The sequence below is a fragment of the Microcoleus sp. A2-C3 genome (assembly GCF_036706065.1).
Lineage (GTDB): Bacteria > Cyanobacteriota > Cyanobacteriia > Cyanobacteriales > Microcoleaceae > Microcoleus.
Genome location: NZ_JAUBVX010000007.1, coordinates 115,344 through 156,814 on the forward strand (window position 1 = coordinate 115,344; position 41,471 = coordinate 156,814).

The window sequence follows — 41,471 nt, forward strand, 5'->3', positions numbered from 1 at the left end:
CGATCGCCTTTCCAGCAATTTCCACCTCCAAGCAAACGCCAAAGCCTTAATCACCACCGCAGCCGCTGCAAAAATTTATCGCAGCAGCGGACAGTCAGCACAACAAAATATTGATATTCAAGTAGATTCCGCTGCGAATTTGGAATTGCTACCGCAGGAAACCATCGTTTTCGATGGCGCAATTTATCGACAAAATTTGCGGGTAGAATTAGCCCCGCAAGCCAGTATTTTACTGTGGGAAATTACCAGATTTGGACGCAGTGCTAGGGGCGAAAAATTCTTGTCGGGAGAATGGCGATCGCACACCGAAATCTGGCAGCAGAACAGCCCTCTGTGGATTGACAGACAATGGCTCCAAGGTGGATCAGAAATGCTAGAAAGTTCTCACGGTTTAGCAGGAAAACCCGTAGTCGCTACCCTCGCTTGGGTTGGTGAATCCGTCACCACAGAACTCGTGGGACAAGTGCGAGCTTTGCCATCTGAAGCAACAATTTATCCTGGTAATTGTACCATCGGCGTGACTCGCATTCCCAACGGTTTGCTGTGCCGATATCGCGGTACATCCACCGCCGCAGCTAGAGACTGGTTTGTGAGCATTTGGCACTTGCTGCGTTTATCTTTTTCCGAACGCCCTTGCTGTTTGCCGAGAGTTTGGGTAAAATAGAATCATATTTTATTTTCAATAGATTTACCGCGACTGATAGTTAAACTTGATCCAATAATGCGATCGCCCTTACCAGAATAAAAATGCAACTCACCCCCCAAGAAAAAGACAAACTGCTGATTTTCACGGCCGCCCTGGTAGCCGAGCGCCGAAAACAAAGAGGTTTAAAATTAAACTATCCAGAAGCACTAGCCTACATTTCCGCCGCGATTTTAGAAGGAGCAAGGGATGGCCTCACCGTCGCAGATTTAATGAGTTACGGCACAACTCTCCTGACGCGGGAAGATGTGATGGAAGGGATACCAGAAATGGTACACGAAGTGCAGGTTGAGGCGACTTTTCCCGACGGAACTAAGTTGGTGACAGTTCACGATCCGATTCGTTAAATATTTAAACAAAAAAACTTGCAGGAGACAGATATGATTCCGGGAGAAATGATTGTTTCAGATGGTGAAATTGAGCTAAATGCCGATCGCCCAACAGTGCGATTGCTGGTCGGAAATACGGGCGACAGGCCCATTCAAGTCGGTTCCCACTATCACTTTTATGAGGTAAATGAAGCCTTAGAATTCAATCGAGAACAATCAAGAGGAATGCGGTTGGATATCCCCGCAGGTACAGCAGTTAGATTTGAACCCGGAGATGAAAGAGAAATTCAATTAGTGCCGTTTGTTGGTAGCCGTCAAGTTTACGGCTTTAACGGTAAGATTAATGGTGAGTTAGATGGATGAAACTTCAGCTATTATCAAGAATCTTGCTAAATAGTATAATTTAAGTTAGCCTCAACTACCAACTAAAAAAATATTAATATTAGGAGAAAGCATGAGTTACAGAATGAATCGCCGCGCTTACGCAGAAACATTCGGGCCGACAACGGGCGATCGCGTGCGGTTAGCTGATACTGAGTTATTCATAGAAGTTGAAAAAGACTTCACAACCTACGGGGATGAAGTGAAATTTGGCGGTGGGAAAGTCATTCGCGACGGCATGGGACAGTCGCCTATTTCTAATGCTGATGGTGCTGTTGACACGGTAATTACTAATGCTTTAATATTGGATTGGTGGGGAATTGTTAAGGCGGATATTGGACTTAAAAACGGAAAAATTTACAAAATTGGTAAAGCTGGAAATCCTTACATTCAAGATAGGGTAGATATTATTATCGGGCCGGGTACAGAAGTAATTGCTGGTGAAGGAATGATTCTCACGGCGGGGGGAGTTGATACTCACATTCATTTTATTTGCCCGCAACAAATCGAAGTGGCGATCGCCTCTGGAGTCACTACCATGATCGGCGGCGGTACTGGCCCAGCAACCGGTACAAACGCCACAACTTGCACTCCGGGGCCTTGGCATATGTACAGAATGCTGCAAGCAGCCGACGCTTTCCCCGTAAATATCGGTTTTTCAGGTAAAGGAAATAGCAGTCAACCCCAAGGATTAATTGAACAAATATTTGCCGGTGCAATGGGTTTGAAACTCCACGAAGATTGGGGAACTACGCCAGCAACGATCGACAATTGTTTGAGTGTAGCTGACGAGTACGACGTGCAAGTTGCAATTCACACCGATACTCTCAATGAAGCGGGATTTGTGGAAGCTACAATTGCGGCATTTAAAAATCGCGCTATTCACACTTACCACACAGAAGGTGCTGGCGGCGGACACGCACCGGATATTATTAAAGTCTGCGGCCAGGCTAATGTTTTGCCTTCGTCTACTAACCCGACTCGCCCTTATACTGTCAATACTTTGGAAGAACATTTAGATATGTTGATGGTTTGCCACCATTTGGATCGGGGGATTCCTGAAGATGTGGCTTTTGCTGAGTCAAGAATTAGAAGGGAAACTATTGCTGCTGAGGATATTTTGCACGATTTGGGTGCGTTTAGTATGATTTCTTCTGACTCGCAGGCGATGGGTAGGGTTGGAGAGGTGATTATTCGGACTTGGCAAACGGCACATAAAATGAAGGTGCAAAGAGGTCATTTGGATGGGCAAGATGCCCCTGCAACCAGTGGGGAAAATGATAATTTTCGGGCGAAGCGGTACATTGCGAAATATACAATTAATCCGGCGATTACTCACGGAATTAGTCAGTATGTGGGTTCGGTGGAAGAGGGGAAGTTGGCGGATTTGTGTTTGTGGCGGCCGGCGTTTTTTGGGGTGAAACCGGAGTTGGTGATTAAGGGTGGTGCGATCGCCTATGGGCAGATGGGAGACGCTAACGCCAGTATTCCTACGCCGCAACCGGTGCATATGCGGCCGATGTTTGGCAGTTTTGGGGGGGCTATTGGGGCGACTTGTTTGACGTTTGTTTCGCAGGCTGCGCGCGATCGAGATATTGCCGCACAGCTCGGTTTACAAAAGCCAACTGTAGCAGTTTCGGGGACGCGGCAGATTAGTAAAAGAGATATGAAACTGAACGATTATTTGCCGCAGATGGAAGTCGATCCAGAAACCTATGAAGTGAGGGCAGATGGGCAATTGTTAACTTGCGAACCGGCAACTGTTTTGCCAATGGCGCAGCGATATTTTCTGTTTTGATATAAGTTCGTAGTGAGGACTTCATTCCTTTTCCAGCAGGTTTTGAGGCAAGTAAGACTAAAGTCCTTACTACAAACTTATGGTTTTATTATATTTGGAATAATTGAGCGCTCGCACTATCAAACCCAGGCACAAAAACCAAAAATAAAGTGCAATATTAACACCGCTCAACAACTTCGGAATTCCCTCCAGCAAGCTCGAAACTATCTCATTTTTTAAAGGCAGCGCTTCTGCAAAAAAGGCAACAAATAACAAACCAACGCCGCTCAGCAGTAAAGGGTACGGAGTGAATTTTATTTGCCTCCTAAAAGCTAATCCGTATGCAACTGCCAGCACGGCGTAAAATATGACAATTGTCGCTTTCGGAAAACCCGCACGTCCCAGGTGAACGTGGGTGCGAAAAACTTCATTGAATAGAAAGCAACCTGTAAACAGTGCCGAATATAAAATAAATCGATTTTCCGGGCGATTTGGTTGCAGAATTCTCAGCAATCCAAAAGTAAAAGCGCACAGGATTACAGATAAATAAAATAACATTTGGAACGCCAAGAAAAAGAAACCTGCACCCGGATAGGTGGCAGAGCAAGGTGGCAAAAACAACCCTTTTACCGAAGAACCGAATAAACTCAGACACCCCGTCACTAGCGCAACCAGCACTAAAGTTAAACTGTTAAAAAAGAACACAGTTTTGTAACTTGCCATAATTAATCACTAAAAACTAACATCAGGAGATTCAATTACGAACAGTGGTAAGGTGCTTATACACCCTACGCAACTTCAATTCTCAAATCTAAAATCTCACATCTAAAATGGTATTACCCGTGCATTTCTCCACTTGGCATGATGGTACCGCGCAATTGAGCTCCCGCTAAATTAGCAGTGCTCAAATCTGCCCTAATTAAACTTGTGCGGTGCAAAATGGCATCCCGCAAATCTGTTTTAGCCAGGTAAGCATCAGTCAAGTCGGCTTCACTCAAATTCGCCTGATTAAAATTAGCACGACTCAAATCAGCCCGCACCAAATTAGCACGACTCAAATCAGCCATCACCAAATTAGCATTACTCAACTTAACATCAGGAAGAAATGCACCGCGCAAATTAGCACCAGCCAATTCAGCATCAATTAATATAGCTCTTTCCAATTTAGCATTAGTCATAACAGCCCAGCAAAGATTTGTTTCTACCAAAGTTGCTTCAGTTAAAAACGTGCCATCTAAAATAGCTTCGCTCAAATTCGCCTGAGTCAGATTTACTTCCCGCAGAGATGCTTCAGTCAAATTCGCTTTACTGAGATTAGCTTTAGTCAAATCTGCACCCAGCAAATTGACACCGCGCAAATCAGCACCTTGCAAATTCGCACCGCGCAAATTTGCACCCTCAAAAATTCGCTGCTCCTTGCGCAGATTTGCGCCGCGCAAGCAGGCACCGCGCAAATCTGCACCTTGCAAATTGACCCCTCGCATATCTGCATCGGTCAAATTTGCATCGATAAAAACTGCCAAAGAAATGTTAGCTCTGCGAAAGTCTGCACCTTGCAAAGTAGCTCCGTGGAAGTCGGCATCGGACAAATTTGCTGCGCTCAAGTTGGCCTGATTTAAGTTAGCACCACACAACTTTGCGTTAGTTAAATTTGCACGCTGAAGGTTAATTCTGCTCAGATACGACATCGCTAAGTTTGCACCCCAAAGGTCAGCACTGCTTAAATTGACGCCAATTAAATCGGCACCGATCAGGTGAACGCCTCTCAAATTCATACCTTGAAAATCTAGTTCGCCTGATGTATATCGCCTTAAAACTTCGCTGGCATTCATATTTTTTGGTTGTTAGTTATTGGGCAAGATTCACTTAAGTAGGTGGTACAAATAAACATTAGATGGAGGGCGGATTTTGCCTTCATAAACTGGTTTGCATCATAAATTTTTAACTAAACCCGCCCTACAAGATACTATTGTTTTTTGACAATGACCTACTTACTATTTAGAGATTTATGCGATTTCGCTGCCGTGCAGGCGGACGAAAATTTGTGTAGCCCCAGCCTTGAGTCTGGGTATTTAATGAGTTTAATTCACAAATTCTTGAGTCCAAGTGACTGTTTTGTTGCCTAACTGTCGCCCGTGAATTTTTACGTGAGTCAGAGATTGTGACTTTAAAGTACCCAGTTTTTTGTAAATGTATGTAGCTGTATCCTGTTGGTTTGGGACTTCGGCAGACTCCAGAATGACGTGGAGCCAACCTTCTTTAAATCCCGCTGTGGCAGTAATTCCCTTGGGTTTTAGCAATTGATTGATCAAAATGGCGATCGCCTTTGGTTTGCCTTGTTTTGCCATTTCCACAAGCTGATACTGAGTTGGTTTCTGGCTAGAGTTTTGCTGCTCTGTTGCTGAATTTTTGTTAGTGATATTCTCCTGAGTGTCAGCAGAAGGAATCCCGCTTTCTTTTGACTCAACTTCGCTCAGCATTTCCATTAATTTGTCGGTAAATCCATTAATTTGTGTTAGATAATTTTTGAGACTTTTATATTTCCAATACAAACGCTCTTCGGTACTTTCTGTAGAAAGTTTTCCGTTCATAGCAGATTCCAACTCGCTGAATATCTGTTCTATTTGCGCCGTTGCGGAGTTAGCACCTTGACTAACTAAGCCTTTCATTTCCTCTTCCAATCCCAACTTGCGTTTGATGGAATCGCTAATATTTGTAGTAACAAGAGCGGCTGGTTCTAAACTTTCGATAATTGTCGGCGTTTCAGAAATGGGGACTGTTTCTACCAATTCCTGTCTGAAATCAGCAGTATAATTATTGCTGTTGGTTTTTGAGTCTTTAAACTGTATATTTTTTGCCGTGTCCGGCACTAAGTAACTCTTCTGGGGGTCATAATGATAGTGAGCCGGAGCAGCTTGAATAATCTGAGTAATATCCCCCGGTTCAAAATATTCGTTGCGCCTGTCAACCGGCACAATATCTTCATAGAAAGTGTTATTTAAATGCGTCTGATCGTAATCTTCGGTAGCCGAATTTTCGCTAATCGAATCTTCGGCTATGTCGCGTTCTTCCTGTTGCAATTTTGCGTAACAAGGATTCATCGCTTTGATGATCACGCTAGCTGCTTGGTCGTATTCGTCGCTGTTGTCAAGTTTGCCCGCAGTTCCGTACAAATTAGATTCGAGTTCGGCTAGGCTGCCACAGACATTAAACAGTTGTCGCAGCAGCTTGTCAAGTTCTTGGGTTTTCAGCAGCAGCCAATCGCGCTCGCTAAATGTGAACTCGTGATAAAGAGTAGAAAAAATGAGGATTTTAGCCCTCAATGGATTGGTTTGCTGTAAAATTTTTTGTCGGACATCAAATAGATTTCCGGCGTCTCTTTCTAGCGACTCGCCTGCGGGAAGTTGCGAACTAAAGTGTTCATCAAATGCAGGTGCTTCATAACCGCCAAAATTAGATATGTTGGTTTCTAATTTTGTGAAATCTTGGTATTCGTAAAGCCTGCTCAGTTGGCAGACGATTTGATCTGCCACTAAAGCGTACTCGGTTTTTTTGTTAACCTTGGCAACGATACTGTTTAAAACTGTTTCAATATCTTCTAACCTGCTGTATTTACCACAGAGTTCTTCGATCAACTTTCTTAGATCTGCGCTGGCGAGTTTGGCCGGATCGTTTTCCCAACACTCTTTACAAGCAAAAAATATGATTCTTTTAATGCGCGAAAGATTGAGATCTTGTTCAAATTCGCGAAGAACTTCATCTAAAATAGATAAAGCTTGCATAGTTTTCCTCCCCAAAAGATACCCTGTCAGTCGATTTTAGATTTTAGATTTTAGATTTACTGTCACTTTGAATCAAAGGAACCCGAACAGGAGTCTAAAATTTTAGTGTCTCCACGATTTAAGTCGTGGACTTGTACCCGTTTTTGGGCGGGTCAACAGTCAGCAAGAAATAATACAATCATACCACATTTGATAAATGCAAGACTTTGATGCGATCGTAATTGGCAGCGGTATTGGTGGCTTAGTGGCGGGTTCGATGCTCGCTCGCTACGGGAAGGGGGTACTCGTCTGCGAGAGCCATACCATAGCGGGCGGGGCGGCTCACAGCTTTTCGCGCCGGGGATTTCACTTTGATTCGGGGCCTTCTTTTTATTGCGGTTTGACTGATCCGCAGTCGCTGAATCCTTTGCGGCAAGTCTTGAATATGTTGGAGGAATCGATCGCAGTAATTACCTACGATCCGCTGGGGCACTACCATTTTCCAGAGGGAAGTTTGCCAGTTTATGCTGATGCGAGGAATTACTTAGATGCTGTAGCTAAATTCGCACCACAAGGTGCTGTAGAATTACAGCAATTTCAACAAAATTTATTAGTTTTGTATGAAGCTTTGCGTGGAATTCCGGCTTTAGCGTTGAGATCTGACTGGCAGTTAATACTTGTGTTGCTGTCTCGGTACTCGCCTGCTTTGCTGAAGCTGTTACCGTCATTAGGGGCGATCGCCAGTTCAGCAGGTTCCTTGATGGATCGCGACGTGCAAGACCCTTGGGTGCGACGTTTAATCGATTTGGAGTGCTTCTTACTGTCGGGCTTGAAAGCGCATGAAACCGTCGCGCCAGAAATCGCTTTTATGATTGGCGAACGATCGCGAGTGGCGATCGAGTATCCTGTAGGAGGCAGCGGTGCGATCGTCGATGCCTTAGTTCGAGGCTTACAGCGCTGGGGAGGAAAGTTGCGATTGGGAACACCAGTCGAGCAAATATTAGTTGAATCCGGCAAAACTACGGGAGTTAGGTTGCAAAACGGCGAAATTATCCGCGCCCCAATTGTGATTTCAAATGCCACAGTTTGGGATACCTATACAAAGTTACTGCGCCCTGAAGATTTGCCGCCCAGCTACCGAAAAACTGCTTTGTCGATGCCAGCAGTAGACAGTTTCATGCACCTGCATTTAGGAATTAAAGCCGAAGGACTCGAAGGGTTGACCGGCCACCACGTCGTCGTTCATGACAGCTTGGTTGACATTACAGTACCCGGAAATACCTGCATGATTTCGATTCCAACAGTGTGGGATCAAACTCTCGCACCGCCCGGACATCACGCGATTCACGCTTATACATTGGAACCCTACGCAGGTTGGGAGTATGGCGATAGTTATCAAGAAAGAAAGCAAGAGCGATCGCAATCTCTGTTTAAAGCCTTAGAAAAAATTATACCGGATTTGCGATCGCGAATAGTCCTGGAGTCGATCGGCACACCGCTAACCCACGCCCGATTTTTGCGCCGATATCAAGGAACCTACGGGCCAGCAATCGCCGCCGGAAAAGGCACATTTCCAGGGCCGCAAACCCCGATCAAAGGCTTATATCGAGTGGGAGACAGCACCATGCCCGGAATCGGCGTTCCCGCCGTCGCAGCATCGGGTATTTTGTGCGCGAATACCCTGGTAAATTCCGATGTGACAGCACAATTTTTGTAAATTGGTAGATAAAAGGGGCGGGTTTTGCCAAAGAAGACGGGGCGGTTGAAACCGCGTCTATACAAACAAAACCCAGATGGTGCGTGGGTTGAAGAATGCGCGGTTTCAACCACCGTCTTATCTGAATTATGTTAAAAACCGATTATCCACCAGCGGCAAAAGCGCCCATAACTGCGATCGACAAAGCCAAACCGGGCAACAGCAGCAATCCTAACATCAAAGCATCGTGTGCACTCATCACTTTCTCCTGATACTGACGTTGGATAGCTTATCATACACACCCAGATTTCGCCACCGCCTTAACAATTAAAACCGACAAATTGATGCCGGAGTCACCGGGCAAACTTTATTCACAATCGAATTTCCGCGCAAGTCAAGCGTCGTTAGCTTTTGCAAAGATTGCAGTGCACTGATATCAGAAACTTGATTGTTGTACAAATCGAGCACAAATAAATTATTCAAAGCTTGCAGTGCGCTGCAATCGGCAATCGGATTGTTGAACAAATAAAGTTGAGTCAAATTAGTTAAAGATTTCAGCGGACTGATGTCTGAGATTTGATTGTTGCCGAGGTTGAGTTCAACTAAATTAGTTAGATCTGCCAAAGCACTAATATCCGATATTTTATTTTCAAATAAAACCAGTTTTTTTAAGTTAGTCAAGGCTTTCAGCGGAGTCAGGTCAGATATTTGATTCTCGAACAGAAACAGCGTAGTAAGATTTTTTAAAGAAGCCAGCGGGCTGATATCCGATATTTTGTTTTTGTAAAGGTAGAGTGTCTGGAGTTCAGTTGAATTTACCAGAGGAGCGAGATCATTAATTTGATTTTTATAAATAATTAACGCCTTTAACTTAGTCAAACTTTTCACTGCATTGATGTCATAAATTTTGTTATCAAACAAGACAAGTTCGGCAAGATTAGTTAGAGCAGTTAGGGGACTGATGTCTGATATTTGATTGGTATCGAGAACGAGTCTAGTCAGATTTATCAGAGATGAAAGCGGGCTGATATCTGATATTTGATTGACATCTAAATACAGAGTTCTCAGCTTGGTTAAAGATTGCAGGGGAGCGAGGTCAGATATTTGATTGCTGTCGAGGCTTAGTGCAGTAAGTTGAGTGAAAGATGAGAGAGGACTAATATCGGTAAGTTGAGTAACTTTAAGATTTATTTCTGTTGTATTAGAAAGCAGTTCGTTGGCTCGATCGCACTCGGTAGTATCTGATATTTGCAACAGTATTTCTACGGTATGCTTCGCGCCGGGAGAGAGATTATCTTTGTGCTTGCACCAATCGGAAAAGTTATTATAAGTTGTTGTCATGGGTTTTAGCTTTTAGATTTCAGTTATTGAGGTGCGTTGTTGCGCTTGGCTGCTCTTTCATATAATCAAAGAGCGCTCAAGCGCAAAAACATACCTGCACGTGTAAATCTTAAATCTCTGATAAATCTAGCAATTACGTCTAATTTGTAAATCGGATTTTTGCGGTTTTTGAGAAATATTAGCAAAAATTGTGTAAAATAATCTTAACATCGTTTATTGCATTCATTTACCAGAAAAAATTGGTTTAAAGCCTCTCCCTTTTAGGCAGAAGTTAAAAGAAGACGATTCATTACTCCAATCCTCTTCCTTCTTTTGTCAACTGTCAACTGTCAACTCTCAACTCTCAACTCTCAACTCTCAACTCTCAACTGAATCAAAGGAGCCAACAGCCAACTATGACGCCAGAACTAATTTTCGATGCAGGTAATCTGTTCGTTTTGCCTTTCTGGGCAATTATGATTTTATTGCCCAACTGGGGAATTACCAGAAAAGTGATGAATTCCTTTATTCCGTTTGCAGTGCTCGCCATCTTGTACATATATTTGTTTGGTAGCAGTCTGACTCCAGAAAATGCGGCTGCTTTGTCCAATCCCAAGTTGGCAGATATTGCTAAGTTTCTGGGGCAGGAAACGGCGGCTGCTACGGGATGGATTCATTTTTTAGTGATGGATTTGTTTGTGGGACGCTGGATTTATTTGGAAGGACAGCGGACAGGTGTTTGGACTGTTCATTCTTTGACTTTGTGTTTGTTTGCTGGGCCGATGGGATTGCTTTCTCATATTGTAACTGCTTGGATTACTGAAAGGTTTTTTCCGAGTTCTGAGGTGGTGGAAACTGTTACTCCTTCTGTTTAGCTTTTTCGCCGGAAGCCCTCGCGCGATACTTTCAGGTTGCTGTCGAGATGGATAGTATTTTGTAGGGTGTGCACGGCGCACCCTACAAAAGACAAGATTGCATTCATTCGATCGCACTTCTTGACAAGCATCTGCGTTAATCTGTGTTAATCTGCCTTACATCTGCGGTTTCCCGATCGATCCAAAATTTATGCAATTCAAGTCTAGTCAATCGGTGCGCTGTGCGCTACAAAGTTAACAGAATTTTTAAGAGGTGGCTAGGGGCAGCACTAAGCGGGCGACAATTAAGTTATTTTCTAATATTTCTAAGGAAAAGTCTCCCCCCATTAAGCGTACCGCCCGCTGACAAATTAAGAGATTTTGCACGATCGACCTATTTGACGTAACAGCCAATATATCGCCGTGGAAACCGCCGTTGAACACAGCAATTAACTGTCGATCGCACGCGCCACTATCAATCACAGATAATTCTAGCCAATCTTCCCCCAAAAGTTGAGAGCGAATCTCAACCTTGTCGCCAACTCCAGAGCGTCTGCAAGCCATCGCCAGCAATTCGCACAGGATCAAATCCAGCTTAATGCTGTCGGCGCGAACGCCCAAAGTCTGACCCGCAGGCAGCGACACAGCAGTCTCTCTGTTCACTTCCAGCAAGATTCCCGACTGTTTGACCAGGGGGGCCGTGCGATCGAGCGATCGCCTCAACCAAGCGCTCACAGGCACCGCATCTTGTGCAAATTGCGGCCGCCACTGCTCCTGTTTCAGCACCAAATGAATTGACCCCAAACCATTGCCAATTTGTCGCAAAACCTGTTGGTAGCGCAAAGTTTTCAGAGCATCCTTTTGTTCCTTCGCCGACTGCAAAATCGACTGGCTCAACTCTCCCAACTCCTTAACGCCCGCTGCCACAGTGCGGTAAAAATCCTCGAAACGGCGCTGCTTGTACCAGTTGAGCATCTCCAGATCCAATCGCTGCGACTCCTGCGCCGATTGCACCGCCAAATACCTCCGCCACCAAGCCAACTGAGACGCCATCGAAGTCAGTAAATTCATGGACAATTCTGACCACTGGCGGCCCGTAGCATCCGCAACCACCACAATGCCCAGGGGAGCGTGTTCTGGGGCTGTCCGCAGCGCCACTGTCATAATTTCGCCAATTCCCGGACTGCGTAGCCACCGCTTCGTCGCCAGCGGCACTTGGCTCATGCTCTGTTGCAGCACGCCTCCTTCCGCTAGGGTTTTTTGGATCAAAGCGTCTGTTTGGACAGGAATCAGCGCCTGGGGATTCAAGGCAAATACGGGGTTGGCAGCTACCGCCGCCGAGATTGAACCTGCATCCTGGCCGGGATTCCAAGTAATTACGGCGACTAAAGGACAGGCAATTGTCTGGGAAACGTGTTCGGCAAAGTGACGATCGAGCTTTTGCAGCGGCAACTCGGGCAACATCTGCGGTGAAGCAGCAGATATCTGTCGCCCAGATTGCTCCTCGCCAGAATGCTGCAAAACCGCCAAACCCGATTTGATCGATCGCTCAAATTGCTGATATTTGTCAATTTCCGAACTCTGCTGCCAGGAGTGCAGGATTAATCCTAACTGTTGGCTAACTACCCGAACTAATTCTCGCTCCGAGCCTCTCCAAGTGCGAGTTGCGCTGTGCCCGACAACCAGCAAACCCTCGATCGATTTGCGATTTGCGATTTGCGATTTGCGATTGGGGTTTTCTCCCTCGGACTGTTTTCCGCGAGTGCTCGATGCCAAAAGCGATCGCATCCCAGCTTCTCCCAGCACTTCCCGCCAAGCCCCCAACCGCCCGTCTTCCTCCCAATTTTCGATCGCCAGAGGTTCCTCGCTGGCTTGCACCAGCCCCACGTCACCGGCATCAAGGGCGTTGAGCGGCGACGGTACTTGTCTGCGGTTGCGGGGCAGATTTTGGCAGACAATTTCAAAGCGATTTTGTTCTTCCCTGTACAGCAACAGCAAAAAGTATTCGCACTTGAGCCGAGAGCACAACTGCTCAGCCGTATTTTTCAAAGTCGCCTCCCAGTCAGCATCGCTGTAGATGGCGCGGGCTATTCCGGCAGTTAAATCTCGATCGAGCTGTGCTTGCTCAATCCTCTCCTCCATCTCCGACAGAGGAGCCGTCAGAGCCACTAAATGCGCCGCTCCTCGCAGGTAATGTTTTTCATTATCTTGCCAAATCCGCGCCTCGCCGGCTTCCACCGCCAAAAATCCCAACAATTCCCCTTCCAAAACAATCGGCGCAGCCAACAGAGAGCGAGCACGAATTTGCTGCATCAACCGCCCCGTCAGCTCAGTTTTCAGAGAACTATGAGATTCACCAATCCAAACTATTTGTTCCGCGGCCAAAGCCTGATAAAATTCTCCCAAGTCTTGCACAGTAATGCCCGAAGCCGGTCGGATCAAGCCCAAACCCGGAGCAACTTGGCGGTTGCTGACTCGACGCCAAAAATAGCGCCGCTCTCGCTCAAACCAATAAACATTAGTCCGCGTCGGCTCGATAAATTCATGGGCTTGTTCGACTACCGCTTGCAAATATTGGTCGAGCGATCGCAATTCCCGCAACTGCGAAATCAGCGCTAACAGAGACTCATCCGGGCGTTTGACTTGTTGTCGCTGCCAATCTTTTTCTATTTGGTAAAGAGCAGTTGCTAGCGCTCCAAATACGATCGCCAACTGCGTTTTTTCCGCCGACTTTGGCGACGATCCCGACACATCAGTCCCCAGCAAAATCACGCCGTAGCAGCGGTCTTGGTAGCGCAGCGGAAACAGAGTCGTGCCTTGAATATTGTAAATTTGAGCTGCTTTGCGCCATTCTCCAGCTTTGTTTTCCGATCGCAAATCCGAGACTCCCACCGGCTGAAGCTGAATCACCACCTGTTCCAGCAAATCCCCAGCGCTGAGGGAAAATCGCTGTTTGAGAAAAGACAAATCGCCGTTAGGAGTCATGCCACCTTTCCCTAACAATCGGTGCGCCTGTCGATCGTACAACCCAATCCAAATCAACCGCCAATCAAATTCCGCTTGCAAGTAACCGAGAGTGGTTTCCAGCAGCACTTCCACATTCTCCTCTTCTCGGAGAATCTGGAGAACGCGATCCAGGCCCGCGATTTGTTCGTCTAAATCCTTCAATCTTTGCTCCTGCCCCATTTCCCAGATTCCCCACACCTTTGTTTAATTTCAAATTACCAACTTAAAATTTAAAAATATTAAAATTAAAAAGAATCAACCTATAATATAGTCGTCTAATTTATGCTTAAATCTAAAAGATTAGATCAAGTCGATCGAAGTCCAAGTAAAAATCTCACCTTTCCAGTCTCCTGCTGAATATTTTTATCTCCCTTCTCATTTCTCATTGGTCAACTGCCCCAGGACAAGTCATTGGATATTTATCAATCAAGCGTGCGCCCGCTGTTGTTTTCCGTATTGAAAACCGATGCCGAGTGGTTGCACAACCGCACTCTTCAAATTCTCGAACTAGCAGCCAGAACCCAGTCTAATCCTGCCACCAGCCAAATGCTCTCCCGATTGCAGAAATCTTTGGGAGTACAAGACGATCGCCTCGAACAATCGAAGTGGGGACTGAGCTTTAAAAATCCTGTCGGCTTAGCCGCCGGATTTGATAAAAACGGCGTAGCTGCGGACATTTGGGCAAATTTTGGCTTTGGCTTTGCCGAACTCGGTACAGTCACGTCGCAAGCGCAGCCGGGAAACCCCCAACCTCGCTTGTTTCGCTTGACGGAGGACAGTGCAGCCCTCAACCGCATGGGATTTAACAATCAAGGAGCCGCGGCAATGGCAGCCCGGTTTCAGGCAGCACAGAAACAGTCAAAATTCGACGCCTCGCGCCCTATGCCTGAGTCGCCATTCCCGATCGGCATCAATCTCGGTAAATCTAAGGTAACACCGTTAGAGCTGGCAGCAGCCGATTATTTGGAGAGTTTTAAGCTGCTCAAAGATTGGGGCGACTATTTTGTAGTCAACGTTTCCTCTCCCAATACGCCTGGATTGCGATCGCTCCAAGATGCTGCTGGGCTTAGCACAATTTTGGAAAATTTGCAACAAGAAAATCAAGGAATCAAGCCAATTTTAGTCAAAATTGCGCCGGATTTGGAGTCGGAGGCGATCGCATCCATCCTCGACTTAGCAAAAACCTACCAACTAGCAGGAATTATCGCCACCAACACCACCATCCGCCGCGACGGATTGAAAACCCAAATATTGCGAGAAACAGGCAAACCCATCGCCGAAGAAGCGGGCGGAATTAGCGGAATGCCAGTCAAAGAGCGATCGACAGAAGTAATCCGATTTATCTGGCAATATACAAAAGGGGAATTACCAATAATTGGAGTAGGCGGCATTTTCACCGCCCAAGATGCTTGGGAAAAAATCGCCGCCGGTGCAAGTTTAATTCAAGTTTATACTGGTTGGGTTTACGAAGGGCCTTGGATGGTGCGGCGGATTTTGGAAGGTTTGCTACAAAAGTTAGAAGAAAAAGGATTTAATTCAATTTCTGAGGCGGTTGGTTCAGAAAATATTCAATAGTCGGAAGAGAGAGGATGGAAGTCCTCACTACAAACGGATTTTATGAGAAGTAACCGGAAATTATTTAAGTCCAAGAGTTGTGTGTTTTGAGTTCCAGAAAATTCCCAACCCAACTCACAACTCCTAACTCGCCAGTTGCGGTAGCTATCCATAACTTATACCAAGAAAGTCAAATTAATGCAACAGTAATCGTAGCGTGTGTCGCCATCAACAATCCCTGAAAAATATCGACGATTTAACAGCGACGCACCTTCTGAGCAGGATCATTGTAAACAAACACAACATTTATTGTGTAGCAATCTTTTGTCAAAATGGTATTACTTGGGTTTAGAAAGCCCAGCCAGCGACCAAGTTAGGCTCACCATCATCAAACGGCCTAGAGCCTTTAAACCATCTTGGGCGCTATTTTCCACCGCTTCAGATACAGTTTCAGACTTAACATTTACCGATAATTCTTCAGCCGTTGCTGCGATTTTTTCCGATTCGACTTGTTCAGAAGATATCTCAAGGCTGACTTGTTGCTGCTGATTTTGTTCTTTGGTCATTTTCTGAGTCACCTCCTTGAGTGATTGCGTACATAACCATTACTACAAATGTAACTTATGTGTATCCGGGATTTAGGAAGTCATTTTTTCTAGACCCGATAATCACAGTTACCAAATGACTTCAAAGTTTTGATTTCAGTTATAAGCTATCTTCAAGAGCACTTACGCAATTTCCCTAATCAACGCGGCTTCTTTACCAGAAAGAATTTGTTGAAAGCCTCTCCCTGATCAGGGAGAAATTAAAATCAGACTATTCATTACTCCAATCCTATTCCTTCCAGGTAGAGGTCGCACTCATCTGTCAACGGTCAACTGTCAATTGAATGAAGGAAGTCCTGTTGAATTCAAAACTCACTAATTTTAAAATTGCCCTAAGTAGATAGGTGCAAATAAACTTGGATCTGTCACGAAATGTAAAGCGATCGGAAGCCTTGCAGTTGCTTATTTTGACTGCGTTTGCATCGCAACTACATACTTATATATTTTCCTACTAATCTACTTACTGTCGGTGATGCACATCACTGAATTGTTATATTTACTTAACAGTAATATTTCCGAGATTCTGATATAGTAAAAGCTTAACAATTAATTTGGCTCCGATCGCTCTCAAGCAGAAAGCAGGCGTTTGGAAAATATTAAGAAACTGAAGGTGTAGAGCCGATGGCGATTTATGTTGATACTGCAATTGTAGCGGAAGCCGCACGGGCGAGCAAGTTCGGATGGATAGCGGGAATTACTACTAATCCGACACTTTTGGCAAAAAGTGAGCTATCTGCTGAAGAGACACTCAAACAACTGGCACAAATGATTCCTGGGGAACTGTACTATCAGTTAACAGCATCCGATTTGGATGGCATGGTAGCAGAAGGAAAAGCCGCTTTTGAATTAATTGGACAGCAAACAGTTTTGAAAGTTCCAGCAACCGCGGCTGGTTTTCAAGCAGTAGCCCAATTATCGCCGAAAATTCCTTGTGCAGTGACGGCGATTTACAGTGCCGCCCAGGCGGTTGTTGCCGCAGAAGCAGGGGCGAAATATGCGATCGCCTACGTGAATCGCGCCACCAGACTCCTCGGAGACGGTTTTGCCTTAGTGCGAGATATGGCTAACGTATTGCAGAGAACTAATACAGAGATTTTGGCAGCAAGCATTAAATCACCAGAAGAAGCAGTAAATACTTTATTAGCCGGCGCCCATCATTTGACATTGCCTTTGGACGTATTGCAAGCAATGGCAGTTCACGAATTGTCCCAGCAAACAGTTGATGAATTTGCCAAAAACGGGCGAGGAATTTTGGGATAATATCATGTCCCTTTGCACAACTTCTTGATTATTTTAAAATTAGTCATTGGTCATTGGTCATTGGTCATTGGTAATACAGTCTCTCTTTTCTTCCTTCGCGAAGGACGCGGTTCGTAAAAAAAAGTAATTCTGTACAATGTATGCTGCACACCTTACACTACTGCCAACTGCCAACGACCAACTGCCAACTGCCAACTGACAACTATCAACTGCCAACTGCCAACTGACAACTATCAACTGTCAACTGTCAACTGTCAACTGACTATGGCATTCGCCAAATCTTAATAGTGTGATCGGGACTGCCGCTCACCAAAGTCTTGCTATCTTTGGTAATAGCCACAGAATTCACAAACTGGCCGTGACCAGAAAGAGTGGTTCTTTCTTTGCCCGTCTTCAAATCCCAAACTATAATATCTCCGCCCCCGCTGATCAAAGTGCGGTTGTCCGGGCTAAAGGCGATCGTCCTCACCCAGCTCGAATGCCCTTTAAAAGTGCGAGTGCGCTTCCCGTCTTGCACGTTCGACAAACGGATCGTATTGTCACTGCTAGCACTAGCCAAAACTTGCCCGTTTGGGCTAAAAGCCACAGCATTAACCGCGCCCCCGTGACCCGTGATAATTCTTCTGACTTCTCCGGTGTCGAGATTCCACAAACGCACAGTCTTGTCATCGCTGCCGCTAGCCAGAGTTTTACCGTCGCGGCTCAACGCGATCGCGTTTACTCCTCCGGCGTGGCCACTCAAAGTCCGCAACCTGCTGCCGGTTTTGACATTCCACAAGCGAACAGTTTTGTCATCGCTGCCGCTAGCCAGAATTTTACCGTCGCTGCTAAAAGCGATCGCGTTGACGGCGGCTTTGTGAGCGGCAATCGTCCGCACCCGCCGCCCCGTCTTCAAATCCCACAAAATCACATTATTGTCGTCGCCACCACTGGCCAACATCGAGCCATCCGGGCTCACCGCCAGCGTGTTGACCGATTTCTTAGAATGCACCGGATTTAGAGTCCGCACCACGCGTCCCGTCTTCACATTCCAAATTCTCATCGTCCCAAAGCTGGCGCTGACCAAAGTTTGACCGTCCGGCGACAGGGCGATCGCATTTACACTTCCGACATTATCCAAACTTCTTTGCAAAAACTGACTGCTAGGCAAACTAGAAAGCAGCCACACCGGGTTTGCCGGAAACACTCCGTAACGCATCGAACCATAAATTTGAGACGCGCCAATACCCAGCATCAAAACAGCAGCGCCCGCCAGCAACTTCTTTTTCCAACCTAAAACTTCTTTCTCAGACTGGTTCAAGCCAGCAGAATTTAGAGGTCTGAGGCGGTTGATGGAAGTGTGTTTCGTCGCCCCAGCCGCCCCGGAAGTTCCGCGAATTTTAGTTTGCCCCGTCGTCGGCAACTGAGTCGGCAACTGAGTTTCCGCGCCGTCGAGATGAATTTCCTCCAAGCACTGCAAAACCATCTGCGGACTTTGAGGTCGATTTCCGGGAAAAGGCGCCATCAAATAATCGATGACATTAGCCAAGGGGTCGGAAACCTGAGGAGCTCCTTTGCGCCACATTAATTTGCCCGTGCGCGGGTTCTCTGGAAACGCAGTCGGCGGCTTTCCAGTCAGCAAATAAACAAAAGTGCGCCCCAGAGCAAAAAAATCTGACTGCGGAACCGCCTTGCCATTAGTTTGTTCCGGCGGCGTATAGCCAGGGGAAACAATACCAGTCACATTTCCTCCCTGACCCACCTTAGCGAAATAAGTCCCTGACACTTCCCGAGCAGTCCCGAAGTCAATCAGCACTAACTGCCCGTTCGGCTTGCACATAATATTGTGCGGCTTGATATCCCGATGAAAATAGTTGAGTCGGTGAACTTGATCTAAAATTTCCGACAGTTGTTTGAGCCAGTTCAGAGCTTGTTCTTGACTGATCGGGCGGCCCCGATGTTTCAGCCAGTCTTGCAAATTTGCCCCAGCAATTTTCTCCATCACCAGACAGTGAAAAAACTCTGTGCCGTGAGCTGGCGTAAATATAAAATAACCGTCGCGATCGACTTTTGGAATACCTGGATGTCTCAGCCTGACCAATACGTCGGCTTCTTGCTTAAAAAGTTCTACAGCTTTGGGATGTTCTTTGAGTAGGACTTTGAGCACTCTTCGAGCGCCGTTGTCGTCCACTTCAAATGTTCTGCCAAAGCCACCACCTCCGAGAGGCGCGACTAGCCGATATCTACCTTGCAACAAAAGTTCAGACCCGCAGTGGATACACGCGGATCTACCAGAGTTGGCTGGATCGGAGGGATTCGGGCATTTGGGATTGAGGCAATAACTCACGAAGCCACATAACCCTGATTGAGGTTGCTCTATCAAGTTTTACTTTGGCACTCTCAGCACTCTTGGTGACTGAGATTCTTGGTTCAGCGAAGTCACTTGCTTGGGACTGGATTACTCCAGATCAAGTAAAAGTGTCTTCTCCTCAAGCGTTAATTCCGGTATGCCCTACCGTACTTAATTAGTCCTCTTGATCTATTGAGGTTTTCGTTCAAATGCGAGTTCTCCTAGACGGCAACACCTATCGGTGTGACTACGTACTCAACAATCCAGTTAAGTTTTTACGTTGTCTAGTGATACTCAATTTTTAACTTATGACGATCGTATCACACCTAGTACAAGACTGATGAGCACTCTTGATTTAAATCCTTCGCGTCGCACAAGTCAAGCGGAGTGAACTCTAGCTCGTTTTCCCCTTTCCATTATACGATCGCCACGACCACTCTCAAAGGAAGAAAGAAAAGAGAGGGAGAGAGGGGGAGATAGGGAGATGGGAAGAGGGGGAGATAGGGAGAGTGGGAGAGGGGGAGAGCGGGAGAGGGGGAGAGTGGGAGAGGGGGAGAGTAAGGGACAAAAATCTGCCTAATGCCTTTTGCCTCTTCCTTCCTTGTTTCTTCCCTCTGCCCGATGGCGGCAGAACTGATGGTAATCGGTAATCAATGATGGGTAATCGGGAATTCTATCCGTTACATCCGTTAAATCCGCTACACAATCCGTTGCCGAACTTCCTTGTTTCTTCCCTCTGCCCGATGACAGCAGAACTGATGGTAATCGGTAATCAATGATCGGTAATCGGGAATTCTATCCGTTACATCCGTTAAATCCGCTACACAATCCGTTGCCGAACTTCCCTCTGCCCGATGACGGCAGAACTGATGGTAATCGGTAATCAATGATCGGTAATCGGGAATTCTATCCGTTAAATCCGTTAAATCCGCTACACAATCCGTTGCCGAACTTCCTTGTTTCTTCCCTCTGCCCGATGACGGCAGAACTGATGGTAATCGGTAATCAATGATGGGTAATCGGGAATTCTATCCGTTAAATCCGTTAAATCCGCTGCCGAACTTCCCTCTCTAGCCTTTTAAGCGAGTCCCTCGATTACCGGATGGAAGTAGAATGCCAGCGCCAAAACAGCATAGGCCGCCAACAGCAAAGTACCTTCGAGCCAGTTAGACTTGCCATCAGAACTGATAGAATTCGCGATCAGCACCGCCACCGCTACCGCTACGAGTTCAAACGGGTTGAAGTCCAAGTCCATCGGTTTGCCCAGGATAAAACCCACCAAAACCAACACTGGGGCAACAAACAAAGCAATTTGCAAACTTGAACCCACGGCCACAGAAACCGACAAATCCATTTTATTTTTCATCGCCACCGTCACCGCCGTCGTGTGTTCGGCCGCATTGCCAATAATCGGCACTAAAATCACCCCGGTAAACAGTGATGTCAGCCCCAAAGTGGCGGTAGCTTCTTCTAGGGTACTCACGAGCAATTCTGACTCGATCGCCACCATCAGCGTACAGCTCAACAGCACCCCAATCCACAATGGCAGATTCACTTTGTGATCGGGACTGTCTGGTGCTAAGTTACTTTCGGCTAATTCTTCGAGCATTTCAACTTCTGCCACTCCAGCATCGTACAGATAACTGTGGGTTTTCATCGAAAACAGCAGCGTCAGCACGTAGACGAGAATCAGGACTACAGAAACAGCGCTGGAGAGTTGCTGCATAGTTTCCGGGGCGATGCCCATAGAGGTGACATCAACAGCAGTCGGCACCAAAATGGCAATTACGGCTAAGTTCATCGCCGAAGCGTTCAACCGCGCGACTGTCGGCTGAAATTCTTGTTCTTTGTAGCGCAAGCCGCCTAGCAGCATCGCAAATCCCATCACCAGCAGTAAGTTGCTGATAATTGAACCGGTGATGCTGGCCTTGACAACATCTATTAGTCCGGCGTTGAGGGCGACGATGCCGATAATTAATTCTGTGGCATTTCCGAAGGTAGCGTTGAGCAAACCCCCCAAGTTTGAGCCGAGTACGACGGCGATTTCTTCGGTAGCTGTGCCCATCCAGGCCGCTAGGGGGATAATGGCTAGGGCTGAGGTGATGAAGATTGTGGAGGATTCCCAGCCGAGAAAGTGTCCGGCGATCGAAACTGGGATAAATAACAGCAGGCTGGAAATTATGTTGGTTGTGTTTAGCATTTAGATTCTGAAAAGCTGCCAACCGTCAATCATAGCCTGTGACCAAATGAAAAAAAGGGCGAGGGATTTGGATGTTCGCTTAAAGTTGTGGTGGGCGATCGCACTCACTGACTTTTTTTGGTCAGAAGTTGTCGAAGATACTTGATAAAATTGAAAAGCTTGATCGATAATTTGAAAATGACTCAACCGTACACTAAGCTTCTGGACTGATAAATTGCCTGCGATCGAGATAGAAGAGTGCGGGAGTGTCAATATATCTAACCGTTGGTGGCGGGAGCTAAAATCCGATGCCATAATTGAACCGAGACTGTGTTTGCCATTCAACTTTTTGAACCCAATTCTCAATCAGATAATCTCACGGACATTTTAATCAATTTTTCTACGGGTTCGATCGCTCTGTCAAGCATAGTTCAGGCAGTAGTGTAAAACTGCTGCCACTCATAACTAACAGCTATATTGATCGAGGAGTTTTGTCAAAATGAATTCACCTGACATTACACTAGATATTCCTTCTGAAGGTTTATCGATCGCCAATCCAGCAACTTATCCCGAAGTCACGCAGCAGCTATCGGAAAACGTGATTTTCACAACAGTCGATGACATGAGCAACTGGGCAAAAATGTCGAGTTTGTATCCGCTGATGTTTGGCACTGCTTGCTGCTTCATTGAATTTACCACCATGCTCGCTTCCCGCTTCGATTTGGATCGATTTGGTGTATTTCCCCGGATGTCTCCCCGACAGGCAGATTTGATGATTACCGCAGGCACAATCACGATGAAGTACGCTCCTGTTTTGGTGCGGCTTTATGAACAAATGCCGGAGCCCAAATACGTGATTGTAATGGGGGCTTGCACGATTACAGGCGGAATGTTTAGTGCCGATTCTCCTACTGCGGTGCGGGGTGTGGACAAACTAATTCCGGTGGATGTTTATTTGCCCGGATGTCCGCCCAGGCCTGAAGCAATTATGGATGCGATCGTCAAACTGCGCAAGAAGATTGCCAACGACAGCTTGCAAGAACGGCAAAAAACGGAACCAACCCACCGCTATTATACCCGCCCTCACCGAATGAACGTTGTGCCGCTAATTCACGACGGAAAATACCTGGAAACTTCACCACGTCAGGTTCCGCCGCCAGAAGTTGTCTCCTCTGGATTGCCTGCTTTACGACAGTTGGAATCGATTCGGGCGATCGAAGCATGAAGATGATTTAAACCAACTAGCACAGGAAACTGCGCCATTTCACTTTTTTGTCCTCCCTCAACTAAAAGGATCGCAATTTCACCAACAGCGAGGTTGTTGGGGAGGATAGAAAGATGGTGTCATTTAACCGTGCTGGTTTAGTTATAGTAGAGGAAGTGGCGATGAAAATCATAATTTGCTACTTCGTCCCTGTACGAATCATCTTGAAACCATACACATAAATATCAGGAAACCCATAACGATTTTCTTTCGGTCGCCATTTAGCCAAACCAATTTCAGTTAAAAAATTGGCAAATTCATCAAAGTCAGGATATATTTCCCGTACACTTTTATGCCATGCGTTCTCAAGGTCTTGTCTGGTAGGTAAAGCTGGAACACCTTCTAGATCTTCAAAAAATTGGCATAATTCAGGATATTCTTGTTTAATTGCATCACAACGTTCCTCTGATGCTTTTTCTAAACCAATCTCCAGAGATGTTCCCCGAAGTAAACGATCGGTTGGAGCCTTAACTGATGTTTGTCCTTTGTAAGTTAGCTCCTGCTCTTTGGCTCCTTGAAGCAAGGCACTTAAGCTGCGGGGAAAGGCAGTGTTATTTGAGTCTGATAAACGTTCGTAAATCCATCTATAAACATATTTAGCTTTGTCTCCTGTTCTGCGACGAATTCCCCACAATAAGTCTAGGGCGCGGTTTAAGGTTTCTTCATTAGCATCATCAATGTTTTCAACAGGCGAAGAACAATCTACTAAATTTTTAAATTCTGCTGATTGCATTGCTTGACGAAGGGCTAATCGCAAAAAATCTACCCTTGTCCACTTCAAAAAAAGATCGCGTCCATTGAAGTGACTTTTATTGTCAAAATTTAAACGATTCCAAATGTCTTCTCGGATAAATATTTTAAAGCGAATTGATGTTAATCGACGGGCATCGCAAGCCTGAATAAGTTGAAACAAACCACTTAAAGCTTGCTGTCTAACTCCATCTGTATCGGGGAAGTCTTCATCTAAATCATCATATAAAAACCAAAGTGTTTTATTTTTATCCCGTTGCTGTTCGTTCAGAATGTCTAAGACATCCGGCAAAACAAGTCTCAACTGTGAATCAGTTGATAATTGAATTAAGGCGAGCGTATGTTCAGACTGCCAGTTTTCTCCCGGCAGTCCCTTCAAGATGTTGCGTATACTTTCAAATTTAGGTTTTTGAGTCCCTTTATCTGGTAGTTTTAAATAATTTTTTTGAAAAACTCGAAATATCAAGTAGGCTCGCCAAAATGCCTCCCAAGTTCCCTCATTATCTTTTAAACTTTGATTGATAATTTGAAATTCATTGCGTGTTGGGCGACTGTTCTGGAATCCACCATGACCAGAGAGGAAAAGTACAGAATCTAATCGACCACGAGCTAGCTGTCGAGCCTTAGATTCATGCTGTAATAAAAGCAAGTAAAGTGCCGTCTTGCCAGTTCCTTTTCTACCTCTGATTAGGCAAGTTGTTTCATCTAAGAATTTGTCAAAATTAGCAGTTTTCTGAAATAAAGCGAGAAGGTTAGACTTGGGATCGGCAGCATTTAATGCTGGAAAATTAAGGCTTTCAATGATTTGCCAGCGTTGTTCAGTATCTGTTGCAGCTAGAATTTTCTGTGATCGAATTTGATTAGTTTCTTCATCTATTAAGTTAGCAATTCGATTGTAGTAATCCAACAAGCCTGTTACAGGATGACGATCTGCTAGAGCAATTGATGGAATGTAAGGCACGATTAATGGTTCTGCTAATTCAGATTGAGACTCATCTGAGTCATCACCATTTTCATTCGGCTCATCTCGATCTACTTCGCGCTCAATGACTTTGCGTAAAAGCTGCCAAACCTCTGTAACTTTAGCCATTCCACTATCACTAATATCAGGAACAGGTGAAAACACAAAGTTAATTGACAACTTGCCAAAAGAATTGAGTGATTTTAAGAGAAGATCAATTCCTTGCCGATTTTGTTCGTTGGGAAACAAAAATATAATTGCCTCGTCAGCAGCTTGGAGTAGAGATAAAGCACCCCATTCATTGATTCCGGTACGTGAATCCACCAAGATGACATCTGGTTTTAGCTGTTCTTGAATTTCACGACTAAAAATAGACCAGAGGGTTTCACCATTATCCAGAATAGTAGTTGCTCGCAGATCGTCAACTTTAGCAATGTAGTCAAGACTTAAATAACCAGCAGGAACAATAAAGAGTCTTCCTGTTGCATCAGGTATTGTAACTTCACCAAATATCTTAGTGATTAAAATATTGGGTTCTAACTCTTCAGGCAAATAGGAGCGCTCATAAAAATAATCGACAATACCAAATTCAGGTAGTGGTTTTAAGCTAAAAGCTGTACTTAAACCTGGTGCTTCTAAATCTAAGTCAACAGCCACAACTTTTCGACCCCGCATAGCTAAAATCCAAGCCACATGGGTTAAGGCAGTTGTTCGCCCGACTCCTCCTTTAAAGGAATAGAATGTGATTGTTCGAGGAATGCGGGGTTCCGGTTGAGAAAGTTGGGGTTGATTTTGCGGATTGGCAGCCCACAAAGCTAAATCTTGCCAAGTTTGTATTGAGCTTTCATTGGTAAGCTGTGGACGTGACAAATGTAGAGAAGTTGCTTCTTCTACCGTATATAAAGAAATAAAACCTGGGGATATTTTGAATGTACGAAGGATGCTATGCACTTCCTCCTTTCGCTGTGGTAATGATAATTCCTTAAAGCGATGGCTGATAATGGTCAAATTCAGAAGTCCAGAAGTAGAAATATTGATGTCAGTCCATTCCTGCGGACTCTTCACATAACTGTCCGTAAGCTGCCGTTTAAGTGATATTTGCCAGGTTTCCTGCATATCTGCCTCTTCTTTAAAATTGAGTAGCTTGTTTCTGTAGCCAACGTATGAGACTATTATATGCAGACAGCCACTGCTTATAGTCTGGATCATCAGGTTCACTACCAGAGTAGCGCATATCTATAAAATGTTGATTTTGGGGATTTTCAACAGTGACAAGCCATTTCATTACTTGCGGAAATTTTTGCATCCTATCATGCAGCTTATTATGTCGCTTCAAAGCATCTTGAAAACTATGTCCAGGATTAGTAATTGTATGTCCAGGATTGTTATAATCTGTTTTCCATTCTCGCTTAGCACTTTTGTGTAGGGAAGCGAATATCATTGATTTTAGCAAACATTCTATTGTCACACCACCAAAGTGCATGGCAGCCACTTTTCTGGCAGAGGAACAAAGTATTTCGGTATCCTGATAACGTTGTAAAAAAGCAGAGTCGTAATCTTCCATGTTTGCCAGATGGTTTACTAAAAAAGTATACTAGCATTGGGAGATTGTGTCAACGATAAAATCAGTGTCGGTTAAATGTGAGCGTCAACCCATCTGACATCACAAAAGTCGCAAATAATTATCAGCAATGTCAATAAAACTAGACTTTTTCAACGTAGAAGTCGTCCCGCACGATCAAAATTGGCGAGGCGCCTTTGAAACTGAGTCGAGACAGATTGCACTTGCACTTACCGAAAATGTGGTTGCGATACATCACATTGGTAGCACAGCCATTCCACAAATTCATTCAAAGCCGATTATTGATATGTTAGTTGAGGTTAAAGATATTACGAAACTCGATCCACAGACTTCAGCAATGGAGGCTTTAGGCTATGAAGCAATGGGTGAGTTTGGGATATCGGGCCGTCGTTTTTTTCGCAAGGGTAATGAAGCAGGGATTAGAACACACCACATTCACGCATTTGAGGTAAATTCAGCGCATATCGAGCGCCACTTAGCGTTTCGAGATTATATGATTTTCCATCCTGAAGACGCGCAGCAATACAGCAAACTCAAACAAGAACTCGCCTACAAATACTCTGATAATATTCAGGGGTACATGGACGGAAAAGATGGATTTATTCAAGCAATGGATTTAAAAGCCGCCAAGTGGCGATTATCTTCTTAAATCTATGATATTAGAAGTTGCAATTCTTGATGTTAAACCTAATATGGCTGCTGAGTTTGAAACCGCTTTCAAAACAGCTTCAGCTATTATCTCTTCTATGTCGGGATATATCTCGCACGAGCTGCAACGCTGTATAGAAACCACGAATCGTTATATTCTCCTGGTGCGATGGCAGAATTTGGAAGACCATACTGTGGGATTTCGAGAATCGCCGGATTACCAAAAGTGGCGTTCTTTATTGCATCACTTTTACGATCCTTTTCCAACAGTGGAACATTACGAAGTCATTTTGTCATGACTTATATCGTGTCCGGTGGATTGACAAGTCTCGGATTATACCAATTTCATAAAGTAGCGCTAAATATTACCCCCCCCAACCCCCCCTTATTAAGGGGTGGCTCAGACTTCATCAGCACATCTTTAGAAAAATCGTATTAGTTCGTAGTGCGTCCTGGTGTCCGCAATAATGAGCGGGAGGTTTTGATATAAATCAAAGATTTATGCAAAAGATTGAATATATATGATTGCATCACTGTTCGCTTTTTAACGGATATCGCACACAATGAACATCTCTATTCGACTACTTCAAGAAAATGAGTTAGCGGCGGCTGAACATATCTTTCGACTGGCTTTTGGTACTTTTATTGGATTGCCTCAACCGACAGATTTTGGTGGTGATGCGAACTATGTTCAAACGCGATGGCTAGTCGATCGCACGGCGGCCTTCGCAGCAGAGGTTGACGGGCAGCTAGTTGGCTCGAATATAGCTGTTTGTTGGGGGAGTGTGGGTTTTTTTGGGCCGCTGAGCGTTCATCCTGACTTCTGGAATCAAGGTGTTGCTCAAGGTTTGATTGAATGTGCGATCGGCAAATTCTCGGAATGGGGGACGCGACAGGCGGGGTTATTTACTTTTCCCAACAGTCCAAAACACCACGGGCTTTATCATAAATTCGGGTTCTACCCGCGTTTTTTGACTTTCATTATGGCAAAACCAATTCAGTTTGTGGAGCGGGATTTTCCGGTAATAAAATATTCTGAATTAACTTCACAGGAGCGATCGCACTGTCTGAAAGAATGTTATGAATTGACGGATGGTATTTATGCAGGGCTGGATTTATCGCGGGAGATTTTGGCGGTTGAGGCTCAAAATTTGGGTGATACGGTTTTATTGTGGGATGACAAGGGTTTGGCGGGATTTGCTGTTTGTCATTGCGGTGCGGGTAGCGAAGCTGGTTCTAATGTATGTTATGTCAAATTTGGAGTTGTGCGATCGGGTGTTGGCGCAGGCGATCGATTTGAACAGTTGCTGGATGTCTGTGAAGCGTTTGGGGCGAGTCAAAAAATGTTGCGTCTGATGGCTGGAGTGAATACGAGCCATGATGTCGCTTATGGTAGGATGGTTTCTCGCGGTTTTCGCACTGAAAGTACAGGTGTAGTAATGCACAGGCAAAACGATCCCGGTTACAATCGACCAGAGGTTTTTGTATTGGATAATTGGCGCTAATGCCAACTTGTTTTGCGGTACGTTCAAAAAAAGACTCATTAACAAGCGCTACATTTAGAGGTTTTGTGTAGGCTGACTCTGTGCAGTGTACACACCTGTATTTAGAAATTTTGCCTAATTTCTAGTTAAATCGATCCCGTCACACACATCAAAAATACTCATTTTGGAGGATGACAACAATGGATCTTAAACTATCGGATAAAATTGCACTGGTCAGCGGCTCAACAGCCGGAATTGGCTTAGCAATTGCTACCCAACTCGCTCAAGAAGGTGCAGCGGTGATTGTTAACGGACGCACGGAAGAACGGGTGAAAAAGGCGATCGACCAAATCAAAGAAATTGCTCCCAATGCCAAGCTGCAAGGTGTCGCTGCCGATTTGGGAACTGCAAGCGGAGCCAGCGAATTATTCGATCGAGTTCCAGAGGTAGACATTCTGGTAAACAATCTGGGAATTTACGGAGCGAAACCATTTGAGGATATTGATGATGATGAATGGATAAACTTTCTAGAAATCAACGTCATCAGCGGAGTGCGACTTTCTCGAAAGTATCTGCCATTAATGCTGACCAAGAATTGGGGGCGGATTATTTTCATTTCCAGCGAATCTGCACTCAATATTCCAGCAGAAATGATTCACTACGGAGTCACGAAAACGGCGCAACTTTCCCTCGCCCGCGGTTTGGCAGAGATGACTGTTGGCAGTAATGTAACTGTCAATTCTGTGCTGCCGGGGCCAACGCGATCGGAAGGAGTAGAAGATTTCATTCAAGGATTGGCAAAAAACCAAAAGGTGACGGCTGAACAGGTGGAAAAAGAGTTCTTTCAAAAGACTCGCCCTTCGTCGCTGATCCAGCGTTTTGCTGAGACTTCGGAGGTGGCTGCACTTGTGGCGTTTGTTGCCAGTCCAGTAGCGTCTGCTATTAACGGGGCGGCTTTGCGAGTGGAAGGCGGTGTCGTACGATCGATCGTTTAGCTTGAATAGTATAGATTACAGCGCCGTCCGGTGCAGTAGCCCCTCAGCAAAAATTTTAGCTGCTGAGGGGATTCACCCTGTTGTTAACTTTACCCGCACAATTTCCCTCGGTCGATCGCCAAAGATTAAAATTTTCCGGGGAAAAGTTGCTATTTAATGAATAAGACTTTAAGATCCAGCAATGTAAATCAAACTCTCAACGAGCAGCCCTGCAAGCACTAACCTGAAATGGGTCGCAAGTGCCAGAAAGCAGTAAAAGCTACCTTTTTTAACTCTTTGAACAGCAAAGCATTGACAGAAAAACTCAGGGATCGACGATCGGCAGATTGGAACGAATGCTTTGCGAACAATACTACAAATGTATCAAAAATTGTCAGCCCAAATTTAGCACCTACAGATGCCTAGTCCAAATGCCTACTGCGTAAGGTGTCAGTTACTTATTAGGCTGTTTTTGTTGTCTTTAACTACTTGAGGATTCGATCGCATGGTTTCGATTTCTAAAACTCAGTCCGCTGTCCTGCCTTTGTCTGCGCCAACCGTAACGGCTGCAACCAAAAGCACTGTGGCTACTGCAACTGGAGTGTGCGTGACGGTTCACGGTCACTTCTACCAGCCACCCCGGGAAAACCCTTACCTGGACGCGATCGAACGCCAAGCCAGTGCCTCTCCATCCCACGACTGGAACGAACGCATTTATCACGAGTGCTACCGCCCGAACGCCTTTGCCCGCATACTAAACGACCGCGGTGAAGTCACGGGGATCGTCAATAACTACGAGTATCTCAGCTTCAACATTGGCCCAACCTTGATGAGTTGGCTAGAACGCTACGATGCCGAAGTATATCAGCGGATTCTGGAAGCCGATCGCAAAAGCTGTCAGCGGCTCAATGGTCACGGCAACGCGATCGCCCAAGTGTACAATCACATCATCATGCCGCTGGCAAACGATCGAGACAAATACACCCAAATTCGCTGGGGAATCGCAGATTTTCGCTCCAGATTCGATCGCAATCCCGAAGGAATTTGGCTCGCTGAAACCGCTGTAGACTACGCCACGTTGGAAGTTTTGGTAGCTGAAGGCATTCGTTTTATTGTCTTAGCCCCTTCCCAAGCCGAACGCTGCCGCCCGCTAATCGGGCAAAACCAAGAAGGCCAAGAAGAAACAGATACCCAATGGCACGAAGTCGGCGGCGGTCAAATCGATCCGACTCGCCCGTACCGCTGCTATTTGAAACCAGAAATGGGGTTGATGGCCGATCACAAACTCTCACCGCTGAGCACTCACAACTTTAGTCGCCAAAACGACAATTCCGCAGCCCCAAATCCCAACACTCCCTACATCGATATCTTTTTCTATGACGGCCCAATCTCGCGGGATATGGGTTTCAATGAGGTTCTCAGCAGCAGCCACCACTTGGCGGGGCGCTTGGGTCAAGCAGTGCGGGGCGACCACCGACCGGCCCAATTAATCTCCGTGGCGACAGACGGCGAAACTTTTGGACATCACAAAAACAGTACGGAAAAATGCCTCGCCTACGCCTTCACAGAAGAGTTTCCCCGCCGTGGTTGGACGGTGACGAATTATGCTCATTATTTAAGTCAAAATCCGAGCACTTGGGAAGTGGAACTCAAACCAGTGACGGCCTGGAGTTGCTCTCATGGGGTCGATCGCTGGCAAGATGATTGTGGCTGTGGTGGTGGTGGCGGATGGCATTTGCTATGGCGCAAGCCTTTGCGGGATACTCTGAATTGGCTGCGCGATCGGCTGATTCCGATTTATGAGGAAGCGGGACGCAAGCTGTTTCGCGATCCCTGGAAGGCCAGAGATGAATATATTGATGTTATTCGCGATCGATCGATCGCTAATGTTGACAGTTTTCTCGATCGGCATCAAATTCGCGAACTCAACGCCTCCGAACAGATAGATGCCCTGCGCCTACTGGAAATGCAGCGCCACGCTTTGTTAATGTTCACTAGCTGCGGCTGGTTTTTTGAAGAAATCTCTCGCCCCGAAGGCGTGCAAATTTTGCGCTACGCGGCCCGGGCGCTGGAATTGGCGGAGGAAGTTGCCGGCGTGCAACTAGAAAAGGATTTTATCGCTCAACTCGCTCTCGTACCCAGCAACGTTGAATCCTTCAAAACTGGGGCGGAAGTTTACCGCCAACTGGTAACGACGGCTCAAGTCAGTCTCAAAGAAGTCGCCGCCCACTACGCCATTAGTTCTCTGTTTGCCAAGTATCCCCGCGAACAGCGAGTTTACTGCTATCAAGCCGAACAGCAAGATTTCCAAATTCAGCGCATGGGTTCGATGACTTTGGCTGTGGGTCAATTGCAGTTAACTTCCGAAATCACCAGGGAAACAGAGCTTTTTGTGTTTGCTGCGTTCCACCTCGGCGGCTGGGACTTCCACTGCTGTATTCAGCCTTTTGGTAGCAGCCGGTCTTACACTATGCTCAAAGAGCGGTTGTTTGGGGTTCTGCAAGAAGCTTCGGCGGCCCACGCGATTCTGGAAATGGTGCGACTGTTTGGAGACCAATCCTTTAGCTTGCGGGATTTATTCGCTGAGGAACGTCACCGGATCGTGCAGTTGCTGAGTCAGGAAAATTTGACTCGGTTGGATCAGCTTTACACTCAGGTTTATCGGGAAAATTACGGGGTGATGATGGCTTTCCACCGCGACGATTTGCCGGTGCCGATGGAGTTACAGGTGGCTGCGGAGGTGGCTTTGGGACACCGCTGTTTGACGGCGGCGAAGGCCCTGGAACAGGAAATGGGGGACGGGGAGTCGCTGCTGGCTGACATTGAGGCGATCGCCACTGAAGCGGGCCATCTCCGCTGCCGGTTGAAGGTTCCTGAAGTTAAGCAAATTTTGGAACGCCAGGTTTGCCGATCGCTAGATGCGCTACTGCAAGCCGGATTGGGCGTGGAGGATCGATCGCCTCTTAAGTTAGAAGCTGATATTCTCCACATCGAGCGTTTGATTGCTGTGGGCGATCGGCTGAGTCTGGATTTGTGTTTGGATAAATCGCAGGAACTGTATTTCAATTCTCTGTACAGTCAAATTGTGCCTCTGTGTTTGGGCTGGCTGCAACGGCAAGATGCCTCGGCGGTGGAAAGTTCGGTGGTTCCTGTTTGCTTGGATATCGCCCCGTCACACGGCGGCTGGGAGCTGTCTTCGATCCGGCAGTTGCTGGAGTTGGGTCAAACTCTGGCTGTTGATGTTGAGTGTTGGTTAAGTCAGTTAAGTCGATCGCCTATCGATTAGCCTGCATCAAATTCCCGGCATTGAGAATTCGCCCGATCGCGCTTGAAATACCGATCGGGCGATCGGCATTGAGAATTCGCCCGATCGCGACTGGCGAGCCGCGGCACCAACAGACAACCGCGAATTTTCTTTGAATTTTCGCTCTAGTTCTGTGGGAAGATGAAAACAATGTCCGCAAAGCGTACAGGTGTTCTGCACTTGCACGCTTTGTAGAGCTTTGAAGAGAGAACACTAAATATTAAGCTATGAAAATTGGCGATCGCGTTTGCGTTAAAAACTCTGTTGTTGTCTACCACCATCCTCAAAATCGCAGTCAACCATTTGAGATTAAGGGTATGGAAGGAGAAATCGTGGCGATCGTTCACGAATGGCACGGCCGACCAGTCAGTGCTAATTGGCCGGTTCTAGTTCAGTTTGACAAGAAATTTCGAGCTCACTTCAAAGAAGATGAAGTCGAATTGGTTTCTGCTGAAGCCTAACTGTAATATTGCTTGGTCATGTTAGATCCCCGACTTATTAAAAAAGTTGGGGAGCTGGTTGTGTTGTTATGTTTTTTGAGGTGGGCTTAATTGTCAAATTAAACAAGTTAAACAATTTCTATGAAATTAAACCAATTTGGAAAATCAATCCAACAATATTAGTAGGTGTGTCGCCATAAATAGTTCTCCCAAAAAAGACCTAAAATCGAGGGAGCGACGCAAAGCGCGAGAATATTTGAATAAACAAATTAAACTAAAAGTGTTGTAGCAAGAATTTTTTAAATTGGTATTACAACGGAATCTGATTGCTTGAGACGATAGCCCATACTGTGTACAGTCTCAATTAAATCTTCAGCGGCTCCCGCAGCTTTGAGTTTTTGACGCAAACCTCTAATGTGAACCTTGACCGTATTTTCTTCTGGTGGAGATTCCAACGACCAGACGTGTTCGATCATGACACTTCGACTGAGAACACGGCGACCATTTCGCAACAAAAGTTCCAGAAGTGCGTATTCTTTTGGCGTGAGATGGAGTGGAGTGTTCCCGTAGGTGACTTCATAGGTGCTGGGGTTGAGCCGAATTTCTTCCCATTCTAAAATCGGCCCAGAATTGCTATTACCTCGACGCAATAAGGCTCGAATCCGAGCAAATAGTTTTTGCAAGTCCACGGGCTTGACCACATAATCATCAGCCCCAGCATCAAGCCCATTAATTTCATCACTGAGAGTGTCACGGGCTGTGATCATCAGGACAGGCATAGTATAGCCGTGCGATCGCAATCGATGGCAAAGGCTAATTCCATCAAGTTCTGGTAACATCAAATCTAGTAACAGCAAATCATAGTTGAGCATCTTTGCTTGATGCCATCCAGATTCCCCATCGGTAACTATATCAACAACATAGCGCTGGTCTGTCAGGGCTTCTGCCAAGGTTTCTGCAAGGCGCAGATCGTCTTCAACCAAGAGAATCCTCATAAGCAAGAGGCTGGGGGAAAGTACAAAGCCACCTAGTCAATTACCCATCATCAATCGGAGTACCGATATGATGAGGGCTTGTGTCTACGCTCCACCGCAATCCTGAAAACCTTTGCAGGATATCAGCTTTGGTTTCATTGCGCGACACATCAGGGGATACTGACAAGCTCCCCGTACTCGTCCAGTCTTGCCGGACGAGCAACGTTCTCATTGCAATATTTCTGCTTCCCACCAAATCAGCGTGTAATTCATGCCCACAACATTCACAACGAAACATTAGCCCCTTGTTCGGTCGATTAGCCTTCGAGGTATGTCCACACTTGGGACAACTCTGAGAAGTATAATGTGCTGGTACTTTAGTTGCTAGGCTGCCAACCAAATTAGCTTTATAATCGATATAGCCGTGCAATTCGGCAAATGACCATTTAGCTTTGTTTCGATTAGCTTGGCGCTGTTTCTTGCTTGCCGAATTGCCAGACTTTGATTTTGTTCTGTCACGGATTCCGGTCAAGTCCTCCAATCCAATCAAGCTGTTAGGCTTAGCAATTTCTTTGCTGATTTGGTGATTCACATCAGCGATAAACCGTCTCTCCCGTCCCGACAATGCGATTAATCGTCGCTTCGCAGAACGGGTGTCTTTACGCTGTAGACTCCTTCGAGTCTTTTGATATTGATTGGCCTTGTGCCGAGATGCTTTCCCAGAGTAGAAGGTAGACTTATTACTTAAATCCGTTTCTACTGCCAGATACCTCATTCCCACATCTACACCGGAAATTCGGGTGATACTTGTTGGGTTAATTTCTGGCAGTTCAATTTCAAGGCTTACCATTAAATAGTAAGTCTTGGAAGAACGCTGGTAGAGAATCTTTGCTGCACCAATATTAGGACAGACCTTGATCAAGTCTAAATGCTTGTTCCAACCTTCATAAGGCACGACAATACGACCGTTTAGCGTTCCAATACTGACTTGTTGGTCAGATTTGAACCTGTAGTCTCGCTGATAATTCAAAGTTACAGTCCGAGATGCGTATTTTGGAGCTTGATCAAGCCCTTTAAAGCGCTTCTTGGTGTATCCCTTTTTAATAGCTTCGTTGTTCTGCTTAACTTTTGTTGTTAAAGATTTAAAGGTTGCAGCCACTTGTCTAGGAACGTTACACGCCATCTGTGCGCCTAATTTAAACTCGGAGCGCAGGTGGTTGTAAACGAGTTTTTGCAACTTAGTACCATTACTCGAACTGCTGTCGCCGAAAGCGACCATAGCAGTATAATTCAAGGCATCACGATAAGCCAACGCAGTATCGCGCACCGCCAACTTCTGTTCGGCGGTGAGATTCAGCTTTAACTTGGCGGTGATAACTTGGTTCATGGTTTCACTAGGTTGTGAGATGAATATAACTCGTGAAACTAAAAAATAACTACCTTGTTACAAATCTTGTTCGTTCACTCATGCACCGCGCTAGCAGTCGAACGTTACGCTGATCGATTTAATATGCGGTACAATCGCAAGCCTCACCCGCATTCATCCCGCCACCAACCGAGGCGGTATGGTGGGGGAATCCTGCTGTTCTAGTTGACTTTTAGAAAAGATTGAGTTAGCGAACCCGATCGACCTAATGTAAATAGGGCTAAGGCGATCGGCATGGCTGGCTCCTCAACATCTTATTCGCATTTGGGCCCCAAGTTGTACCGATTTGCGATCGAGATGTCAACAAGTTTTGACCCAAGGGACGCTCAGAAATCATTGACAAAAGCTTTCTTAACAAATATTGCAAAAAATCACAATTTATTACTTATTGAGAATCTTTCCGATTTCTTTACCATTTTCTGACTCATTTCTTTACTTATTATATGTAATTCTGGGTGGCATCAGCACTTGGATGGGGTAAATTCTCCCACCCACTTGATAGTTAATTTGGGAGATTAGTGTTACATGGCTTTTGGACCAGCTTCAAGATTGGGAGTCAGCCTGTTTGATGAAACCCCACCAATCGAGCGGGTTACAGGCAACTCAAATGAAGACCTTGAAAGCATCATTCAGGCAGTGTACCGACAAGTTTTGGGAAATGCCTATGTCATGGAAAGCGAACGTCTCACCGTTCCTGAGTCGCAGTTTAAACGCGATGAACTAACGGTACGGGAGTTTGTGCGGCAGGTGGCCAAGTCTGACTTGTATCGATCGCGATTTTTCGACAGTTGTGCTCGTTATCGAGCGATCGAACTCAACTTCAGACATCTACTTGGTCGCCCTCCCCTGGATCTCGAAGAAATGCGGGGCAAAAGTACCATTCTGGATACCCAGGGCTTTGAGGCTGAGATCGATTCTTATCTGGATAGCGATGAATACCAGAATACGTTTGGAGATGACATTGTTCCCTACATCCGGGGATACAAAACCGAAGCTTGCCAAAGCATGGTGCAGTTTACCCATACCTTCGAGTTGGTGCGAGGTGCTTCCAGCAGCAGCTTGAAGGGCAATCTGGCTGGTAAGAGTCCGCGTTTGAATTCCCTAGTCATTCAGAACACTCCAACCGCCGTAATTTCTCCAGCCAGCAGTGGATCGACATTCCGCAATCCCTCCGGTAGTGCTCGGACTCGTCATGGCGCTGGATCGGATGAAAACGGGAAAGTCTATCGCATTGAAGTTACCGGCTATCGCGCCAATGTGGTGAATCGGATTTCCAAGTTTCGCCGCAGCAACCAAGTTTACCTGGTGTCGTTTAACGAGTTATCCGAAACCTATCAACGGATTCATAAACAAGGCGGGACGATCGCTAGTATCACCTCTGTGTAGTCAAATTCTGGTCAAATTCTGACCTAAAACTATCAAGAATCACGCATCAAAACGTTCATAAAACTGATTTTTCCCTTTGAAGTGGGCTGTAACAAAGGGTTCTCAAAAACCCGGTTTTTAACGAAACGCGTGTAAGTGCTGTACTACCAACTATCTGTAAAGGAGATTAATTGCAATGACAGATTCGACAAAATGTGAACTGTGGCCAACCAGCGGTGTAGATGAGGTGCAAGCTGTGATTCGCGCCGTCTACAAGCAGGTTTTGGGTAATCCCCATGTGATGGAAAGCGAACGGTTTGTCAATGCGGAATCTCAATTGAGCGATCGCAGCATCTCCGTCCGTGAATTTGTGCGATTGGTCGCTAAATCTGATTTCTATCGCACTCGCTATTTTCAAAAGTGCGCTCCCTACCGATTTGTCGAACTCAATTTCCTGCACCTGCTAGGTCGTGCACCCCAAGATCAAACTGAAATTTCTGAACACATCATCTGCTGTGTTGAGCAAGGCTACGATGCCGAGATTGACTCATATCTCGACAGCGACGAGTATCAAACTGCTTTTGGTGAAAACGTTGTTCCCTATTACCGAGGCAGAAGCAGCGAAGCAAATACCAAGCAACTAGGTTACAACCGGATGTCGCTGCTCGATCGGGGTTTCGCCCAAATCGACAGTGCCGTCAAAGCATCTCAGTTAGTCTACGCAGTTGCCACCAACAGCGCTAACAGCATCAAGCCCTCAACCAGTCGAGGAGGCGCTTATGCCGCACCCGAAAAGATGTTCAAAATTGTGGTAACAGGGTCAAAGTTCGACAGACCTCGGCGCCGCAGTAACACGACATACGTTGTGGCAGGAGACAATATGAGTCCGCAAATTCAGCGGATCAATCGCACCTCTGGCAAAATTGTGAGCATCACCGAAATTATCTAAATCCAACAAAGATAAGAGGTTTAATAGATGGATTAAATTCATGTTTAGGGAGTTTTTTCTGATCTCTCTAATTATAATCATCTATCTCTAAATGTCCAAAAAATTGAAAGAAAATTGATGCTATACCAGTTTTCAAAAAGAATGCTACAATCTACTTCGTTGGGTCGATATCCTACCATCAACCTACCGTTATTAATGTTGTATGATTTTGGAGAACTGGTATTACATCATCTTGAGATGCTTAAAATAAAAATCCCAAATTTAGGATAATCGATTCGGGAGAATGTCAACTATATCGATCAACTGGCTTGACAAAATTAAATCTGAAATCCTCATCACGTTTTTTCTATCGACCATGAGTATTACACTCAATCGTATTAGAATGTTGCCACCACAAGCCGAAAAAAAGTTGCAATGCTGGATTCGCAGCCGTCATTTAATTTGTTCTGGCAATTTTTACATCTTTGAAACTATAGACTATAGCGCTATTGAGCGATTTACAGAGTCGATTACGGCTTTAGGAGGAACATTAATCTCGGTTCAGCCGATCGACAAAATTTGGATGGGCGATCACCGTCAAGTCATTCTATATCGTGCCAAAGCCAGTTTGCATACCCCTTGTCACAACCTCAAGCAATACTGGTTTAAATATGGTAGTTTCCAGACTAGGTTCGATCCCAGCTCTTGATCAGGCTGACACTGGTTAGCATTGTTGCAGCATTATTGTTTCCTGTTGGTGGCATCCTGATTTTTAGAGGAATTACGCAACCATTTTCTATGCTAAGTAACATTTTTATAGTTGCGATCGGTATTTTACTTGTGGTAGTGATTTGCCCTTATTTCAAACAGGAAGTAGCCCGACGGCGACGGGCAGAAGGTGTGCTGCGACAGCAAACCGATCGCGAACGGTTAGTCAATCAAATTGCTCAACACATTCGCCAGTCTCTGGATTTGGAAAAAGTGTTAGAAACGACTGTGGCAGATGTGCAGCGCTTTCTGGAAGCCGATCGCGTTCTCATTTACCGCCTGTGGCCAGACGGAACGGGCAGCGCCATTAACGAAACAGTGTTACCCCCTTATCCCGTCATTTTAGGAAGATCCTTCCCAGCAGAAGTGTTTCCCAGGGAGTACCATCAAGCTTATTCTCTAGGAAAAACCCGTCTGATTGCCAATATTGAAGAAGCCGATATCGAACCTTGTCTGACTGATTTTGTTCAACAATTTGGAGTCAAGGCCAAATTAGTTGTCCCCATCATCCAAGAACATCGGGAGGTTGAGGGAAATCCTTCTGTACCATATCTTTGGGGGTTATTGATTGCTCACCAATGCGATCGCCCGCGCACCTGGGAAACCTGGGAATTGGAGTTAATGCAGCAACTAGCGACGCAGGTGGCGATCGCCATTCAACAGTCTGAATTATACCAACAGCTTCAACAACTCAACGCCGAACTAGAACAGCGCGTCCAACAACGCACCGCAGAATTAGCTCACGCAAACGTCGCCCTGCGAGCCGAAATTGGCGAACGACAGCGCACCGAAGTAGAACTGCGCCACACCAACCACACCCTAAAAACCCTGATTACCGCCTCTCCTCGCGCTATCTTCACACTGGATATAGAGGGGTACGTCAAGATTTGGAACCCTGCCGCCGAACAGATGTTTGGTTGGACTGAAGCAGAAGTCATCAACCATCCCAACCCAATTTTTCTCGACGATCCCTTAGAAGACTATTCCACCCTCCGCAGCAATCTTTTGCAAGGAATCACATATAGTAGAGTCGAGCTGCGCCGCCACAAAAAAGACGGTAGTGCGATCGACATTATATTTTCCGCTGCCCCCTTAAAAAATAGTGAAAATCAGATTGACGGCATTGTCGCAGTGATTGCCGACATTACCGAACAAAACCAACAGGCACAACAGGTGCGGCTACTCCAGTCCGTTGTCGTCAACACAAATGATGCCGTCGTCATTACCGAAGCCGAACCGATTGACGAACTTGGCCTGCGCATTATCTATGTCAATGAAGCATTTACCAAGATCACCGGATATAGCCCAGAGGAAGTTCTGGGCAAAACACCCCGGATTTTGCAAGGTACAAAAACCGATTCCGCAGAATTAGACAAAATTCGGAGCGCCCTCTCCCGTTGGGAATCTGTCACCGTTGAAGTGATTAACTACCGCAAAAATGGCTCCGAATATTGGAATGAATTCAGCATTGTCCCCGTAGCCGATCGCACAGGTTGGTATACCCACTGGATCGCCATACAGCGAGACACAACCGGACGAAAACAAGCAGAACAAGCCCTGCGACATAGCGAAGAACGATTTCGATCGCTAATTGAAAATGCTCTAGACATCATTATGATTCTCAATACAGATGGCACCATCCACTACGTCAGCCCTTCTGTAGAAAAAGTCTTAGGATATCCAGTCTCTGAACTCGTGGGAAAGAAAATATTTGAACCAATTCATCCAGATGATTTTGCCACTACATACCACAGCCTCACCAATACTATTCAAAGTGCAGAAATCAGCCCTCCTCTTGAGTTCCGCTATCGCCACAAAGATAACTCTTGGAGAACCTTGGAAGCGATTAGCCAGCCTTTTATAGACAATGCCGCTACCACACAAATTATAGTCAATGCTCGTGATATCACCGAAAGAAAACGACTCGATGAAATTCGGTTAGCGCTGGAGCGTGAAAAAGAACTCAGTATTCTCAAAACCCACTTCTTCTCAATGGCATCCCATGAATTTCGCACCCCACTCAGTACCGCTCTGGCAGCAGCTCAAGTCCTAGAAAACAGTCCAGGCGCATGGAATGACTCCGAAAAGCGACTGAGAAACCTGCATCGAATTCAAGATTCTGTCAGGAATATGGTGCAGTTGCTCGATGATATTTTAACCATCAATCGCGCCGAAACTGGGAAACTAGAATTTAATCCAAAATTTTTGGTTTTAGACAAATTTTGCCATCAATTTGTCGAAGAAATTAGGCTCAGTACAGCCAGTCAGTATACCCTGACGTTTACCTGTGAAGGAAATCCCATTCCTGTTTGTTTGGATGAAAGGTTGTTGTCTTCTATTCTATCTAATATATTATCGAATGCGATTAAGTATTCGCCGAAAGGAGGCAATGTTCATCTTGGTCTAGAGTTTCAGTTAGACGCAGTTATCCTCCAGGTTCAAGATCGAGGAATTGGCATTTTTCCTGAAGATAGAAAGCAATTATTTGAACCATTTCACCGAGGCAAGAATGTCCGAACCATCCCTGGCACAGGATTGGGATTAATCGTGGTCAAAAAATGCGTTGACTTACACCAAGGCACTATTCAAATTACCAGTGAAGTCGGCCTTGGCACAACCTGCGTGGTAACGCTGCCGTTACTATAGCAGCAGGAAGTTCGGCCACGCACAATGTACGGGATTTCAGTTGACAGTTGACAGTTGACAGTTGACAGTTGACAGTTGACAGTTGACAGTTGACAGCGACCTCTACCTAGAAGGAAGAGGATTTAGTAAGTAGTTAAGCAAAATTAATTACATAATTATCTCCAAATTCTTTAAGAATTTTTTCGACAGATGAAACAAGAGAT

Annotated in this window: 32 protein-coding genes (1 of these 32 only partly in view); 19 read left to right on the forward strand and 13 right to left on the reverse strand. The window is 45.7% G+C overall.

Going from position 1 to position 41,471, the window contains the following annotated elements; translation table 11 throughout:
* The 4 genes from QUB66_RS06450 to ureC form a co-directional block, all read left to right on the forward strand.
* Positions 1-664, forward strand: partial view of an urease accessory protein UreD gene (locus QUB66_RS06450; protein WP_332966803.1) — the 3' portion only. It extends 212 nt beyond the left edge of the window; only the last 664 of its 876 coding nucleotides appear in the window; its start codon lies off the left edge, out of view; its stop codon occupies positions 662-664.
* Positions 665-747: 83 nt separating this feature from the next.
* Complete coding sequence (gene ureA, locus QUB66_RS06455; protein ID WP_015179363.1) at positions 748-1,050, forward strand: urease subunit gamma; 303 nt, start codon at positions 748-750, stop codon at positions 1,048-1,050.
* A gap of 33 nt (positions 1,051-1,083) precedes the next feature.
* Complete coding sequence (locus QUB66_RS06460) at positions 1,084-1,395, forward strand: urease subunit beta (protein ID WP_332966802.1); 312 nt, start codon at positions 1,084-1,086, stop codon at positions 1,393-1,395.
* A gap of 91 nt (positions 1,396-1,486) precedes the next feature.
* A complete protein-coding gene (gene ureC, locus QUB66_RS06465) occupies positions 1,487-3,211 on the forward strand; it encodes an urease subunit alpha (protein WP_265233443.1) in 1,725 nt (574 codons plus the stop codon).
* A 69-nt stretch (positions 3,212-3,280) separates the two neighbouring features.
* Here ureC and QUB66_RS06470 read toward each other — a convergent pair whose 3' ends face one another.
* The 3 genes from QUB66_RS06470 to QUB66_RS06480 all read right to left on the reverse strand — a co-directional run bounded on the left by QUB66_RS06470 (position 3,281) and on the right by QUB66_RS06480 (position 6,972).
* Positions 3,281-3,913: a hypothetical protein gene (locus QUB66_RS06470; protein WP_332966801.1), complete on the reverse strand. Its 633-nt coding sequence runs from the start codon at positions 3,911-3,913 to the stop codon at positions 3,281-3,283.
* Positions 3,914-4,026: 113 nt separating this feature from the next.
* Positions 4,027-5,022 carry a pentapeptide repeat-containing protein gene (locus QUB66_RS06475; RefSeq protein ID WP_265233441.1) on the reverse strand — a complete coding sequence of 332 codons (996 nt, stop codon included), beginning with the start codon at positions 5,020-5,022 and terminating at the stop codon, positions 4,027-4,029.
* A 249-nt stretch (positions 5,023-5,271) separates the two neighbouring features.
* On the reverse strand, positions 5,272-6,972 hold the full coding sequence (locus QUB66_RS06480; RefSeq protein WP_265233440.1) for a hypothetical protein: 1,701 nt from the start codon (positions 6,970-6,972) through the stop codon (positions 5,272-5,274).
* Positions 6,973-7,168: 196 nt separating this feature from the next.
* On the opposite strand from QUB66_RS06480, the gene QUB66_RS06485 reads away from it, so the two are divergent.
* The gene (locus QUB66_RS06485; protein ID WP_332966800.1) at positions 7,169-8,668 is read left to right on the forward strand and encodes a phytoene desaturase family protein; all 1,500 of its coding nucleotides are present in this window, start codon (positions 7,169-7,171) and stop codon (positions 8,666-8,668) included.
* Between the two features lie 306 nt (positions 8,669-8,974).
* On the opposite strand, the gene QUB66_RS06490 is transcribed toward QUB66_RS06485, so the two are convergent.
* Positions 8,975-9,988, reverse strand: a complete 1,014-nt coding sequence (locus QUB66_RS06490; RefSeq protein ID WP_332966799.1) for a leucine-rich repeat domain-containing protein — start codon at positions 9,986-9,988, stop codon at positions 8,975-8,977.
* Positions 9,989-10,383: 395 nt separating this feature from the next.
* Between QUB66_RS06490 and QUB66_RS06495 the strand changes: the two genes are divergently transcribed.
* Positions 10,384-10,842: an ABA4-like family protein gene (locus QUB66_RS06495; RefSeq protein WP_265233437.1), complete on the forward strand. Its 459-nt coding sequence runs from the start codon at positions 10,384-10,386 to the stop codon at positions 10,840-10,842.
* Between the two features lie 246 nt (positions 10,843-11,088).
* On the opposite strand, the gene QUB66_RS06500 is transcribed toward QUB66_RS06495, so the two are convergent.
* Positions 11,089-14,007, reverse strand: a complete 2,919-nt coding sequence (locus QUB66_RS06500) for a sensor histidine kinase (RefSeq protein ID WP_332966798.1) — start codon at positions 14,005-14,007, stop codon at positions 11,089-11,091.
* A 231-nt stretch (positions 14,008-14,238) separates the two neighbouring features.
* On the opposite strand from QUB66_RS06500, the gene QUB66_RS06505 reads away from it, so the two are divergent.
* Complete coding sequence (locus QUB66_RS06505; RefSeq protein ID WP_332966797.1) at positions 14,239-15,402, forward strand: quinone-dependent dihydroorotate dehydrogenase; 1,164 nt, start codon at positions 14,239-14,241, stop codon at positions 15,400-15,402.
* 317 nt (positions 15,403-15,719) lie between these two features.
* Here the strand turns inward: QUB66_RS06505 and QUB66_RS06510 are convergent, their stop codons facing one another.
* Positions 15,720-15,947: a hypothetical protein gene (locus tag QUB66_RS06510; RefSeq protein WP_265233434.1), complete on the reverse strand. Its 228-nt coding sequence runs from the start codon at positions 15,945-15,947 to the stop codon at positions 15,720-15,722.
* Between the two features lie 660 nt (positions 15,948-16,607).
* Between QUB66_RS06510 and QUB66_RS06515 the strand changes: the two genes are divergently transcribed.
* Positions 16,608-17,246 carry a transaldolase family protein gene (locus QUB66_RS06515; protein WP_265233433.1) on the forward strand — a complete coding sequence of 213 codons (639 nt, stop codon included), beginning with the start codon at positions 16,608-16,610 and terminating at the stop codon, positions 17,244-17,246.
* Between the two features lie 262 nt (positions 17,247-17,508).
* On the opposite strand, the gene QUB66_RS06520 is transcribed toward QUB66_RS06515, so the two are convergent.
* The 3 genes from QUB66_RS06520 to QUB66_RS06530 all read right to left on the reverse strand — a co-directional run bounded on the left by QUB66_RS06520 (position 17,509) and on the right by QUB66_RS06530 (position 22,120).
* Positions 17,509-19,572 carry a serine/threonine-protein kinase gene (locus QUB66_RS06520; RefSeq protein ID WP_265233579.1) on the reverse strand — a complete coding sequence of 688 codons (2,064 nt, stop codon included), beginning with the start codon at positions 19,570-19,572 and terminating at the stop codon, positions 17,509-17,511.
* Positions 19,573-20,653: 1,081 nt separating this feature from the next.
* A complete protein-coding gene (cax, locus tag QUB66_RS06525; protein ID WP_332966796.1) occupies positions 20,654-21,775 on the reverse strand; it encodes a calcium/proton exchanger in 1,122 nt (373 codons plus the stop codon).
* Entirely contained in the window at positions 21,776-22,120 is a 345-nt protein-coding gene (locus QUB66_RS06530; RefSeq protein WP_332966795.1) for a hypothetical protein, read from the reverse strand.
* Between the two features lie 133 nt (positions 22,121-22,253).
* Between QUB66_RS06530 and nuoB the strand changes: the two genes are divergently transcribed.
* A complete protein-coding gene (gene nuoB / locus QUB66_RS06535; RefSeq protein ID WP_332966794.1) occupies positions 22,254-22,979 on the forward strand; it encodes an NADH-quinone oxidoreductase subunit NuoB in 726 nt (241 codons plus the stop codon).
* A gap of 178 nt (positions 22,980-23,157) precedes the next feature.
* Here the strand turns inward: nuoB and QUB66_RS06540 are convergent, their stop codons facing one another.
* Entirely contained in the window at positions 23,158-25,845 is a 2,688-nt protein-coding gene (locus QUB66_RS06540; RefSeq protein WP_332966793.1) for a ParA family protein, read from the reverse strand.
* A gap of 13 nt (positions 25,846-25,858) precedes the next feature.
* Complete coding sequence (locus QUB66_RS06545; RefSeq protein WP_332966792.1) at positions 25,859-26,293, reverse strand: hypothetical protein; 435 nt, start codon at positions 26,291-26,293, stop codon at positions 25,859-25,861.
* A 127-nt stretch (positions 26,294-26,420) separates the two neighbouring features.
* Here QUB66_RS06545 and QUB66_RS06550 point away from each other — a divergent pair, with 127 nt between their 5' ends.
* The 6 genes from QUB66_RS06550 (at position 26,421) to QUB66_RS06575 (ending at position 33,182) form a co-directional block, all read left to right on the forward strand.
* Positions 26,421-26,960: a GrpB family protein gene (locus QUB66_RS06550; RefSeq protein ID WP_332966791.1), complete on the forward strand. Its 540-nt coding sequence runs from the start codon at positions 26,421-26,423 to the stop codon at positions 26,958-26,960.
* Positions 26,961-26,964: 4 nt separating this feature from the next.
* Complete coding sequence (locus tag QUB66_RS06555) at positions 26,965-27,258, forward strand: antibiotic biosynthesis monooxygenase family protein (RefSeq protein ID WP_332966790.1); 294 nt, start codon at positions 26,965-26,967, stop codon at positions 27,256-27,258.
* Positions 27,259-27,522: 264 nt separating this feature from the next.
* Positions 27,523-28,464 (forward strand): GNAT family N-acetyltransferase, encoded by a 942-nt coding sequence (locus QUB66_RS06560; protein WP_332966789.1) that lies wholly within the window; start codon positions 27,523-27,525, stop codon positions 28,462-28,464.
* A gap of 179 nt (positions 28,465-28,643) precedes the next feature.
* Positions 28,644-29,438, forward strand: coding sequence for an SDR family NAD(P)-dependent oxidoreductase (locus QUB66_RS06565; protein ID WP_265239426.1), 795 nt, complete (start codon positions 28,644-28,646; stop codon positions 29,436-29,438).
* Between the two features lie 484 nt (positions 29,439-29,922).
* On the forward strand, positions 29,923-32,703 hold the full coding sequence (locus tag QUB66_RS06570; protein WP_332966788.1) for a DUF3536 domain-containing protein: 2,781 nt from the start codon (positions 29,923-29,925) through the stop codon (positions 32,701-32,703).
* 245 nt (positions 32,704-32,948) lie between these two features.
* A complete protein-coding gene (locus QUB66_RS06575; RefSeq protein WP_265239423.1) occupies positions 32,949-33,182 on the forward strand; it encodes a ferredoxin-thioredoxin reductase variable chain in 234 nt (77 codons plus the stop codon).
* A gap of 278 nt (positions 33,183-33,460) precedes the next feature.
* On the opposite strand, the gene QUB66_RS06580 is transcribed toward QUB66_RS06575, so the two are convergent.
* On the reverse strand, positions 33,461-34,144 hold the full coding sequence (locus QUB66_RS06580; protein ID WP_321161666.1) for a response regulator transcription factor: 684 nt from the start codon (positions 34,142-34,144) through the stop codon (positions 33,461-33,463).
* 52 nt (positions 34,145-34,196) lie between these two features.
* On the reverse strand, positions 34,197-35,522 hold the full coding sequence (locus tag QUB66_RS06585; protein ID WP_332971214.1) for an RNA-guided endonuclease InsQ/TnpB family protein: 1,326 nt from the start codon (positions 35,520-35,522) through the stop codon (positions 34,197-34,199).
* Between the two features lie 564 nt (positions 35,523-36,086).
* Here QUB66_RS06585 and QUB66_RS06590 point away from each other — a divergent pair.
* The 4 genes from QUB66_RS06590 to QUB66_RS06605 all read left to right on the forward strand — a co-directional run bounded on the left by QUB66_RS06590 (position 36,087) and on the right by QUB66_RS06605 (position 41,268).
* Complete coding sequence (locus tag QUB66_RS06590; protein ID WP_265239979.1) at positions 36,087-36,947, forward strand: phycobilisome linker polypeptide; 861 nt, start codon at positions 36,087-36,089, stop codon at positions 36,945-36,947.
* Between the two features lie 175 nt (positions 36,948-37,122).
* Positions 37,123-37,875, forward strand: coding sequence for a phycobilisome rod-core linker polypeptide (locus tag QUB66_RS06595; RefSeq protein ID WP_332970752.1), 753 nt, complete (start codon positions 37,123-37,125; stop codon positions 37,873-37,875).
* A 355-nt stretch (positions 37,876-38,230) separates the two neighbouring features.
* The gene (locus QUB66_RS06600; protein ID WP_332971215.1) at positions 38,231-38,563 is read left to right on the forward strand and encodes a CpeR family transcriptional regulator; all 333 of its coding nucleotides are present in this window, start codon (positions 38,231-38,233) and stop codon (positions 38,561-38,563) included.
* An 89-nt stretch (positions 38,564-38,652) separates the two neighbouring features.
* Positions 38,653-41,268: a PAS domain S-box protein gene (locus QUB66_RS06605; protein WP_332970754.1), complete on the forward strand. Its 2,616-nt coding sequence runs from the start codon at positions 38,653-38,655 to the stop codon at positions 41,266-41,268.
* The last annotated feature ends 203 nt before the right edge of the window (positions 41,269-41,471 follow it).

Coding starts and splice junctions, on each gene's coding strand:
- ureA (WP_015179363.1), top strand. CDS start 748: ATGCAACTCACCCCCCAAGAAAAAGACAAACTGCTGATTTTCACGGCC.
- QUB66_RS06460 (WP_332966802.1), top strand. CDS start 1,084: ATGATTCCGGGAGAAATGATTGTTTCAGATGGTGAAATTGAGCTAAAT.
- ureC (WP_265233443.1), top strand. CDS start 1,487: ATGAGTTACAGAATGAATCGCCGCGCTTACGCAGAAACATTCGGGCCG.
- QUB66_RS06470 (WP_332966801.1), bottom strand. CDS start 3,913: ATGGCAAGTTACAAAACTGTGTTCTTTTTTAACAGTTTAACTTTAGTG.
- QUB66_RS06475 (WP_265233441.1), bottom strand. CDS start 5,022: ATGAATGCCAGCGAAGTTTTAAGGCGATATACATCAGGCGAACTAGAT.
- QUB66_RS06480 (WP_265233440.1), bottom strand. CDS start 6,972: ATGCAAGCTTTATCTATTTTAGATGAAGTTCTTCGCGAATTTGAACAA.
- QUB66_RS06485 (WP_332966800.1), top strand. CDS start 7,169: ATGCAAGACTTTGATGCGATCGTAATTGGCAGCGGTATTGGTGGCTTA.
- QUB66_RS06490 (WP_332966799.1), bottom strand. CDS start 9,988: ATGACAACAACTTATAATAACTTTTCCGATTGGTGCAAGCACAAAGAT.
- QUB66_RS06495 (WP_265233437.1), top strand. CDS start 10,384: ATGACGCCAGAACTAATTTTCGATGCAGGTAATCTGTTCGTTTTGCCT.
- QUB66_RS06500 (WP_332966798.1), bottom strand. CDS start 14,007: ATGGGGCAGGAGCAAAGATTGAAGGATTTAGACGAACAAATCGCGGGC.
- QUB66_RS06510 (WP_265233434.1), bottom strand. CDS start 15,947: ATGACCAAAGAACAAAATCAGCAGCAACAAGTCAGCCTTGAGATATCT.
- QUB66_RS06515 (WP_265233433.1), top strand. CDS start 16,608: ATGGCGATTTATGTTGATACTGCAATTGTAGCGGAAGCCGCACGGGCG.
- cax (WP_332966796.1), bottom strand. CDS start 21,775: ATGCTAAACACAACCAACATAATTTCCAGCCTGCTGTTATTTATCCCA.
- nuoB (WP_332966794.1), top strand. CDS start 22,254: ATGAATTCACCTGACATTACACTAGATATTCCTTCTGAAGGTTTATCG.
- QUB66_RS06540 (WP_332966793.1), bottom strand. CDS start 25,845: ATGCAGGAAACCTGGCAAATATCACTTAAACGGCAGCTTACGGACAGT.
- QUB66_RS06545 (WP_332966792.1), bottom strand. CDS start 26,293: ATGGAAGATTACGACTCTGCTTTTTTACAACGTTATCAGGATACCGAA.
- QUB66_RS06550 (WP_332966791.1), top strand. CDS start 26,421: ATGTCAATAAAACTAGACTTTTTCAACGTAGAAGTCGTCCCGCACGAT.
- QUB66_RS06555 (WP_332966790.1), top strand. CDS start 26,965: ATGATATTAGAAGTTGCAATTCTTGATGTTAAACCTAATATGGCTGCT.
- QUB66_RS06560 (WP_332966789.1), top strand. CDS start 27,523: ATGAACATCTCTATTCGACTACTTCAAGAAAATGAGTTAGCGGCGGCT.
- QUB66_RS06565 (WP_265239426.1), top strand. CDS start 28,644: ATGGATCTTAAACTATCGGATAAAATTGCACTGGTCAGCGGCTCAACA.
- QUB66_RS06570 (WP_332966788.1), top strand. CDS start 29,923: ATGGTTTCGATTTCTAAAACTCAGTCCGCTGTCCTGCCTTTGTCTGCG.
- QUB66_RS06575 (WP_265239423.1), top strand. CDS start 32,949: ATGAAAATTGGCGATCGCGTTTGCGTTAAAAACTCTGTTGTTGTCTAC.
- QUB66_RS06585 (WP_332971214.1), bottom strand. CDS start 35,522: ATGAACCAAGTTATCACCGCCAAGTTAAAGCTGAATCTCACCGCCGAA.
- QUB66_RS06590 (WP_265239979.1), top strand. CDS start 36,087: ATGGCTTTTGGACCAGCTTCAAGATTGGGAGTCAGCCTGTTTGATGAA.
- QUB66_RS06595 (WP_332970752.1), top strand. CDS start 37,123: ATGACAGATTCGACAAAATGTGAACTGTGGCCAACCAGCGGTGTAGAT.
- QUB66_RS06600 (WP_332971215.1), top strand. CDS start 38,231: ATGAGTATTACACTCAATCGTATTAGAATGTTGCCACCACAAGCCGAA.
- QUB66_RS06605 (WP_332970754.1), top strand. CDS start 38,653: ATGCTAAGTAACATTTTTATAGTTGCGATCGGTATTTTACTTGTGGTA.